This is a genomic window from Ancylobacter sp. 3268 (assembly GCF_031456575.1).
Lineage (GTDB): Bacteria > Pseudomonadota > Alphaproteobacteria > Rhizobiales > Xanthobacteraceae > Ancylobacter.
Map to the genome: position 1 here is coordinate 1 of NZ_JAVDUX010000014.1, position 56,969 is coordinate 56,969.

Here is a 56,969-nt window from a genome sequence, read left to right on the forward strand (position 1 = left end):
TTGCCCCGCAGCAGATTGCCGAGCTCGTTGCCCCGCAGATCGGTGGCGAGCGTGCCTTCCTCGGCGAACGCCTCCTCCACATGCGCCGGCAGCACATAATCGGCGATCCGCACGATGACGCGGTCGATGCCTTCATTGGCGGCTTCGACAACCACGTCGCCGGCATTGTCGACGATGTAGCGGTCATTGCCGGCGAGGCCGACCATGGTGTCGGCGCCGCCGCCGCCATTCAGCACGTTGTCGGCAATGTTGCCGCGCAGCGTGTCATTGCCCGAGCCGCCAATGGCATTCTCGATCAGCGAGGCCGGATTGTTGTTATGGAGATAGGAATTGTAGACATTGCCGCGTGCAAACACGCCATCGCCGAGCGAGGCCAGCTGCGCCTGCGAGAACCGGCTGTAACCACCCGGCGACAGGTCGATCGACATCGCCTCGGTGTAGTTCGAGAAATCGTAGGTATCGCTGCCGCCGCCGTCCCAGATTGTCAGGAAGATCTTGTTCGCGCCGGGGTGGACTTTGTTCCTGTAGATTTCCAGGTCCTCACTCCCCAAATATTCGCCGGGGATGACCGTCTTTCGCCCGTCGACATACATCACGCCGGTCGCGTCCCACTTGTAGACGGTACTCGTGGCATTGGTGGTGTAGTCCGCGCCGTAAAGCGTCTGCAGCGCCTGGATGTCGAGCGCCATGAAGGTTTGCGGATAGTCCCACTCCCCGAGCGTATAGTCGCCATCCGCCGGCCCGCCCGTATAGGAGCGCTGGCTCATCACCGTATATTCGAGCGAGTCCCGATCCTGCGGCACCGCCACATCGGAAACACCGCCGGTCGAGTTCGCCGCCTTCAGGCCGAGCGCCGTACCGACGGCCTGCAGATAGAGCAGATGCTGGTAGTTGCCGAGGCTCGGATAGCGCAAATCGTCACTCGTGCCGTTCAGCGCCTTGTTGAAGGTCACATCGCCATAGCCCGGTCCCATGGCGTCATAGGGTCCCTCGACGCTACTGCCGTTCTGGATCCTTATGTCGCCATCATTTGAATAGATCGGTTCGCCGTACTCGTTCTCATGTGTTGGCGGCGCGCGTCGGACATCAGTGGCGATCAGAGCTGCCACGCTGCCATAGAGCTTAAGCGACGCAATGGTAGTTCCATCGAAACCCCTATAATAGGAGCCCGTAAAGATAGCCCCTACCGTCGCTTGCTGGTCGAGCGTAAGGCGGCTGTCCGTTGTGTCCCCGAAGCTGAACGTCACTGGCCCATCCCATTTATAGGAGGCCATCAATCCATCGATATAGTCGTTTCCCGTGGCCTCAACCACAGTCGTTCCATCAGGCTGCGTTTCCGGTAGCGGATCCCCGATCGTATCCAGCGTGAACGCATCGCTTCCCCAGCGAGAATGGAAGATGAAATATTCGATGCCAGTTACTGTCGCCTGATAATTGGGCGCGGTCAGGAAAATGGTATCCCCATCCTTTATAACGGTAAAATCTTTATAATAGCGAGAGAAGCTTAGTATGTCGGAGCCGGCTCCGCCATTGAATGTGATCGCGCCCGCCGTGGCATTCTGGCCGCTCAGTTCATCGTCGCCTGCGTCACCATTCAGAACGGCGCTGGTGGAGGAATCCGCACTAAGGAAATCATTGCCGTTTCCGCCATTAAACGTGCCGCCCGTGCTGGCGATGGCCGAGAGGGCGTCATCGCCATCATCGCCATTGAAAGTTCCGCCGGTCGACTGCGGGCCGTTGATCCCGTTCACATTCGGGCCCGCCGCGCTGATGAAATCGCCTCCCCCGCCGCCATTGACCACGGCACCGGCTCCGCCGTCGGTGTAGATGTAGTCATCCCCGCCGAGGCCATTCAGCGTGACGTTGTTGAACCCGCCCGAAGACAGTTCGTCTTCATCCTCGGTGCCGTTGACGACGTCGTTATTCTGGGTAGCGACCTTCGTGACCAAGGTTTACTTCCTTATGCTGTCGCCGGCGGGCGTGCCGTTGAGCGATTGGCCGCTGGACGTCGCGATGATCCGATTGAGGCTCTCGATCCAGTCCGTGGACTAAGAATACAGGAGGTCCCGCGGCTGTGCCATTCGACATCCTCGATGCACCCGCGATTGAAGAACAATACTACCGTGAAGCCATGATTGCCGCCAACCGGTCGTCCGCGCCCCGGTGACGCAGGCGGTCGACCTCGTCATCACCGCACGCACCGAGCTTCACCCCATCGGCCATAATGCGCTTCCCTGCTGCCGTTCAGGGCTCGATACCACCGGAGGCGTTCACGCCCCGCGCCCGGCCTGCCGTCGCAGTCCAGGCCGGAAACCATAGGACGGTGGCGGATCAAATTCATCTGGATTCCACAACCACGCGTAGCCATCATGGCGTATGGTATGCCGCCTTTCCGGAGCCGCCTTCCCTTCTGGTTGCCGGGATGCCTCCCGCCGGACATCAGGACCGCCGCCGCATGATCTCTGAACTCGCCAAGGCGATGCAGGCCTGCCGCACGGCCTTTATCGGCATCGCCCTGATGACCGGCGTCATCAACATCCTCTACCTCACCGGCTCGATCTTCATGCTGCAGGTGTATGACCGGGTACTGCCCAGCCGCAGCATCCCCACCCTGGTCGGCATCGCCATTCTCGCCGCCATGCTCTACGGCTTCCAGGTGGCGCTCGACATCGTGCGCCTGCGCATCCTGTCGCGCATCGGGCTGGCCCTCGACGAGGGCATAGGCGGGCGCATCTACAGCGCCGTGGTCCGTGCGCCGCTGCGCATGGTCCCGTCCGGCGACGGGCTGCAGCCGATACGCGATCTCGACCAGCTGCGCGGCTTTCTTTCCAGCCTCGGCCCGACGGCGCTGTTCGACATGCCGTGGATGCCGCTCTATCTCATCGTCTGCTTCCTGTTCCATCCGCTGATCGGCCTTACCGCGCTGATCGGCTGTCTCGTGCTCGTCGCCTTCACCGCGCTGACCGAGGCAACGACCCGGAAGCCGGTGCGGCAGGCGATGATCGACATGACCGCGCGCAACGCGCTGTCGGAAGTCGGGCGCCGCAATGCGGAAGTGCTTTCCGCCATGGCGATGACCGAACGCCTCGGCGAAAACTGGGCGGCGGCGAACGCGCGCTTCACCAGGCAGCAGCAGCGCGCCGCCGACATCGGCAACGGCCTCGGTGCGCTCTCCAAGGGCTTGCGCCTGGCGCTGCAATCCGCCGTGCTCGGCGTCGGCGCATTTCTGGTCATCCGCGGCGAGGCCAGCCCCGGCATCATGATAGCCGCCTCCATTCTCAGCGCCCGGGCGCTGGCGCCGGTGGAACTCGCCATCGCGCACTGGAAGGGCTTCATCGCCGCCCGCCAGGGCTGGAAGCGGCTGGGCGACCTGCTCAAGGCCTTTCCCACCGCCGGCGCGCCGATCACGCTGCCGAGGCCACACCGGTCGCTGGCGGTGGAGAACATCTCGGTGGCACCGCCGGGCCAGCGCCGGCCGGTGGTGCAGGAGATCGGCTTCACGCTGGAGGCCGGACAGTGCCTCGGCGTCGTCGGTCCCTCGGGGTCGGGCAAGTCGAGCCTGGTCCGCGCCCTGGTCGGCGTCTGGCAGCCCGTGCACGGCAAGGTGCGGCTCGACGGCGCCACCTTCGAGCAATGGCGCCCTGACGATCTCGGCGCCGCCCTCGGCTATCTGCCGCAGGATGTCGAATTGTTCGCCGGCACGGTGGCGCAGAACATCGCCCGCTTCCATCCGGCCCCCGATCCGGCCGAGATCATCGCCGCCGCCGAGGCCGCCGGCGTCCATCAGCTGATCCTGCGGCTGCCGGAAGGCTACGAGACACCGATCGGCGAGGGCGGCGTGGCGCTGTCCGCCGGCCAGCGCCAGCGCGTCGCGCTGGCCCGGGCGCTGTTCGGCGCGCCCTTCCTGGTGGTGCTCGACGAGCCGAACTCCAATCTCGACGCCGATGGCGAGGCGGCGCTCAACCAGGCGATCGCCGGCGTGCGGGCGCGCGGCGGCATCGTCGTCATCGTCGCCCACCGCCACAGCGCGCTCGCCAGCATCGACAGGCTGCTGGTGCTGCATGAAGGCCGCAGCCGCGCCTTCGGGCCCAAGGAGCAGGTGCTGCGCAAGCTGGCGCAGCAGCCGGCGCCGCCGGTTCCCGCCGGGGGCGCCGAGGTCGTGGCGATGAGCGGCCGGAACGATAAGCCGGCTGCGGCAAGGATGCCCCCGGATATGTCGGGCATCGAGCGCCCGCTCGCCGGCAAGGAGGGGCTGCTGCCATGACCCGCACGGCGCCACCGAGCCCGCACCGCTCCATTCGCCGCCATCTCGCGCTCGGGCTGCTGCTGGTGCTGGTGGTGGTGGTCGGCATCGGCGGCTGGGCGGCGGCGACGCAGATTTCCGGCGCGGTCATCGCGCCGGGGCAGCTCGTCGTCTATTCCAGCCTGAAGAAGGTGCAGCACCCCACCGGCGGCATCGTCGGCGAGCTGCTGGTCAAGGAGGGCGACAGCGTGCGCGCCGGCGACGTGCTGCTACGCCTCGACAAGACGGTGGCCGAGGCCAATCTCGCCATCCTCGCCAACAATCTCGACGAGCTCGAGGCCCGGCAGAGCCGCAACGAGGCCGAGCGCGACGGCATCTCCGCGCTCGCCTTCCCGCCGCAGCTGCTGTCGCGCGCCGAAGACGCCGATATCGCCCGCATCCTCACCGGCGAGACCAAGCTGTTCGAGAGCCGCCGCTTCCTGCGCGAGGGCCGCAAGGCACAGCTCAGCGAGCGCATCGCCCAGCTCAAGGAGGAGATTCGCGGCCTCGACTTCCAGCTGGCCTCCAAGGGCCGGGAGATCGCGCTGATCGGCACCGAGCTCAAGAGCGTGCGCCAGCTATGGACCGACAACCTCGTCTCGATACAGCGCGTCACCGCCCTGGAGCGCGACGCCGCCCGGCTGGAGGGTGAGCAGGGCGTGCTGATCGCCAGTATCGCCCAGACCAAGGGCCGTATCGTGGAAACCGAGCTGCAGATCCTGCAGATCGACCAGGACATGCGCAGCGAGGTCGCCACCGAGCTCGCCGAGATCCGCGCCAAGCTGACGGAAACCCGCGAGCGCATCATCACCGCGCAGGACCAGCTTCGCCGTATCGAGCTCCGCGCGCCGCAGGACGGCGTGGTGCACCAGCTCGCCGTGCACACCATCGGCGGGGTGATCGGCCCCGGCGAGCCGATCATGCTGGTGGTGCCGAACAACGACCAGCTGGAGGCCGAGGCCCGCGTACCGCCGCCCTTCATCGACCAGCTGGCGGTGGGCCAGCCGGCCGTCGTGCGCCTCGCGGCGGGGGCGCAGTGGGAGACGCCGGAACTCACCGGCACGCTCAGCCGCATCTCGGCCGATATCGTGCCGGACCCGCACACCGGCGAGGGCTTCTATTCCGTGCGCATCACGCTGCCGCCGGAGGAACTGGCGCGGCTGGATGGCATGAAGCTGGTGCCCGGCATGCCGCTCGAGGTGTTCATCAAGACCGGGGACCGCACGGTGCTGTCCTATTTGGTCAAGCCCCTCTCCGACCAGGTCGCCCGCTCGTTCCGCGGCCGCTGAGGCCGCGCGGGCGGCGTGTTATGAGCGGCGGGGCCTCAGCCGTGCCGCCGCGCCGTCGGCTCCCCGGCCGGCTCGCCGCGCAGGCCATGGCGCCAGAACCGATCGGGCAGCGACCCCGTCGCCACGGCATAGGGGGAGCGGCCCTCGCGGATGCCGTGCCGCAGATAGTGCAGCAACGGGTTGTGGTCGGGCGGAACATCCTTGTTGCCGCGGAAATAATCGCCGGTGCTGAACAGCAGGCTGGGATTCCAGCCGTTCCGGAAGCCGGCGTCGAGATAGTGCCGGGCCGCCTCGTGCGGCTCGACGCCATAGGTCTCGGCGTACCAGGCCTTGTCGAACAGCGCGCTGGATTCCAGCAGCCGGATGTCGTCGTCCTGCGGGTCGGGCACCCGCGGCGGAACGCCGGCAACCGTCTCGGCGATCGCCGCGGCGGGCTCGGAGGCGGAACCCGCCAGCGGCGCGGCGATCCGCGCCCGCATGTCGCGGCATTGGTTGAGGCAGTCCTGCAGCAGCGCCGCGGCCCGCAGCGCCGCCGCCTGCGCCACGCTGCCGGCCCGCCGCTCGCGCCCGGTCCGGCCGTTCAGCCGCAGCCGCTTGCGCAAGCCCGTCGGCACGCAATAGACCATCCGCTGCCGCAGCGTCTTCGACCGCACCGCCAGCGCGCGCGCCTCCTCGCCATGGGCGTCGCGCAAGGCGAGAACCAGCTGCTCCGCCTGCGTGATCATCGGCGGCACGGCGCCACGTATCGCGGCGGTCTCGCGCTCCGCCGCATGGCAGCGTTCCCCCAGCGCCCGGCATTCCTCCTCGAGCGCGGCCAGTTCCTGCCGATGCGCGGCCTCGGCCTGCGCCAGCCTGGCCTGGCGCTCGGCATGGAAGGCGTCCTTCAACTGGTCGATCTCGCGCGCCAGCGCCTCGTCCTTCTCGGCGAGCCGCCGCAGCTGCGGCAGATGGGCGTCGCGCTGCTCGGCGATCACCGCCGCCTGCGCCTGGATCAGCGCCTGCCGCTCGTCGAGAATGCGCAGCTGGTCCCGCAGCACCGTCTCGTTGCCGGCCAACAGCCTGTCCTTCTCGTCGCAGGCCGCCTGCAACGCCGTCACCTGCCGGGTGAGGCCGTCATAATCGTCGATGGCCTGGCGGCGCACCGCATCCAGCGTGCCGGCCAGCTCGTTGCCCCGCGCCTGCAACGCCTCGAACGCGCCCGCGCCGGTTTCGCTGCCGTCGACCAGCACCGAGGCGGCGGGCGCCTCCAGCGGCGCGTCGGAACACAGCGCTACCAGGAACACCGGTCTGGCCGGCGGCCGCGGCGTCCGGCCCGGCGCGGTGCCGTCCAGCCACCAGAGGTCCGTCGCCGGCGCATCAGCCGCCGCGGCGATCACCGAGGCAAGGCCGACCGCCTGGCCACGCAGTTCGACATGGGCGAAGAGCTGCCGCAGCTCGCCGGCGAACTCGGCCGCCGAGAGCTCGGCAAGATGAAATTGGTTCCGGTTGTTCAGCTCTCCGGAATAGACCTCGCGGTCAGGCGTCGAGACGATCAGCCGGCCCTCGGGCCGGAGCACCCTCTTGAGCTCGCGCAGCGCCGCGCGCGGATCGGCGACGTGCTCGATGGTCTCGAAGCAGACCACCGCATCGAAGCTGCGGTCGGCGAAAGGCAGCGCGCCGATCGCGCCGGCCTCGAAGCTGAGATTGCCGATGCCGCCATAGTGGCGGGCGGCATGGGCAATGGCCGCCGGGTCGAGATCGACGCCCACCACCTGCGCGGCGGCGCGGGCGAGAAAGGCGGCGCCATACCCCTCGCCGCAGGCGACGTCGAGCACCGATGCGCCGGCCGTCAGCGCGGCGGCGAAGGCGTAGCGGTGCTGGTGCTCGGCCGCAATGCTGCCGGCGGTTCCGGGAATGTAGCGCTCGCCCGTGTCGTCCATTGTCCGTCTCCCGGCCGGGCGGGGCGCGAGGCGCCGCCCGGCATTGCGTCCGCACGGCATGGGTAACGGAAAGCCGGCGGCCTCGCCAGAGCCGGCCGGCGCGCGAAGGCCCGACCGCTCAGCGCGTCAGCCAGTCAGCGGGTCAGCCACGTCGCCAGCCGGTTGGTCGCCTCGGTCAGCTGCGCCTCGCCGCGGGCGAAGCACAGGCGGATGAAGTTCTCCCCGCCCGGGCCGAAGGCGGTGCCGGGTGCAAGGCCGATATTGGCCTCGTCGACCAGCTTGAGCGCCAGCGCCCGCATGTCGGTCTCGCCCTCGACGCCGAAGAAGGCGTAGAACGCCCCCGGCGGACGGGCGAGCCGCACCCGGTTGGTCGTCAGCAGCCCGTCGGCGACGATGTCGCGCCCGCGCCGGGCCCGCTCGATCTGGTGGGCGACGAAGCTCTCGCCGCGCTCCAGCGCCGCGATGCCGGCCCGCTGCATGAACGGGGCGACGCCGGAGGTCGAATACTGGATCAGGTTGGCGATGACGTCGCCGAGTTCCGGATTGGCCTCGATCCAGCCGAGCCGCCAGCCGGTCATCGCCCAGTTCTTGGAGAAGGTCTGCACGAACAGGATACGGTCGTCGGGCTCCATCACGTCGTGGAAGGAGGGCGCGACATGGCGTCCGTCCCCCCCGCCCTCGCCGGCCTCGTAGTAGAAGCGGCCATAGATCTCGTCGGCGACGATCCACAGGCCGTGGCGGCGGGCGATGTCGAGCACGCCGCGCAGCGTCTCCACCGGCGCGACGAAGCCGGTGGGATTGGCCGGCGAATTGATGAAGATCACCCGCGTGCGCGGGGTCACCGCGTCCTCCAGCCGGTCGAGGTCGAGCGAGAAGCCGTGGGCGACGTCGAAGGCGAACGGCACGAAGACCGGCCGCGCGCCGAGCACCTGTGCTGCCGCCGCCGCGTTCGGCCAGGCCGGCGAGGGAATGATGATCTCCTCGTCGGCGCCCATCGTCAGCGCCAGGCAGAGCTGGATCGCCTGCATGCCCGAGCCGGTGACGAAGAAGCGCTCGGGATCCTCGGGAATGCCGTAGAGGCCGGCCATGTATTTGGCGATGGCGGCGCGCAGTTCGGGAATGCCGCGCTGCCAGGTGTAGAAGGTTTCGCCGGCGGCGAGCGAGCGCGTCGCCGCCTCGGCGATGAAGGCCGGCGTCGGGAGGTCGCCCTCGCCCGCCCAGAGCGGGATCATGCCCGGCCGGGTCCGGCCGTAATTCATCACCTCGACGATGCCGCTGCCGGGCACCGCCAGCGCCTGCGGGCGCACATAGTCGAGAAGGGAGGGAGACGGCACGAAAGGATTGGGAGCGGTCGGCATGAAGTCTTCCCGGCTGGTTCGGCGAAGCTACTAACATAGCGTGCCCGCGCCGTCGCGTTCATCAAAAGCTTAGCTGCAACCGATCGATCGCCGTGATGACCGCCCGGTTTCCTTCACGGCGGCGGCGGCGGAACGGCCGGCCGCGCCCGCCGTCGCAGGGCGCCTGCGCGATGGCTTCCGGCAGGCGAGCGCGGGGCCGCGGGGTGTCCCGCCCGTCCTGCCTGCCGACGCCGCGCCTGGCGCCGGGAACGATCCGCCTACCCCTCGCCCGCGCGGTGGCCCGCGGCGTTAGCCATTGTGAAGCCTGCCGGCCTCGCGTAATCCGGTCGCCAGGCAATATGTCAGCGAACACCGGACCACGAGACGCCTGGCCTCCCAACGAGTGCGATAGCCGTGCCCCTTCCCTCCGGCAAAATTCCCCCCTTCCGCCTCGCGGCGCTGTCGGGCCAACCCGGTGCCCACCGCTTCCGCCTGCCGCTGCTGCTGCGGCTGCTCGCCCGCCGCGGGCCGCGGCCGCTGGTGCTGCTGGCCGAGGCGGCGGCCGGTGTGGGCCTGGCGGCGGAGGATGCCGCCGGCCGGCCGCTCGGGCATTGGCCGCGGATCGAGGCGCAGCCCTTCGCGGTGCCGCTGCCGCGCGGGGCCGCGACGCTGGTGCTGCACCGCGCGGCCGAGGAGGAGGGCGCGCCGCCGCCCCGGCTCGGCTGGTATCCGCTCGCCCGCCTGGCGCTGCGCTGGCAGGCGCTGCGCCATGGGGTGCCGGCGCCGCAGGCGGCGGTGCGGGCGCTGCGTGCCCAGTTGAAGCGGGCGATCTGGACTTCCCCGGCCGCCGATCTCTTCAACCTTCCGGCCTATCGGCGCTACCATGCCCGCCATGTCGGCGATTTCCGCGACAGCGTCGCGCCGGACGCCGCCCCGCCGGTCGCCTTCGCTTCCGCCGCCGCCGAGCTGCCGCTTGCCCGCCTCGCGGCGGTGGCGCGGACGCTCGCCGCCCAGACCGACCGCCATTTCTCATGGATTCTCGCCGTGCCGCCGGCGCGGCTGGCGCGGGAAGGCGCGGCGCTCGCGGCGCTGGGCGCCCGCCTGGTCGAGGCCCCCGCCGATGCCGCCGCCGGGCTTGCGGCCGCCATCGACGCCAGCGGCGAGGCGTTGCTGGTGCCGCTCGACCTCGCCGGCGCGCCGACCCGCGACGCGGTGGCGATGATCCGCGCCGCCTTCGCGCAGGCGCCCGACTGCGCCCTCGCCTATACCGATGAGGGATTTCGCGACGCGGCGGGCCGGCCGGCCGGCGCCGCCTTCAAGCCGGCCTTCAACCGCCATCTGCAGATCGCCGCCGGCTATATGGGCCATCTCGTCGCCCTGCCCGCGGCCGATGCCCGTGCCCTCCGCCTCAACCCGGCGCTCGGCGGGGCGGCGCTGCACGATCTTCTGCTGCGCCATATCGAGGCGGTGCCGCCGGCGCGTATCCTGCATATTCCACGCATCGCCTATGAGGGGCCGGAGCGGCCGGGCGACGGCTTCCTTCCCCTGGAAGCTGCCCGCGCCCGCGACGCGCTGGCCGCCCGGCTCGGCCTCGCCGTCGAGACCGCGCCGATCGAGCCGGGGAGCCCACGCCTGCAATTGCGCCCGCTCTATCGCGTGCCGGCGCCGCCGCCGCTGGTGTCCATCGTGGTGCCGACCCGCGACCGCGCCGAGTTGCTCGCCACCACGCTGAAGACGCTGATCGCCCTCACCGCCTATCGCGCCTTCGAGATCGTCATCGTCGACAATGGCTCGCGCGAGCCGGCGACCTTCGCGCTGTTCGAGGAGATCGAGGCGCTGTGGCCGGCGACCCGGGTGGTACGCGACGCCGGCGACTTCAACTTCGCCCGCCTCTGCAATGCCGGCGTCGCGGCCGCCGGCGGCGCGATGATCCTGCTGCTCAACAACGACATGGAGATCATCGAGAGCGGATGGCTCGGCGAGATGGTGTCGCTCGCCGCGCTTTCCGGCGAAGGGCAGAAGGTCGGCATCGTCGGCGCCAAGCTGCTCTACCCGAGCCGCCGCGTGCAGCATGCCGGCTTCATCGTCGGCCTGCGCGAGGGAGCCGGCGGCCACTGGTTCGTCGGCGCCGGCCGGCATGCCGGCGGCCTGCGCGGCCGGCTGGCGCTGCGGCAGAATCTCTCCGCCGTCACCGGCGCCTGCCTGCTGGTCACCCGCGCCTGCCTCGATGCCGTCGGCGGGCTCGACGAGCTGCGTTTCGCCGAGGATTGCAACGACATCGACCTGTGCCTGCGCGCCCGCCACGCCGGCTTCGAGGTGGTGTTCACGCCGCTGGCGACGCTGATCCACCACGAATCCGCCTCGCGGCTCGACAATCCCGGCTCGCCGATCTCGGCGACGCGGCGCGAGGAATGGGCGCGCTTCGAGGCGCTATGGGCGCCCTCGCGCCATATCGATCCGCATTACAGCCCCAATCTGCGCCGCGATAACATCTATGCCCTGCCGGCCCGCCATCCCGCCGGCCCGCGCGCGCCGCGCACCGAGAGCATCGGCACCGGCGCGGCGAGGCCGGCGCCCCGCGACAAGCCCGGTCCACGCCGATGAACCGCCTCGCCGACAGCATCGTCGCGCTCTATCGCCGCCATGCCGGCGCCTGGAGCGCGGCGCGCCTCGACGGCGCGCGGGGTCCCGGCCTCATGGAAGCCGGCTGGCTCGCGCGCTTCCGCGCCCTGCTGCCGCCCGGTGCCGAGGTGCTGGACCTTGGCTGCGGACCCGGCGTGCCCATCGCCCGCCACCTCGTCGAACATGGCCACCCGGTCACCGGCATCGACAGCGCGCCGGAAATGATCGAGCTGTTCCGCCGCAACCTGGCGCGCCCCCCGGAAACCAAGGCCCCGCAAACCCACGCCCCGCAAACCCAGGCCTCGGCCAGCCCAGCCATCGCCGCGAAAGCCATCGTCGCCGATATGCGCGGGCTGGCGCTCGGCCGCCGCTTCGGCGGGCTGATCGCCTGGGACAGCTTCTTCCACCTGTCGCGGGAGGACCAGCGCCTTATGTTCCCGGTATTCGCCGCCCATGCGGCACCCGGCGCGCCGCTGCTCTTCACCGCCGGCCCGGCGGAGGGCGACGCCATCGGCACGCTCGAAGGCGAGCCGCTCTATCACGCCAGCCTCGATCCGGCGGAATACCGCGCCCGGCTCGACGCCGCCGGCTTCGACCTCGTCGCCCATCAGACGGAGGACCCGGCATGCGGCGGCCACACCATCTGGCTGGCGCGACGCCGCTGAAACTTACCCCGCCGTGCCCAGCCGGGCACGGTCGTAGCGGGCCTTCAGCGGCTCCCACCAGGCGGCATTATCGAGATACCAGCGCACCGTCTTCTCGATGCCGCTCTCGAAGGTCTCGGACGGCTCCCAGCCGAGCTCGTCCTTCAGCTTGCCGGCGTCGATGGCGTAGCGCGCATCATGCCCCGGCCGGTCGGTGACGAAGGTGATCAGCGCCTCGCGCGGGCCGATTTTCGCATCGGGCACCACCCGGTCCATGATGGCGCAGATGGTCCTGACCACGTCGATGTTGCGGCGCTCATTGTTGCCGCCGACATTGTAGCTCTCGCCGAGCCGGCCTCTGGTGGCGATCAACTCCAGCGCCGCGGCGTGGTCGTCGACATAGAGCCAGTCGCGCACATTCTCGCCGCGGCCGTAGACCGGCAGCTTCTTGCCCTCCAGCGCATTGAGGATGGTGAGCGGGATCAGCTTTTCCGGGAAGTGGTACGGCCCGTAATTGTTCGAGCAGTTCGACATCACCACCGGCAGGCCGTAGGTGTGGAACCACGCCCGCACCAGATGGTCGGACGCCGCCTTCGACGCCGAATAGGGCGAGCGCGGATCGTAGGAGGTGTCCTCGCGGAACAGGCCGTCCTCGCCCAGCGAGCCGAACACCTCGTCGGTGGAGATGTGGTGGAAGCGGAAGCGCTCCTGCGCCCCGGCGTCCAGCTCCCGCCAGTAGCGCAGCGCCTCCTGCAGCAGGTTGAAGGTGCCGACGACATTGGTCTGGATGAAGTCGCCCGGCCCGTCGATCGAGCGGTCGACATGGGATTCGGCGGCGAGGTGCATCACCAGCTCGGGACGGAACGTGTCCAGCGCCTCGCGCATCGCCGGCGCGTCGCCGATATCGGCCTTGAGGAAGCGGTAGTTCGGGCTGTTGTCGATCTCGTTCAGCGAGGCGAGATTGCCGGCATAGGTGAGCTTGTCGACATTCAGCACCTGCCAGCCGTCCCGCACCAGGCGACGCACCACCGCCGATCCGATGAAGCCGGCCCCGCCGGTCACAAGCACTCGCCGCGTCATCCCGTAATGTATCCCGTACCTGCCACGCTGAGAGACGTGCGGCGGACTATCACGGCGATGGTGGCCTTGCCTAGAGCGCGGGCCGCCGGCGGCGCGGCGGGCAGGTCAGGCCGCCCGCGAGGCGGGGTCGGCACCGGCCGCCGCCGCGATCCGCGCCCGCAACGTCTCCGGCAGTTGGCGGGCCGATTTCACCCGTGGCATGTCCATCTCGGCGATGGCGGCCGGCGCACCGTAGCGGGCGAGATAGTCCGGATAATTATCGAAGCGCGCGCGCGTCGCATTGTCCAGGAAGGTCTCCGCCGGAACCCCCTCGGCCAGCACCAGCGCATGGCCGTCGAGCTCGACGTGATAGACGGTGAAGCGTTCGCCGAGCTCGGCCGGGGCCATCCGGCGGATGCTGGTGCCGTTCACCAGCGCCCCCGCCTGCACCAGCAGCCCGTCGAACATCAGCGCATGGTCCTCGGTCAGCCGCAGCTCGCGCAGCGGCAGCCCGCCGCCGAGCGCCCCTGCGGCGATCGCAATGGGCGCCCGGTGGACCGGCGCGCCGAAGCGGGTCACCACCGTCTGCCGGCCGATCCACTTCACCGGCGCGACGCCACCCCCGGCCGTGCGGACGAGATCGCCGATGGCGAGGTCTTCCACCGCCGTCGTGCCGGCGGGGGTGGCGAGGACGGTACCGGCAAGGAAGCAATAGGTCGCGGCGGTATAGGCGGGGAAAGTGTCGCCACGGATGTAGGGCTGGTTGGTGAGGAACCGGATCGAGGCAGAACCTGGGAAGGACAGCACGAGATCGCCGGACTCGGTATAGCCGAGATAACTCACCGTCGTGGTCGACCCGCTGGCAATAACCGTGATGGTGACGGTGTCGCCGATGTTCAGCGGCTCATCGAAGCTGGCCTCGCGTTGGGTAGCGGGACTGAGGAAATTGATCGTCGCGCCACCATCCGTGCTGCCGTAGAGATACTCGAATCTGAGTTGCGCCACCCGCCGTGCTCCCCTTCCCACGTCGGGACACGTTCCTCCCCTTCCTCGCCCCGGCACAAGACCTGGTTTTCGGACAGCAGGCCTCTGGCTCAGATGCCTTGGAATTGTGACCGTGCGGCCACAGTAACGGCCTCTCGGCCCTCATGCGCGACGGTCCGCAGCCGGCCGCCAAGGACGTTCCCGCCCTCACCCGCAGCGCGGCGATGGGCTGCGCGGCGGGTTGGAAGTTCCGGGACGCACCACCGACGCCTGCGTCACGGCGTCGTCGCCTTGCGGGCGAGGATGTCGCGGATCTCGCCCAGCAACACCTCTTCCTTGGTCGGCGGCGCCGGCGGCGGCGGGGCCTCGGCCTGCTTGCGGCGCAGGGTGTTGATGCCCTTCACCACCATGAACAGGATCCAGGCGATGATGAGGAAGTTGATCACCACGGTGAGGAAGTGGCCATAAGCCAGCACCGCGCCCTGCTCGCGCGCGGCGGCGAGCGAGGTGGCGGTGATGTTTGAGGCGAGCGGCAGGAAATAGTTGGAGAAGTCGAGGCCGCCGAAGATGGCGCCGACCACCGGCATGAAGATGTCGGAGACGATCGAGGTGACGATGGCACCGAAGGCGGCGCCGATGATCACGCCGATGGCGAGATCGACGACATTCCCCTTGATGGCGAATTCCCGGAATTCCTTGAGCATCACGTCACCTCCGGCCGAATCGCGCGGCTCCCCATGGCCGCGCCACTGGCAGTGTTTTAGCGCGGTGAGGCACAGCGGCAAGCGCCCGCCTCCCATGGGGTGCGGCGCCTGACCGGTCCATGGCCCCGGCATGAGGCTCCATCCGCCGCGCCCCGCGCCGCTGGCTGCCGACGCCGCCTCGGCCTCGGCGCGGCGGCGTCAGGCGGCGCGCGCCCGGCATCGAACGCCAGCCCCCGACCTGCCAGCCCCCAGCCTGCCAGCCCCCAGCCTGCCGGCCCCCGCCTTCGGCTCGAAGCCGGGCCGGGAGGGGCGGCGGTCGAGGCGAGGCGCGAGGAAGGGGAGCGGCGGCCCCTCCAGCACGCGCGTTCGCACGGCCGCGCGTGGCAACGCGCCCTGCACTGACCGCCCTGCACCGCCCGCCCTGCACCGCCCGCCGCCGCATCGCCCGCTTGCCCCGTCCTGCCCGCCGGGCGCATAAAGAACCGCCAGCTGCCGCGGCTTGGCCGCCGTCCCGCCGCCAACCGGAGATCCCATGCTTCAGGCCTGGGTCATCATCGCCGTCGCCCTCGCCTATATCGGCTTCCTGTTCGCCGTGGCGAGCTATGGCGACCGCCGGTCGGTCAGCGGCAGGCGCGGGCGCCACGGCCGGCCGGCCATCTATTCGCTGTCGCTGGCGGTCTACTGCACCTCCTGGACCTTCTTCGGCTCGGTCGGCCTTGCCACCACCCAAGGGGTGGATTTCCTCACCATCTATGTCGGGCCGATCCTGGTCTTCGCGCTGGGCGTGCCGCTGCTGCTGCGCATCGTGCGGCTGGCGAAGGCGCAGAACATCACCTCGATCGCCGATTTCATCGCCGCCCGCTATGGCAAGAGCCAGGGCGTCGCCGCCGTGGTCGCGCTCGTCGCCATTCTCGGCTCGCTCCCCTACATCGCCCTGCAGCTGAAGGCGGTCGCCATCTCGCTGGTGGCGATGCTCGGCGATTTCGAGGGCCTGGGGCTGCATTACCCGGTCATCGGCGATCTGGCGCTGCTGGTCGCCATGGCGATGGCGGTCTTCGCGGTGCTGTTCGGCACCCGCCACATCGACGCCACCGAGCACCAGGAAGGGCTGATGCTGGCGGTGGCGGCGGAATCCATCGTCAAGCTGGTCTCCTTCCTCGCCGTCGGCCTGTTCGTCACCTTCGTCATGTTCGCCGGCCCGTTCGATCTCGTCGAGCAGGCGCGGGAGAAGGACGTGCTGCCGGTGCTGACCCGGCACTTCTCGCTCGGCGACTGGGGCACGATGGCGGTTCTCTCCGCACTCGCCATCCTCATGCTGCCGCGCCAGTTCCATGTCGCGGTGGTCGAGAACACCTCGGAGCAGGAGATCCGCACCGCCGCCTGGCTGTTCCCGCTCTACCTCGTCCTCATCAACATCTTCGTCATTCCCATCGCCATTGCCGGCCTGGTCGCCTTCCCGCCCGGCTTCATCGATGGCGACATGTATGTGCTCGCCCTGCCGATGTCGGTCGGCGCGCAGGGAATGGCGCTGGTCGCCTTCGTCGGCGGCCTGTCGGCGGCGACCGCCATGGTGATCGTCGAGACGGTGGCGCTGGCGGTCATGGTCTCGAACGACCTCGTCATGCCGCTGCTGGTGCGCGGCCGGCGCCACGCGGCCGAGGAGGCGGCGGCCGAAGCGTGGGCCGGCGGCCCGCAGCGGCTCGGCGATGTCCCGGCCCATTCCGACATGGGCCACAAGCTGCTGCTGGTGCGGCGGGCGGCGATCTTCGCCATCCTGCTGCTCGCCTATCTCTATTACCGCATCACCGGCGAGGCGCAGCTGGCGCAGATCGGGCTGCTGTCCTTCTCCGCGGTGGCGCAGTTCGGGCCGGCGCTGCTGCTCGGCCTGGTCTGGCGGCGCGGCACCGCGCGCGGGGCGATGGCCGGCATCGCCGCCGGCGTGGCGCTGTGGGCCTATACGCTGCTCGTTCCCAGCCTCGCCGATGCCGGCCTCATCCCGCATGCGCTGCTGGCGGACGGCCCGTTCGGCCTCTCCTTCCTGCGCCCGCAGGCCCTGCTCGGCCTGCACGCCGCGCCGCTCACCCATGGCGTGCTGTGGAGCCTCGGCGTCAATCTCATCGTCTTCATCAGCGTGTCGCTGACGCGCCAGCCGCGCCCGATCGAGCGGCTGCAGGCCAGCGTCTTCGTCGAGGCCGACCGCTCGCCCTCGGCGCCGAGCTTCCGGCTGTGGCGCTCGCCGGTCACGGTGGGCGAGCTCACCGCCACCGTGTCGCGCTATCTCGGCGAGGAGCGCACCCGCGCCTCGTTCGAGGGCGTGTCGGCCATGCGCGGCCTGTCGCTCGATGCCGGCCGCGAGGCGGATTTCCAGCTCATCCGCTATGCCGAGCACCTCTTGGCCTCGGCCATCGGCGCCGCCTCCTCGCGCCTCGTGCTGTCGCTGATGCTGAGGAAGCGCACGGTCTCGACCAAGGCGGCGCTGAAGCTGCTCGACGATGCCTCCGCCGCCATCCAGTATAATCGCGAGATCCTGCAGACCGCGCTCGACCATGTCCGCCAGGGCATTGCGGTGTTCGACCGCGACCTGCGGCTGGTGTTCTGGAACCGCCAGTTCGGCGAGATGCTCGACCTGCCCTCGGAGGTGGTGCGCATCGGCATCGGTATCGACCAGATCCTGCGGGTCGGCGCCGCCAGCGGGCTGTTCGGGCCCGGCCCGGTGGAGGAATTGGTGCGCGAGCGGCTTGCCCGCTTCGCCCGCCGCAATGCCAGCTTCATGGAGCGCCTCGCCCCGCGCGGCGTGGTGATGGAGGTGCGCATCAACACCATGCCGGATGGCGGCGTGGTGGTGACCTTCACCGACATCACCCCGACGGTCGAGGCCGCCGAGGCGCTGGAGCGCGCCAACGAGACGCTGGAAAAGCGCGTGAAGGAACGCACCCGCGCTCTCGAGCACCTCAACACCGAGCTGGCGCAGGCCAAGTCGGAGGCCGAGGAAGCCAACATCTCCAAGACGCGCTTCCTCGCCGCCGCCTCGCACGACATCCTGCAGCCGCTGAACGCCGCCCGGCTTTACGCCACCAGCCTCGTCGAGCGCGCGGTGACGGCGGAGAACATCCGCCTCGCGCAGAATGTCGACGCCTCGCTGGAGGCGGTGGAGGAGATTCTCGGCGCCCTGCTCGACATTTCCCGCCTCGACACCGGGGCAATGAAGCCGGATCTCGGGCCGTTCCGTCTCGACGACATCTTCCGCCAGCTGGAGGTGGAGTTCGCCCCGCTGGCCAAGGAGAAGGGCCTGCGCCTCACCTTCGCGCCGACCTCGGCGGCGGTGCGCTCCGACCGGCGGCTGCTGCGGCGGCTGTTGCAGAACCTCGTCTCCAACGCCATCAAGTACACCCCGCGCGGAAGAGTGCTGATCGGCGTGCGCCGCCGGCCCCGTGCGGCGGGCGGGCGGCTGCGCATCCAGGTGTTCGACACCGGCCTCGGCGTGCCGCAATCCAAGCAGAAGCTGATCTTCAAGGAGTTCCAGCGCCTCGACCAGGGAGCCAAGGCCGCGCGGGGCCTGGGGCTGGGGCTCTCCATCGTCGAGCGCATCTCGCGGGTGCTCGACCACCCCATCGAGCTCGCCTCGCAGCCCGGACGCGGCAGCATGTTCGCCGTCGAGGTGCCGAGCGCGCCGCCGATCCCTGCCGCGGTTGGACCCGTTCCCCGCGCAGCCGCGGTGCCGATCGCCGGGCTCGACGGGCTGTCGGTGCTGTGCATCGACAACGACCCGGCGATCCTCGACGGCATGGAGACGCTGCTGTCGGGCTGGGGCTGCCGGGTGCTGAAGGCCGCCGACGTTCCCGGCGCGCTCGCCATGCTGCGCGAGGCCCGCGCCCGGCCGGACGTGCTCCTGATCGACTATCATCTCGACGAGACCGACGGCATCGAGGCGACCAAGCATCTGCGCTGGAAGCTCGACCAGTCGCTGCCGGCGGTGCTGATCACCGCCGACCGCTCCAAGAAGGTGCGCGACACCGCCAAGGCGACCGAGATGGAGGTGCTGAACAAGCCGGTACGCCCGGCGGCGCTGCGCGCCCTGCTCGCGCAATGGCGCGCGGCACGGGTGGCGGCGGAGTGAGAACGGCGGCGTGATCGGCGACAGCCGGGACGCCCCCGGGGAGCCCCTTTCCGCCTAGATAACACCCCTGTCCGTCGAGAAGTTGTTCTCACCCCCACCCGAGCGACCGGCTCCCTCTCCCCGTCGGGGAGAGGGCTCGGGTGAGAGGGCCTTCCAACGCTCTCTGATCGCAAGGGCCTTCCGAAATTCCGTACCGGCGAAGCCCCCTCGCCGACCCGCTGCGCGAGCCACCTCGCCCCAATGGGGAGAGGCAAGAACCAACCTCCCAACGCCGCCCGCCGAGGCCGCGGCTTCTGTGATCGGGGTGAAGGCAGGCAGGGCCTCTCCCGCGCTAGGGATGCGGATCGGGGAAGCCATGCCGTTCGGACAGCGCGGCAAGGATCGCGTCCTTGTCGGCGATGAAGCCGCGTCCTCCGTGTTCTCCGGTCTGGTGGCGCGACGTCTGCCCGGCCGCCAGCACCAGAAGCGGCAGCGACTGATTTGCCTCGCCCACCAGGTCGATCACCGCCTGCCGCGGGCGCGGCCAGGCGATCCGCCGGACATCGAGAGGCGCCGCCAGTTGCGGAAACGAGGCCAGCACGCCCTCGATCAGGGCGCAATGCCAGCAATAGAACAGCTGCCCGGGATAGGCGGGATCGGTGAAGCCCGGCTTCAGCAGGAACAGCGTGTCGCGGGGCATGGCGAGGCTCGACGGTGGATGCGGAAGAATGGCGCGCCTCGCGCCGGCCGGCAGAACTCGGGCGGGCACCGATATGCGCGCGGAACAGGCATCGAGGCCCAAGCGCGCGAGGCGGGAAACGAACCTCCCGGCGTCAGCCGGCCACCTGCGACCACTGCCCGGCCTCGATCCTGGCGGCGGCGATCACCGCCTGGGTGCGGCTTTCCACCCCGAGCTTCTGCAATATCGCCGAGACATGCGCCTTCACCGTCGCCTCGGAGACACCGAGCTCATAGGCGATCTGCTTGTTGAGCAGCCCCTCGGACAGCATCATCAGCACCCGCACCTGCTGCGGGGTCAGCGTGGCGAGCCGCGCCACCAGCGCCGCCGCCTCCTTGTCGCTGCCGGCGGAGAGGTCGATATCGGGCGGCGTCCAGGTGTGCCCCTCCAGCACCGCGGCGATGGCGTCGCGCATCGTCTCCACAGCGCTGGTCTTGGGGATGAAGCCGGCGGCGCCGAATTCCATGCAGTGGCGGATCACCCCCGCCTCCTCATTGGCCGAAACCACCACCACCGGAATGGCGGGATATTGCGCGCGCAGATACATCAGCCCCGAAAAGCCGCGCACCCCCGGCATGGTGAGGTCGAGCAGCACCAGGTCGATCTCGCTCTCGCGCTCCAGCAGCGCCTGGAGATCCTCGAAGCCGCCGGCCTCGAACAGCTCGACCTGCGGAAAATGCCGCGTCACCGCCTCGCGCAGCGCCCCGCGAAACAAGGGGTGGTCATCGGCGATGGCCAGCCTGAAACTCGTCGTACCCACCTGCAAAAGGCCCTCTCGGTTTCAGCCGGCATACGCCGTTGGTCGCATATGCCGCGCCGCGATCATGGTTCGGTCGCACCACTCATGCAAGCACTACCGCGGCAAGCATTACCGCCGGGGGCGGATGGCACGGTCGGCGGATCGGCACGTGGCGCGTGAACATTCGTCTCCGGAGGAAAGCTTTAGTTGCCATCGCCGACGAATGCCACCGTCAATTCGCGCCGATGCGGCATGGCGCGGTGTTCCACCAGGTAAATGCCCTGCCAGGTGCCGAGCCGCATGCGCCCGGCCACCACCGGTATGGCGAGGTGGATGCCGGTGATCACCGCCTTCACATGGGCGGGCATGTCGTCCGGTCCCTCGAGGTCATGGACCCAGCCGGCGTCCTCCGGCGCCAGCCGGTCGAGCGCGGTGAGGAGATCCACCCGCACGTCAGGATCGGCGTTTTCCTGGATGGTCAGCGACGCCGAGGTGTGGCGGCAGAACAGCGAGACCTCGCCGTCGCCGGCACCGATTTCGGCGAGGAACCGCGCCACCGCGCGGGTGATGTCGGTAAAGCCGCGGCCGGGCGTGTCGACGGCCAGCTCGGCGCTCACCCGCCGCGTCACCATGGTCTCGCGCGGTTGGCCCTGTCTTATCTCGGTCACGGTTCGGCCTTTCTGTGTCGGTTCCATCTCTCCGCCCCCGCCGCCTCAAAGCCCGATCGGCCCCGGTGAGGCAAGGCCAAACTTCCTTCCCCGACCAAAAGGGGGGAAGGCCGCCGATCCGGCCAGCGGTCCGCTGCGCCGCACCGGCTTCGGCCCCCTGTTTCCCGGCCGCAAAACCGCCGTTCGGGGCTTCGTCCGGCATTGCCTTGCTGCACTGCACTGGACGAATGGCCGCCGCTGGGTTTGGATAGGGCGGAACCGCACCGGATGCCCGTCCTCGATCCGAACCCGGGGGTCCACCTTGCGTCGGACCTCGACGTCCTCGGCCAACGCCATCATGGAGCGCACCCCGCTTATGGCTGCCCAGAGCTCTACGCCCGCTTCGGCCCTTCCCGGCCGCGACACGCCCAGCCTCGCGCTGGATCCCGCCCTGTTCGATCCGGCTTCCGTTTCGCCGGAAACCCGCGCGGTCAATGCCGGCATCGTCAAGGCGCTGGGCGCGGTGCCGGACCGCTGGGTGTTTCCGATGGCGGTGCTGCGCAAGCTGCGGCTGGACGGCAAGGGCCCGTTCCCGCTGGCACCGGAAAGCCCCTATGCGCGTGTCGAGGAGATCGACGGCCCGCACGGCCCGGTGTCGCTGCGCATCTATACCCCGCCGGAGGCGGCCAAAGGCGTCTATCTGCATCTGCATGGCGGCGGCTGGTGCCTCGGCTCAGCGCGCGAGAATGACGGGCTCAATCACCGACTGGTGGAGCGCACCGGCTTCGCCGTCGTCTCCGTCGATTACCGCCTGGCGCCGGAAAATCCCTGGCCGGCGGCGCCGGATGATTGCGAGGCCGCGGCGCTGTGGCTGGTCCGCGAGGGCAAGGCCCGCTTCGGCACCGAGCGTTTCGTCATCGGCGGCGAATCGGCGGGCGCAAACCTGGCGGCGGCGACGCTGCTGCGCCTGCGCGACCGGCACGGCCTGACGCCGTTCCGCGCCGCCAACCTCAATGCCGGCTGCTACGATCTCGGCCTCACCCCGAGCGCCCGCGGCTGGGGCGACGAGCCGCTGGTGCTCAACACCAGGGACATCAACGTCTTCGTCGGCCATTACCTGCGCGAGGGCGGCGACGTGGCGACGCCGGACATCTCGCCGCTGCAGGGCGATCTCTCCGGCCTGCCGCCGGCGCTGTTCACCATCGGCACCCGCGATGCGCTGCTCGACGACACGCTGTTCATGGCGCCGCGCTGGCTCGCCGCCGGCAACCGGACCGAACTCGCCATCTATCCCGGCGGCTGCCACGTCTTCATCGGCTTCCCCGGCTCGCTGGCCGACCAGGCGCTCGCCCGCATCGTCGCCTTCCTCGCCGCCAGCTGAGCGACGGGGCCAGCCCGCAAGGCTGCGCCGAGCCGGGCCGCGGCGTCTTGCCGTCAGAGCTTGTCGCCCTGCGGCGGGTCGTTCCGCCACCGCTCCATCATCTCGTAGAAGCGGCGGAACATGGCCTCCGCCTTGCGCATGGCCTCGTCCATCGCCGCATCGAAGCGCCTCTGCGCGTCGTCAGGCGGGCCCGGCGGGGTCGCCCCCGGTGACGGCGCGCGCGGCGGTTCGGCAATGTCCGGCACGCCGGGGCCACTGCCGGCAGCAGCGAGGCGATCCCGCAGCCGGGTGATCTCGGCTTCCAGCGCCGCCCGCTCGTCCGGCATCGCCTCGCAGCGCCACACCCCGGCGCGGCTGGCACAGAAGCTCATCGTGCCCGAGCGGGTATCGAGCCTCAGCACCCCGCCCTCCACCGGCTGCATGGTGAAATGCGGCCCGGTTCCGGCAGCCGGAGGCGGCGGTGTGTCGGAAGTCGCCGGCTGCGCGCGGGCCGTGGTGACCAGAGCGAGCGCCATCAGCGCATACAGAGCAAGGCGAAGCATGGAAGCCTCCCGCATTTCCGCCTTTGCGCGTGTCCGGCACGCGCCGGTCCGTCTTTCACGCCGCCGGCGTGAACGGCGCCCGGTTCTTCGTCAACGCCGCATCGAGCAGATCGATCCGATCCTGCCCCCAGAACACCTCGCCGTCGAGCACATAGGCCGGCGAACCGAACACATCCGCCTCCACCGCCCGGGCGCGGTTGGCGTCGTACAGCGCGCCGATGCTCTCGGACGCCGCCGCCTCCAGCAGCTCCGCCGGCAGGCCGAGTTCCGCCAGTATCCCCGCGAGCTGGGCGGGATCGCCGATGTTCTCCTGACGCTGCCACACTCCGGACATCAGCCGCGGCAACAGGGCATCGACCTCATGGCCGGCCTGCACGGCGGCAATCACCAGCCGGTCGGCGAGGGCGCCGTCGAACGGCCAATGCGCCGGATGCAGGTGGAACTCCAGCCCGCGCGCGTCGCGCCAGCGCTGCAGCTCGATCATCCGGTAGCGCTGGCGCGCCGGATGACGCTTGGGCAGCGGCAGCCCGCCGGTTTCAGCGAACAGCCCGCCGAGCTGCACGGGATGATAGCGCAAGGTGAGCCCGTGGCGCCGCGCCACCGCCATGAAGGCGGCATGGCCGATAAACGCCCACGGGCTGACGACGGAGAAGAAATAATCGACCGAACGGCTCATCCGCGCCTCGCTGGAGCCCTTGCCGCCGGGCGAGACCCGGAGCCGCGCAAGGCGCTCGTTTCGACAGATCCGGCGGCCGGCACGGCCGCAGCCCCTGTTGAAGCGCAGTCGCGCCGACGCTTCAACCCCACCTCGAAACGAAAACGGCGCCCGAGGGGCGCCGCTTCGAAAGGCTGGTGAGGCTGGATGCCGGCGGGCGCCGCTCAGGCGGCGGTGCGAACCGGATAGGAGGCGATCATCTGCTTGAGTTCACCGATGGCTTCCTCGATCTCGGCCTTCTGCTGCTCGAGCAGGCCGAGCTGATCCACGCACTTCTCGCGGGTCAGGGCGAGGCCGCTCATGGTGGCGGTGCCTTCGCGCAAGGCGACCATCGCCTTGATCTCGGCGAGGGTGAAGCCAAGCTTCTTGCCCTTGAGGATGATCGCGAGGCGGGAGCGGTCGGAGGGGGTGTAGAGGCGGGTCAGACCCTCGCGGCGCGGGGAGAGCAGGCCTTTGTCCTCATAGAAGCGCAGGGCGCGCAGCGTCACGTCGAACTCGCGGGCGAGGTCGCCGATGGTGAAGAAGAGCGCATCGCCCGAGGACGTGGCGGCGGTCTCGACGGCACGATCCTGCTCGTAGGAAGTGAAATCCATCGCGGGGTCTCCTGGTCGGGTTAACGGGACGCAAAGGGATCGCGTCAGCAGCGTTGCCCGAATTTGTAACGACCCACCTGCCGTTAGGGGAGAAAGTAGCACCCTCCGTTAGGGAAACTTACTGTTAAATGCCAACCTAATTATCTGATTAGTTTATCTAAATACGATATTACCTTCAGTAGCCTTTCCTCACCCGGCCGGGAGGTAAAGCCACCCGGCACCCCGGCGCGGCGGTAGGAAGATGCCGCGGGCCGCGGCGCATTAACCCGTCATTTACCAAGAAAAGGAACAGTCGGCGCCAAGCAGCCTCCAGCGTCGCCACGGGTGATTCTCCCGACCCGCCGACGCCTGACGCGACGGAGAAGACGGTGAGGCAAGGCGCCCCCACCCAGGCCGGGCACATCAATGCCGCGGCCTGGACCGCGATGAACGAGGCCGCGCAGCGCGCCGGCCTGCCGCTGGACGAATGGCTGCATCAGCGGCTGCTCGGCCATCTCGGCACCGGCGAACGCGGTGGCAGCGTCGGCGACATCGCCGATCTGCGCCGCCGCATCCGCGAGCTCACCGGCACCGTCAACAGCCTCGCCACCCCGCCGGCGCCGGAACCCGCCGCTGCTGCCGTCGCGGCTCCTTCTGCCCCGGCTCCTGCCGCCCCTTCGCCCGCCACCTCGCGCGTCGAGGCGGCGCTGGAGGACATCCGGGCCCAGCTCGACACCCTGGTCGGCGATTCCAGCGCCCGCCTCCGCTCGACGGCGGCGCGCTCGACCGTGGCCCGCCCTTCCGAGCCCGCGTCACCCCAGCCGGTGCCGCCGCGCCGGCTGCAGGCGCCGAGCGCCGCCAGCATCGAGGCCGCGGTCGCCGAGATCGCCGCCCGCCAGCGTGAGCTCGAGGTCGCCGCGCCCGCCCGCCGCGCCATGGAAGGCACCACCGCCGCGCGCCCCACCGCGCCCGGTCCGGCCGAGCCACCCGCGGCAGCACAGGCGCCGCCGCCGGGCCGCCCGTCATCTGCCCGCCCGACGCCCCCCGCGCCGCCGACGCCCGCGCCGCCGACGCCCGCCCCGCCGAGCCCGCCCGCGGCCGAGCCGGCTTCCTCCTTCACCGCCGCCATCGACACGCTGCGCGGCGACGTGGTCCGGATGCGCGCCGCGCTCGGCGATCTCGCCCCCCGCCAGGCGGTGGACGAATTGCAGCGCACCGTCTCCCGCCTCGCCGGCCGCATCGAGGCTTCCGGCCTGCGCGACAACGAGCTGTGCGCCACCCTGGCGGCGTTGCGCGACATGATCGCCACGCTGCGCCTGCCCGAATACCAGTCGGTGGTGCAGGGCCGCATCGACGCGCTGTCCCGCAAGCTCGATCTGATCGCCGCCAAGCAGGTCGACACGGCCGCCATCGCCCGGCTGCAGGCGCAGGCCGGCGAGATCCGCCATGTCATCGGCCGCGCCTTGTCCAATGATGCGGTGCGCCAGCTGGTCGAGCAGGTGACGCTGCTGGTCGGCCGTGTCAGCCGCGAGGCCGGCGCGCAGGAGAACGCGCTGCGGGCCGTGCTTGCCGGCGTCGACGAGCGGCTCGGCCAGCTCGCCGCCCACATCGAGGCGCAGGCCGCCCGGCCGGCGCAGGTCGATCTCGGCGGCGTCCATCGCCGCCTCGACGATATCCAGGCGAACATCGCGCAGAATTTTTCGGCCCTGCGCCGCGACACCCCGGCCAATGTCGAGCAGATGCTGCGCGGCATCGGCGAGCGGCTGGAGCGCATCGAGCGCCCGGCCGAAGCCGCCGCGGCGCCGGCGGCGATACCGGTGCCCGACACCGCCGCCTTCGAGGCGCTCAGCCACCGTATCGCTGCGCTGGCCGACCGGCTGGAGACGCAGCACGCCCAGCCGAACCGGCTTGCCGGCATCGAGCGGGCGCTGAACGACCTGTTCATCCAGATGGAGGAAACCCGCGCCAGCCTGGTGAGCGCGCCATCCCCCGCGCCCTCCGACCCGATGCCGCCGCGCCGCGCGCCGGCACCGCCCGCCGCCGTCGCGCCGCAGGCGGATCGTCCGGTCGTCTCCCCGGCTTCGACGCAAGCGGGCGGCGAGGCTCCCGCCGCACGGCAGGCCTCGCACCGCCCGGCCGCCGCCGGCGAAGAGCCGGCCGTCGCCGCGCCGGACGAACGCCGGCCGGGCGTGCCCGCCAATGCGCCCGCCATCGTCTCCGCCTCCCACCCGACGGCGGCCGAAGCGTCGGCCGGCGACGGGCAGGACGAGCCGGGACCGGACGTCGAGCGCGATGGCGTGGGCATGACGGGCACCGGTCCGGCGCGCATCGATTTCATCGCCCAGGCGCGCCGCGCCGCGCGCGGCGTGGCCCCTGCCAACGGTCCCACCGCCAACGTTCCGCCCGCCCGCGGTCCCTCTGCCAACGTCCCGCCCGCCAAACCTCATGGCCTCCCCCATGCCACCCTCGGCGCCCGCATTGCCGAGGGGCGGGCGAACCGCGCCCGTTCCACCCGCTGGCTGGCCCGCATCCGGGCGATGCTGCTGGTCGGCGTCTGCGGCTCGGCGCTCGCCTTTGCGTCCTGGCACCTGCTCAGCGGCATGAAGGAAGGCCGGCTGCGCGCCAATGCGCCGTCCGCCACCTCCACCGCCCGCTCGCTGCCGGTCGAGCCGACGCCGGACGACATCACCGGCTCGGTGTCGCCGCGTCCGGTGGCGCCGCGCCTGACATTGCCGCCCGCCGCCGCGCCGCTTCAGGCGGTGCCGGACGTGCCCCTCGCCCCGCCTATGCCGTCCCTGCCGGAAGCCGACCCGATGGCGCCACTGCCCGGCTCCTCCAGCCTCGACGGCTCGGGCAGCGTGCCGGGCGGCGTCCCCGGCGACCTGCCGAACGGCATTGGCAGCCAAGGCCTGCGGGTCGCGGCGCTGGGCGGCGATCCGGCCGCGGCCTATGAGGTCGGCCATCGCTACATGGAGGGCGAAGGCGTCGCTCCCAGCGCGCAGCGCGCCGCCCAATGGTTCGGATTCGCCGCCGCCCGCGGCTCCATCCCCGCCGCCTACCGGCTGGGCGCTCTCCATGAAAAGGGCGCCGAGGGCGTGCCGCGCGATCTCCCCCGGGCCCGCAGGCTCTATGAGGCCGCGGCCGGCGGCGGCAATGTGCGCGCGATGCACAATCTCGGCGTGCTGCTCGCCGATGGCACCGCCGGCGCGCCCGATTACGCCGCGGCGGCTGTGTGGTTTCAGAAGGCCGCCAGCTATGGCGTGCGCGACAGCCAGTACAATCTCGGCGTGCTCTATTCGCGCGGCTTCGGCGTCGAGGCCGATCCGGTGCAGGCGTGGCGGTGGTTCTCGCTGGCCGCCGCACGCGGCGACCAGGAGGCCGGGCAGCGGCGCGACGAGATCGCCGCGCGGCTCGATGCCGATACCCTCGCCACCGCCCGCAAGGCATTGCAGCTCTGGACGCCGGCCGTGGGCGATGCCGAGGCGAACAGCGGCTCCGGCCTGCAGGATTGGGATCTGCCCGCTGCCCGCAAGACCGCCTCGCGCGGCTGAGCTGCCTTCGCGCAGCTACCGGGCCGTTCAGCGATCCGGCGCGCAGGCATGGTGGGCGATGCGATAGGTGCGCGCGCCGCCGATCAGATGCGCGTCGAACGGCGCCGCGAACAGGCCGGCCACCGCCCGGTCGCGCACGTTCAGCCCGCCGGCATAGGCCCCGAGCGCCGGCATGACGAGGCGCCCCCCATCGGTGGCGAAGCAGCGCCGCCGCACCGAGCGCCCGCGCCGCACTACTCGCGCCACCGGGTGCAGATGCCCGGCGATCTCGCGGGTCGCCCCGGCGCGCGGCTCGTGCCGCAGGGCAAGGCTGCCGACCGCCAGTTCCGGCAGGTGCACGCCGCCAAGCTCCGGCACCGCATGGGGGTCGTGGTTGCCGGCGATCCACACCATCTCGCGCCCGCGCGCCAGCCCGGCCAGCATCTCCCGCTCCACTAGGCCCAGCCGGGTGCCGGCACGGCGGTCATGCAGCGTGTCGCCGAGCGAGACCACGATTCGCGGCCGCCAGCGCGCCGCCATCTCCACCAGCAGCATCAGGGTGGCGCGGCTGTCATAGGGCGGCAGGGCGATGCCGCGCGCGGCGAAGGAGGAGCCTTTTTCCAGGTGCAGATCGGCGACAATCAGCATCCGTTCGGCCGGCCAGTAGAGGCCGCCGGCGGGGTCGAGGCGCAATTCGATGCCGGCAAGCGCGATCACGCCGGCCTCGCCGAACGCATCGGCCTGCAAATCGGGCTCATCGTACACCTCACTGCACCCTATCATCGCCACGCATCGCCTCCTCGACGAGTTCGTCTTCCGCCTCCGCGAGGAGGGCATCCGCCGCCTCGCCGCCGACCATCTCGCGGCCGATCTCCAGCATCACCGGCACCGCCAGCGGCGACACCCGATCGAGCGCAACATGATCGATTCGCTCGCGGATGCGCATCAGCATTCCCGAGAGGCGCCTGAGATCCATCAGCCCGGTCGCGGCATCCTGACGGGCGGCGCGCAAGAGCACGTGGTCGGGCTCATGGGTCCGCAGGACGTCATAGACGAGGTCGGTCGACATCGTCACCTGCCGGGAGTTCTTCTCCTTGCCGGGGAAGCGGCGCTCGATCAGCCCGGCAATGATGGCGCATTGGCGGAAGGTGCGCTTCATCAGCGCCGCTTCCGCCAGCCAGGCCTCGAGATCGTCGCCCAGCATGTCGGCGTCGAACAGGTTGCCAAGGTCCAGCCTCCCTTGCCTCACCGCCAGCGACAGATCGGAAACACCATAGATCGCAAGGGCATAATCGTTGGCGACGAAGCCGAGCGGCCTCAGCCGGGCGCGCTCCAGCCGCCGCGTCAGCAGCATGCCGAGCGTCTGATGGGCCAACCGCCCCTCAAAGGGATAGGCGACGAGATAATGCCGCCCTCCGCGCGGAAACGTCTCCACCAGCAGGTCTTCCCGCCCCGGCAGGCGCGAGCGCCGGCGCTGGATCTCCAGCCAGTCGCGCACCTGCGCCGGCAGGTCCTTCCAGCGCGCGGTGTCGGCTAGCATCGCCCGCACCCCGGCAGCGAGGAAGGTGGAGAGCGGGAACTTGCCGCCCTCATAGGAGGGCACCTTCGGCTCCTTGGCGGTGGAGCGCACCACCAGCACCGTGTCTTCGACGATGGCGCGGTATTCGAGGATTTCCCCTGCAAACACAAAGGTATCGCCGGGGCTCATTGTCTCGACGAAATACTCCTCCACCTCGCCGAGCACCCGGCCGCCATAGCGCGCTTTGCCCCCGACGAGGCGCACCTTGAGCATCGTCGCCTCGACGATGGTGCCGACATTCAGCCGGTATTGCTGCGCCACCATCGGGTTGGTCACCCGCCAGCGTCCATCCTTCATTTGCCTGATGCGGGCGAAGCGTTCATAGGCGCGCAGCGCGTAGCCGCCGGTGGCCACGAAAGCCAGCACATCGTCGAAGTCCTTGCGCGGCAAAGCGGAATAAGGCTCGGCGGAGGCGATTTCGGCATAGAGGTCGTCAGCATGGAACGGCCCGGCGCAGGCCATGCCGAGCACGTGCTGGGCGAGCACGTCGAGCGCGCCGGAGCGCTCCACCACGCCGTCCTGCGCACCGGCGCGCACCGCCTCCATGGCGGCGCGGCATTCCAGAACTTCGAAGCGGTTCGCCGGCACCAGCACCGCGCGGGAAGGCTCGTCGAGCCGGTGGTTGGCCCGGCCGATCCGCTGCATCAACCGCGAGGAGCCCTTCGGCGCCCCGACATTCACCACCAGATCGACCGCGCCCCAGTCGATGCCGAGGTCGAGCGAGGAAGTGCACACCACCGCTTTCAGCCGCCCCTCGCCCATCGCCGCCTCGACGCGGCGGCGCTGCGAGACATCCAGCGAGCCGTGATGCAGGGCGATAGGCAGGTTCAACTCATTGATATGCCACAGCTCCTGGAACAGGAGCTCCGCCTGCATGCGGGTGTTGACGAACACCAGCGTGGTGGTGTTGGCGACGATGAGCGCGTAGATCTCCTTCAGCGAATGCTTGGCGGTATGCCCCGCCCAGGGCACATGCGCCACGCTGTCGAGCATGGAGAGGTCCGGCGCCGCCCCCGCCTCGGCGACGACGAGATCGCCCATCTCCCCCTCTCCCCGGGATTCTTCGCGCGAGTTTTGCGGCACCAGCCAGCGGCGCAGCGTGTCGGGATCGGCTACCGTCGCCGACAGGCCGACCGTCTGCGCCTCGGGCGCCAGCGCACGGATGCGGGCGAGGCCGAGCGACAGCAGGTCGCCGCGCTTGGAATTGGCCAGCGCGTGCAGCTCGTCGAGCACGATGCGCCGGAGGTCGCCGAACAGGTGCGGCGCGTCGGCGGAGGCGAGCAGCAGCGCGATCTGCTCGGGCGTGGTGAGCAATATGTCCGGCGGGTCGCGGCGCTGGCGCTGGCGGCGCGAGGGCGGGGTGTCGCCGGTGCGGGTCTCGATGCGGATGGGAAGCTCCATCTCCGCCGCCGGCCGCTCCAGATTGCGGGCGACGTCGACCGCCAGCGCCTTCAGCGGCGAGATGTAGAGCGTGTGCAGCCCCGGCGGGCGCGGGCTGTTGCGCTTTCTCGGCCGCTCGGCGAGCTCGACCAGCGTCGGCAGGAAGCCGGCCAGCGTCTTGCCGGCCCCGGTCGGGGCGATCAGCAGCGTCGAGCACCCCTGCCGCGCCCGCTCCAGCAAGGCGAGCTGATGCGCGCGCGGCGCCCAGCCGCGGCCGGCGAACCAGCTGCGGAACGGCTCGGGCAGGTGAAGGGCGCTTCGGCGGTCGAGGATGGTCACGCGGGCGAAGCTAACGCCTTCGCGATAAAAAGCGAGGGTAAACCGGGAACAAATTTTACCGAACTATTCCGCCCGCAGTGCCGCGATCACCAGCCCCGGCACCGGCTCGCCCTTTTCGGTGCGGGTCGATGCTTCCTCGCAGGACAGCAAGCCGAGCCGCGCGGCCGCCAGCGCCTCGCTCACATAGGCCGGCGCGTGCGCATAGCGCAGCGTGTCGCGCAGCAGCACGCCGGCGCCGCCATGCGTTTCGACGGTGAAGGCGAGGAGACCGCCCGGCTCCAGCACCCGCCGGCTCTCGGCGAGCACCGGGCCGAGATCGGCGAGATAGCAGAAGGCGTCGCCGGCAAAGACGAGGTCGGCCTCGCCCGCCGGCCTCTCGCGCAGATAGTCCACCATGTCGCCGGCCACTAGCCGGCCATAGATGCCACGCCGCCGCGCCAGCGCGATCATGTTCGGCGACAGATCGACCCCGCCCATCTCCCCGACATGATCGGCGAGCCGCACCCCGACAAGGCCGGTGCCGCAGCCGAGGTCATGCGCCTGGGCGAAGGCGACGGGCCGGCCGAGCTGGTCGCAGGCGGATCGCAGGGCACCATGGATCAGTTCCGGTCCGCGATAATCGAGCCGCTCCAGCGCCTTGTCGAAGCGCTCGGCATATTGGTCGAACAGGGTGCGCACATAGGCGGCGCTCATTTCCGGAATCTCGTCGCGGCCGAGCCGGGCGAGCCGGAGCGTGGCGCCCAGCCGGTCCTCGGGGTCGAGCGCACGGGCGCGGGCATAGGCATCGCCGGCGCCGGCCGCGTCGCCGAGCGCCTCGCGCGCCTCGCCGAGCAGAAACCAGCCGGGGAGGAAACCCGGCGCGCGCTCGGCCACCTCGGCCAGCAATATCTCGGCATCGGCGGCATTGCCCTCGGACATCAGCGCACGCGCCCAGTCCACGCGGCGATCGAGGGTGGGATCACCGGACGACAGAAACAGCGGGGCGCCAGCCATGAAGGTGTCTCTAAGGCCGAAATCTCGGCAAATCGCGAGGCGACGCCCTATATCCTTCCTGACGCCGCTTGGTAAGAGAGTTTCGCAAGGCCCATGCGTTCTGCGATACGCCCGGAAGACCTGCTCCGCCCGACGCCGCGGGGGCTGTATTCGCCCGCCGGGGATTTCTTCATCGATCCGGTGCGTCCGGTGCCGCGCGCGCTGGTCACCCATGGCCATTCCGACCATGCCCGGGCCGGCCATGGCGCGGTGCTGGCGACGCGCCAGACGCTGGACATCATGGCGATCCGCTACGGCGCGGATTTCGCCGGCGCCACCCAAGCCATCGCCTATGGCGAAACCGTGGAGCTCGACGGGGTGAAGGTCAGCTTCTTCCCGGCCGGGCATATTCTCGGCTCGGCGCAGATACGGGTGGAAAAGGGTGGCTGCCGCATCGTCGCCTCGGGCGACTACAAGCCGGGGATCGATCCCACCTGCCTGCCCTTCGAGCCGATCGGCTGCGACGTGTTCATCTCGGAGGCGACCTTCGGCCTGCCGGTGTTCCGCCATCCCGATCCGTCGGGAGAGATCGGCAAGCTCGTCGCCTCGCTGCAGCTTTTCCCCGAGCGCACCCACATCGTCGGCGCCTATGCGCTCGGCAAGGCGCAGCGGGTGATCGCGCTGCTGCGCGCCGCCGGCCACGACCGGCCGATCCTGCTGCACGGCGCGATGGAGCGGCTCACCGCCTATTACGAGAGCGAGGGCATCGCGCTCGGCCCGGTGAAGCTGGCCCGCGAGGCGACGCCGGACGCGCTTCCGGGCGCCGTGGTCATCGCTCCGCCCGGCTCGCTCGCCGAGGTGTGGTCGCGGCGCTTCGCCGATCCGGTGACCGCCTTCGCTTCCGGCTGGATGCGCATCCGCGCCCGCGCCCGGCAGAACGGCGTCGAGTTGCCCCTCGTCATCTCCGATCATGCCGACTGGGACGATCTCCAGCACGCCATCCTCGCCACCGGCTGCGGTGAGCTGTGGGTCACGCATGGCCAGGAGGATGCCCTCGTCCATTGGGCGGGGCAGGCCGGGCTCGCGGCGCGGCCGCTGCATCTCGTCGGCTATGGCGAGGAGGAGGCTGAGAGCGGCACCGCTCCCGCCGCCGGCACGGAAAGCGGCGATGCCCCGGCGGAGGGCAAGCCGTCGTGAACCGCTTCGCCGCCCTCATCGACCGCCTCGCCTATGAGCCCCGCCGCAACGGCAAGATCCGGCTGATCGCCGATTATTTCCGCCATGTGCCGGATCCGGATCGCGGCTGGGCCCTGGCGGCGCTCACCGGCGCGCTCTCGTTCCGCAACGCCAAGCCGGGGCTGATCCGCCAGCTCATCGCCGAGCGCACCGACCCCGTCCTGTTCGCGCTGTCCTACGACTATGTCGGCGACCTCTCCGAGACGGTGGCGCTGATGTGGCCGGCGCCGGCACGGCCGGAGGGCTCCCCGGATGCCGGCATTCCGCTTTCCGACGTCGTGCACATCCTCACCCATATGGGCCGCAGCGAACTGCCCGCCGTGCTCGCCGGCCTGCTCGACCGGCTGGACGAGACCGGCCGCTGGGCGCTGCTGAAGCTGATCACCGGCTCGCTGCGCATCGGCGTCTCCGCCCGCCTCGCCAAGACGGCGGTGGCCGCGCTCGGCACCCTGACGCCGGACGAGATCGAGCTGGTCTGGCCCGGCCTCGCCCCGCCCTATGCGGAGCTGTTCGCCTGGGCGGAGGGACATGGCGAACGACCGCGGACCGAGAACCCGACGCCGTTCCGCCCGGTCATGCTCGCCCACCCGCTGGAGGCGACGGATCGGGACAGCCTCGACCCGCAGGATTTCCGCGCCGAGTGGAAATGGGACGGCATCCGCGTGCAGGCGGTGCGGGCCCGCACGGTGGACGGCGCGGTGGCGACCCGCCTCTACAGCCGCACCGGCGAGGACATCTCCGGCGCCTTCCCCGATCTCGCCGAGGCGCTCGCCTTCGAGGGGGCGGTGGACGGCGAGTTGCTGATCCTGCGCCAGGAGCGCGTCCAGTCGTTCAACGTTCTGCAGCAGCGCCTGAACCGCAAGGCGGTGTCGGCCAGGCTCATCGCCGAATTCCCGGCGCATATCCGCGCCTATGACCTGCTGGTCGATGGCACCGAGGATGTCCGCGCCCTTCCCTTCGACGCCCGCCGTGCCCGGCTGGAAGCGCTGATCGCCAGCCATCCAACGGATGCGCGGCTCGACCTCTCGCCGCTGGTGCCTTTCGCGACATGGGAGGATCTGACCGCCGCCCGCGCCGATCCCGCCAAACACGGCGCCGGGCCGGATGCCGAGGCAGTGGAGGGCGTGATGCTGAAACGCGCGGACAGCCTTTATCTGCCGGGCCGACCGAAAGGCCCGTGGTGGAAATGGAAGCGCGATCCGCACAGCGTCGATGCCGTGCTGATGTATGCCCAGCGCGGCCACGGCAAACGCTCTTCCTATTATTCCGACTACACGTTCGGGGTATGGACCGGCGACGGCGAACTGGTACCGGTCGGCAAGGCCTATTTCGGCTTCACCGATGCCGAGCTGATCGAGATCGACCGCTTCGTGCGCCGCAACACGGTGAACCGCTTCGGCCCGGTGCGGGAAGTGGTGCATGCGCGCGACGAGGGGCTGGTGCTGGAAGTGGCGTTCGAAGGACTCGCGCGCTCGAGCCGCCACCGCTCCGGCGTCGCCATGCGCTTTCCCCGCATCGCCCGGCTGCGCTGGGACAAGCCGCCGGCCGAGGCCGACACCCTGGCGGCGCTGGAGGCGCTGCTGCGCACGGAAGGCGAGGTTGCGGCCGATGGCGACCCGGCCGCCGAGAGCGACGGCAATGGTAGGCCCGCCCGCCCGGCCTCCCGCCGCGCCGCCCGGCGTGATAGGGAAGCATCCTGAAACGGAGTGCCGATTCCATGTCCGACAACCAGCTCTCGCGGCTGATGGGCGGTTCGCCGCTCTGGGTGCTGGTGCGCCTCGTGATCCTGTCGGTGGTCATCGGCGTGATCCTCAGCGCCCTCGGCCTCGATCCGCTGAACATCCTCTCCAGCCTGGAGCGGCTGGTGCGCGGGCTGTTCAGCTTCGGTTTCGAGGCGATCGACAAGCTCTGGCGCTATTTCATCCTCGGCGCGGTGATCGTGGTGCCGCTGTGGCTGATCATGCGCATCGCCCAGCGCGGCCGGTGAACGGATGAAGCTCGCCACCGCCGGCGGCCGCGCCGATGTCACCCACCGGCGCTTCCTCGCCATCGCGCTGCCGGCCACGCTGGCGCAGATGACGACGCCGCTGCTCGGCCTCGTCGCCACCGCCGCGGTCGGCCGGCTGGGCGATGCGGTGCTGCTCGGGGCGGTGGCGGTCGGCGCGCTGCTGTTCGATTTCCTGTTCTGGGTGTTCGGCTCGCTGCGCATGGGCACGGCGGGGCTGACCGCACAAGCGCTCGGGCGCGGCGATGCGCTGGAGGTGCGCGCCACCCTCGCCCGTGCGCTCGTCCTCTGTGCCGCCATCGGCATCGCCATCATCCTCGTGCATGTGCCGGTGGGTGTCCTGACGTTCCGCCTGATGGGCACCGGCGAAGCGGTGACGGCGGCCGCCGCGGTCTATTTCTCCATCCGCGTTTTCTCGGCTCCCTTCGCCATCGGCAATTTCGCGGTGCTGGGCTGGCTGGTCGGCATCGCCCGCACCGATATCGGCCTCGGCCTGCAGGTGCTGATCGCCGGGATCAACGCCGCGCTGACCCTGCTCCTCGTGCTGCACTGGGATTACGGCATCGCCGGCGCCGCGCTGGCCAATCTGGTCGCCGAAATGGTCGGCACGCTGGTCGGCCTTCTCGTCGCCCGCCGGTTGATCGGCGCGAACTGGCGGCTGCCGCTGGCCACCCTCCTCGACCGCGCCCGGCTCGTCGAGACCATCGGCGTCAATGGCGACATCATGATCCGCACCGGCCTCTTGATGCTGGTGCTGCTGTTCTTCACCGCCCAGGGCGCGCGCACCGACGATGTGACGCTGGCCGCCAATGCCGTGCTCTACAACATGGTGATGGTCACCGCCTTCTTCCTCGACGGCTTCTCCACCGCCGCTGAGCAGATCTGCGGCCAGGCGGTCGGCGCCCGCGACCGCGCGGGCTTCCGCCGCTCGGTGGGGCTGGTGCTGTTCTGGGGCTTCGGCTTCGCCGTGCCGGCCACGCTCGCTTTGTGGCTGGGCGGCGGGGCGGTGATCGACGCCCTCACCAGCAACCCGCAGGTGCGCGAGGCGGCGCGGGCATTTCTGCCGCTGGCGGCGCTCACCCCGCTCATGGGTGTCGCCGCCTTTGCCTATGACGGCATCTATGCCGGCTCGACCTGGTCGCGCGACATGCGCAACCTGATGTTCGGCGCGGTGGTGCTGTTCTTCGCCGCCTGGTGGATCGGCCGCCCGTTCGGCAATACCGGCCTGTGGTGGGCCTATCTCGCCTTCATGGCGGGGCGCGGCGTGCTGCAGGCGCTGCGCGTGCCGGCGCTGGTGCGGCGCACCTTTCCCGCCTAGAGGGGTTCAGGTGACGTTCGGTTCGCCGGAACGGCCCAACTCTCTGTTTCTATCGAATGCCTTTCGCAGAACCGCTGCGCGCTTTCGCGGGAACTGCGCTAATCGGGAAACGGCTCCGCCACGCGTTCGCGCGCGGTCGTGCCCACCAATTCGGACAGCAGGCGGCCATCCGCGGCGAGATAGGCGGAAAGTCCCTGGGTGATCCGCCCCACAAGGCCCAGCCCCTCATAGACCAGTGCCGAATAGAGTTGGATGAGCGTCGCCCCGGCCTCGATCTTGGCGATCGCCGCCTCCGGGCTGTCGATGCCGCCGGCGCCGATCAGCGGAAACGCCCCCTCCACCCGCACATAGGTCTCCGCCAGCATGCGGGTCGACAGCGGGAACAGCGGCCGGCCCGAGAGGCCGCCGGTCTCCTTGCGGTGCGCGGAACGCAGGGTGCCCGGACGCGAGATCGTGGTGTTGGAAACGATCAGCCCGTCCACGCCGCGCCGGCGTGCCACCTGCACCACCGCGTCGAGATGAGCAAGAGCGAGATCGGGAGCGATTTTGATCAGCAGCGGCACGCCCGGCGCCGCGCGTTCGCGCGCATCGAGCAGATGGGCGATGAGGTCGTCGAGCGCCCGCTCCTCCTGCAGGTCGCGCAGGCCCGGCGTGTTGGGCGAGGAAACATTGGCGGTGAAATAGCTGGCGACATCGCCAAAGGCCTCGATGCCGGAGACGTAGTCGGCGACCCGGTCGGCCGTGTCCTTGTTCGCCCCGACATTCACCCCGACGATGCCCGTGCGGCCGCGTCGCTCCTTGAGCCGCTCGCGCGCCGGGTCCTGCCCGCCGCTGTTGAAGCCGTAGCGGTTGATTACCCCCCGGTCCTCGGCGAGACGGAAATTGCGCGGGCGCGGATTGCCCGGCTGCGGGCGCGGCGTGATGGTGCCGACCTCGACGAAGCCGAAGCCGATGCCGAGCATGGCGTCCGGCACCTCGGCCTCCTTGTCGAAGCCGGCGGCCAGGCCCACCGGATTGGGGAAGTCGAGCCCGAAAGCCCGCAACGCCAGCGAGGGATCCTCCGGCGGCGGTGCCGCCGCCGGCAGGCAGGCGAGCGCGCGAATGGCCAGCCCGTGCGCCATCTCCGGGTCGATCAGCCGGGCGAAGGGCAGGGCAAGATCGAGCAGGGCGCTCATGCGAGTTCTCCGAACTGATGCGCGCCGTCCGCCCCCAGCGGCAGATCGCGGACGAAAGCGACCGCGCTCATCGGCAGCGGCGCATAGAGATGCGGGAACAGGTCGCCCCCGCGCGAAGGCTCCCAGCGCAGCGCCGCCGGATCGAGCGCCTCCACCCGGATCGCCGCCAGGACCAGATCGGCCTGGCCGGCAAAATGCTTGGCGGCGGTGCCGGGCAGTTGGGCCGCGGTGGAGAAATGGATGAAGCCATCGGCGCGGTCCACCGGCGCGCCGTCGAAGCGCCCGGCCGCCTCCGCCTGCGCCCACGCCAGGCGCGGAGAAATCTTATAGATGAGTGCGGCCATGAACGATCCCATCGGGCGGCCATGCCGCGCAATCCCGCCCCCGCTGACGGGGCTCCCCGGGGCGGCTGTAACCCCGCGGGGCTAAGGTTGCAAGCGGTACTGGACGCCTCGGTCAATAGGGTATAATTCCTAATTCTGGATTGCGTTAACCATAATAATCAACCTTGGATTGCATCATGCTCACCCATGCCCAGATCTGGCGAGCGGTAGACCTCCTCGCCGAGCGTCACGGTCTGACGGCATCGGCTTTGGCCAAGCGGGCAGGACTGGATGCCACCACTTTCAACCGCTCCAAACGCGAGGCATCGGACGGCCGCCCGCGCTGGCCATCCACCGAGAGTATCGCCAAGATACTCCACGCCACCAGCACAGACCTCGACGATTTCATGCATCTGGTGCAACGCCCGCGCAGCGGGCGCCTGATCCGGCTGCTCGGCTTTGCCCAGGCCGGCAACGGCGCCTTCTTCGACGAGGCGGGCTTGCCGGCCGGCAGCGGCTGGGACGAGGCGCCCTTCCCCGATGTTGACGACGAGCATGCCTATGCATTGGAGATCGCCGGCGATGCGATGATGCCGCTCTACCGCGACGGCGACATCGTCGTCGTCTCGCCGGCCGCAGCGATCCGCCGCGGCGATCGGGTGATCGTCAGAACCCGCCGTGGCGAGGTGCTCGCCAAGGAACTCAAGCGCCGCACCGCCCGCACGCTCGAGCTGCGCTCGCTCACTCCCGGCCATCCCGACCAGATCATCCCGGAAGCCGACATAGCCTCGATCGCCCGGGTGCTCTGGGCCAGCCAATAGGCGCCGCATATGAGAACGGCCCCCGGAAGGGGGCCGTCCGATGTTGATGGAGTGCCGGGTTCAGCGGCAGGGAACGGCCACCCGCCGCCCATAGGCATCGCGCGCCCAGCAATCGCCGGGCGAGGTCGCCGCGCCGATGACCGCGCCGGTGCCGGCGCCGATCGCACCGCCCACCGCCGCGCCGGTGCCGCCGCCGGCAATGCCGCCAATAATCGCGCCGGTGCCGCCGCCGATCAGCGCGCCGCCCGTTGCGCGGCGTTCGGTGGTGGTGCACGCCGCGAGACTGAGCGCCACGGCGGAAATGGCAAGGACCTTCATCATCATGTTTCTCTCCAGAACACCCAGCGGGGGAACCCTGTTCCAAGAGCGTAACGTCATCACCCGGCATCGGTTCCATCCGTAAGATACCGCAAACGCCGCGACCACCTTCCCCAAACCAGAAACGTGTTTTATAATTTATACACATGATAATCATGTGAATATGGTTGGAGCCCTCCGATGACTATCCGTCTAGGCGATGTCGTGCCCGATTTCGAAGCGCAGACCACCGAGGGACCGATCCGGTTCCATGAGTGGCTCGGCAGTTCCTGGGGCGTGCTGTTCTCGCACCCGAAGAACTTCACCCCGGTCTGCACCACCGAGCTCGGCCAGGTCGCCCGGCTCAAGCCGGAATTCGACCGCCGCAACGTGAAGGTTATCGGCCTGTCGGTGGATCCGCTCGACGCCCATGCGGTGTGGTCGGCCGATATCGCCGAGACTCAGGGCTATGCGCCGAACTTCCCGCTGATCGCCGACCAGGACCGCAAGGTCGCCGATCTTTATGACATGATCCATCCCAACGCATCGGACACCCTCACCGTGCGCTCGGTGTTCATTGTCGGGCCGGACAAGAAGCTGAAGCTCTCGCTCACCTATCCGGCGAGTGCGGGGCGCAATTTCGACGAGATCCTGCGGGTGATCGATTCGCTGCAGCTCACCGCCACCCATTCCGTCGCCACCCCGGCGAACTGGAAGGACGGCGATGACGTCATCATCGTCCCGGCGGTCAGCGACGAGGCGGCGAAGGAGAAGTTCCCCCAAGGCTGGAAGACGCTGAAGCCTTATCTGCGCGTCGTCGCCCAGCCCGGCAAGTAAGCCGGCGAAGTGAGCCGGCGCAGTGAGACGAAGGCGGCGGGCGCTTCGGGCGTGCCAGCCGCTATTCGCCGGTCAGCTGGCGGTAATGGATAAAGCCGGTGCGCTCCGCCACCGCGTTGTAGAGCGTCTGCGCCGTGCGGTTGGTTTCGTGGGTCAGCCAATAGACCTCCGGGGCGCCGCGGGCGGCGGCATCGGCGTGGACATGGGCGATCAGTTCACGCCCCAGCCCTTTGCCGCGCTGGCTGCCATCGACGAACAGGTCGTTCAGGTAGCAGGAATCGCCCTCGCTCCAGGTCGAGCGGTGGAACAGCCAGTGCACCAGCCCGACGGCCCGGCCATCGGCATCGAAGGCCAGCGCGCCGTGGACCGGCTCCGCCGGGTCGAGCAGGCGCGCCCAGGTGGCGCGCGTTACTTGGGCCGGCAACTCCGACTCGTAGAAGGTCAGGTAGGCCTGCCAGAGCGGCAGCCACGCGTCATGGTCGTCCACCCGCACCGCCCGGATCATCAGCTCACCTCGTCGCCCGCCTCGAGCGCGTTGCCGCGCAGGAATTCCTCCGCCGGCATCGCCCGGCCGCCGGCCTTCTGCACCTCGATCAGCCGCACCGCGCCGGTGCCGCAGGCAACGGTCAGGCGGTCGTCGAGCACCGTGCCCGGCGTGCCCGCGCCTTCACCAATGGTGGAGCGCAGCACCTTGACCCGCACCCCGCCCAGCTCGAACCAGGCGCCGGGGAACGGCGACAACCCGCGAATGTGATTATGCACGTCGCCGGCCGGCCGGCTCCAGTCGATGCGAGTCTCGGCCTTGTCGATCTTGGCGGCATAGGTCACGCCCTCGGCCGGCTGCGGCGTGAAGCCGAGCGCGCCGCGCTGCAGTGCCGCCAGCGCCCGGCCCATCAGATCGGCGCCGATCACCATCAGCCGGTCGTGCAGCTCGCCGGCGGTCATGTCGGGCGTGATGGCGACGCGTTCGACGAGGCCCACCGGGCCGGTGTCGAGCCCCTCCTCCATGCGCATGGCCGCAACGCCGCTCTCCTTGTCGCCCGCCATGATGGCGCGCTGGATCGGCGCGGCGCCGCGCCAGCGCGGCAGCAGCGAGGCGTGCAGGTTGAGGCAGCCGAGCGCCGGTGCGGCAAGGATCGCCGGCGGCAGGATGCGGCCATAGGCCACCACCACCGCGACATCGGCATTATGGGCCGCGAAGGTGGCGGCCGCCTCCTCGCCCTTCAGCGTGTTCGGATGCAGTACCGGGATGCCGAAGCGCTCCGCGGTGCGGTGCACCGGCGAGGGTACGAGGTCGAGACCGCGCCGCCCGGCCGCCGCCGGCGCGCGGGTATAGGCCGCGACCACCTCATGGCCGGCGCCGACGATCTCGACCAGCGTGGGCACCGCGAATTCCGGCGTTCCCATGAAGACGACACGCATGAAGGGTCTCCGCGCCGGGAATGGAGGGGGAGGACGGCGCGTCAGTCGCGCTCTCGCTCCTTGGCGGCCTTGGTGAACTTCTTGATCACCCGGTCGCGCTTGAGCTTGGAGATGTGGTCGATGAACAGCACGCCGTTGAGATGGTCGATCTCATGCTGCACGCAGGTGGCGAGCAGCCCGTCGGCGTCGATCTCCTGCATCTCGCCATTGAGGTCCATGAAGCGCACCTTGACCCGCGCCGGCCGCTCGACATCCTCGTAATAGTCCGGAATCGACAGGCAACCTTCCTGGTAGACCGATATCTCCTCGGAGGCGGAAACGATCTCCGGATTGATCAGCGCGATGGGGTTCTTCTCGCCCTCGTCGTCGCCATTATCTTCCTTCGCCCGGCGCTTGCCGACATCGACGGTGACGATGCGCTCGGGCACGCCGATCTGGATGGCGGCGAGCCCGATGCCCGGCGCGTCATACATGGTCTCGAACATGTCGTCGACGAGCGCGCGCACGCGCGCGTCCACACGCACGATCGGATCGGAGACGAGGCGCAGGCGGTTGTCGGGAATGATGACGAGCGGGCGTACGGACATGGCGGGGAAATAAGCGACGCGCGCCCGCTGGTCAACGGTCTCGAAACTATCCCGTTCCCTTTTCGTTCGCGCGCGGCGCGAAATCTGCTAGAAGCGGCGCATGGACCAGCTTCTGTTTGCCGTCGCCGGGCATCCCGTCACCCTTGCCGAGCTCCTGGCCGGCGCCGGCGCGCTCGCCCTGCTGCTGCTCGTCGCCGTGCTGGTGGCCGGCGCGCGGCAGGCGCGGGCCCGCGCCCTTGAGGCCGAGGAGCAGGCCCGACGCGCCGAGGAGCTGGAGGACCGGCTGATCGAGCTCACCCGCAGCCAGTCGGAAATGGCGGGGCGGGTGCAGTCTATGACCGAGATCCTCGCCCACCGGCAGGGCGAACTCGCCCGCGCGGTGGCCGAGCGGCTCGATGCCACCTCCTATCGCATTGGCGAGAGCCTCGCCCGCGCCAATGAGGCGACGCACGAGAACCTGATGCGCCTCAACGAGCGGCTGGCGCTGGTCGACCAGGCGCGCGCCAGCCTCGGCGAGCTTTCCGGCCAGGTGATGGGCCTGCGCGCGACGCTGGCCAACAAGCAGGCGCGCGGCGCCTTCGGCGAGGGGCGGCTGCAGGCGATCATCGCCGATGCGCTGCCGCGCGAAAGCTTCGCCTTCCAGCACACGCTGGCGAATGGCCGCCGCGCCGACTGCGCCATCTTCCTGCCCGGCGACCGGCGGCCGCTGCTGGTCGATTCGAAATTCCCGCTGGAGGCGATCACCGCCTTCCGCGAATCCGCCAGCCCCGAGGCCCGCAAACAGGCCGAGACCCGGCTCAAGCAGGACGTCGGCAAGCACATCGGCGACATCGCCGAGCGCTATCTGGTGGCGGGCGAGACGCAGGACGTCGCGCTGATGTTCGTGCCCTCCGAGTCGGTCTATGCCGACCTGCACGAGCATTTCGACGACGTCATCCAGCGCGCCTTCCGCGCCCGGGTGGTGCTGGTCTCGCCGTCGCTGCTGATGCTGGCGGTGCAGGTGGTGCAGGCGATCGCCAAGGATGCGCGCATGCGCGAGCAGGCCGACCGCATCCGCGCCGAATGCGGGGCGCTGGTGGAGGATGTGAAGAGGCTGCGCGAGCGCGTCGGCAATCTCGCGAAACATTTCGGCCGAATGGGCGACGACGTCGCCCAGACGCTCACCTCCGCCGACAAGATCGCCCGTCGCGGCGGGCGCATCGCCCAGCTGGAGTTTTCCGAGCCGCCGGAGACCGAAGACGCCGGCCCCGCCGGGTTGCGCGGCGCCGCCGAATAGCCCCTGCCGCAGCGGTGCGGCACGGCATCGCGTTTTTCAACTGTCTAATTCGCAAAAGCTATCGCCTCTGATACATAACGTCTTTCGCCCACGCGCCGGGAATGCGTACGAGTGATCGACCGTTTCGAACTGCTGCTCGCCCTCGCCAAGGAACGCCATTTCGGCCGCGCCGCCGAAGCCTGCGGCATTACCCAGCCCACGCTGTCTGCCGGGCTCAAGCAGTTGGAGGAGGCGCTCGGCGTACGCCTCGTCGAGCGCGGCTCGCGCTTCATCGGCTTCACGCCGGAAGGCGAGCGGGCGCTGGAATGGTCGCGGCGCATCATCGCCGATACCCGGGCCATGCGCCAGGAGATCGCGACGCTGCGCAAGGGCCTGTCGGGCCATATCCGCATCGCCGCCATCCCCACCGCCATGCCGATGCTGAGCGAGCTGACCACCCCGTTCCACCAGAAGCACGCCGATGTGCGCTTCACCCTGATCTCGGCGAGTTCCAACGAGGTGCTGCGGCTCATCGAAAATCTCGAGGCCGATGCCGGCGTCACCTATCTCGACAATGATCCGCTCGGGCGGGTGAAGACGGTACCTTTGTACAAGGAGACCTATCGGTTCCTCACCTCGGTGAACGCCCCGCTCGGCGACCGGCAGAAGGTCAGCTGGGAAGAGATCGGCCGGGTGCCGCTGTGCCTGCTCACCCCCGACATGCAGAACCGCCGCATCGTCGACCGGCAGCTGCGCGAGGCGGGCCAGATGGCCGAGCCGATGCTGGAGGCCAATTCGACCATCGCCCTCCTGTCGCATGTGCGCACCGGCCAGTGGTCGAGCGTGGTGGCCAAGGCCCTTGCCGATGTCTTCGCCTTCCCCAACTCGATCCGCTCCATTCCGATCGGCGAGCCGGAAATCGTGCATCAGATCGGCCTGGTCGCCCTCGACCGCGAGCCGATGACACCGCTGGTCTCCGCCCTGATCGCCGAGGCGAAGGCGGTGGCTCCCGACCTCGCCAAGCGTCTCTGAAGGTTCTGAGCCGGATACGGAACTCCCGCGCGGTTCTGTCGTTGATCCGGCAGGACGGCATCGACGCCCGCGCATCGGCAGGGCGCCTTCGGGCCGCCGAATAGCTGGGAGTTATGTCATGCTCGGTTGGGCCCTCACCTTTCTCGTCATCGCCCTGATCGCCGCCGTGCTGGGTTTTGGCGGCATTGCCGGAACGGCGATCGAGATCGCCAAAATCATCTTCTTCGTCGCCATCATCCTCTTCGTCGTCTCGGCGGTACTGGGGATGCTTCGCGGCCGAAGGGCGCCCTGAACGACGGCGCCGCGTGCGACGACACAGCACGGCACGCCCTCGCGCTCCCTTTGGCGCGAGGGCGCTTTTTTGTCTGCCGTTTCGTGGCGGCCGCCGACAGGACGATCGAAAACCCGGCGGGCCGCGCGCTGCGATCCACCGGGCTCGGGTCGATGCGAATATTCAGAGGCGTTCGGTAGCTGGGACGGGAATGCCCACGGATTTCTCCGGGGCGAGATCCTCGGCGGAATCGAGGGCGAGCAGTTCGCCGAGGCGATTGCGGGCACGGTTGACGCGGCTCTTGATAGTGCCCACCGCGCATTTGCAGATGTCCGCCGCCTCCTCATAGGAGAAGCCGGAGGCACCGACGAGCACCAGGGCTTCGCGCTGGTCGGGCGGCAGCCGCTCGAGCGCGGCGCGGAAATCCTCGAAGTCGAGGTGACTGTTCTGGTCGGGGCTGGTAGTCAGCGTCGCAGCGAATGCCCCGTCCGGGTCGGGCACCTCGCGCCGGCGCTTGCGATATTCCGAACGGAACAGGTTGCGCAGGATGGTGAACAGCCACGCCGACAAATTGGTGCCGGGATTGAAACTGGATATGTTGGCGAAGGCGCGCAGCAGCGTCTCCTGCACCAGGTCGTCCGCCTTGTCGACACTCCCGCTCAACGAGATGGCGAATGCGCGCAAATTCGGGATCGCGGCGATGATGTCATCGCGCAGACCGGGATCGACGGTGCTCACGAGCCGGCCCCTCCCCCCGGCTTCTTGCCCGCGCCCGACGGTTGGTCGAGCTGGCTGAGCAGGTCGAGGAAACGGTTGGGCACGCCTTGGCGAACCACATCGTCATACATGGCACGCAGATGCTGGCCGATCTTGGCCTGGATATCGCCATCCAGAGCCGTCGCCGACATTCGCTGCGGGGTCGTGGCCACCGCATCGGGTACGGCTCCCCGCCCCTCGTTCTCATCTTCTGTCGTCATATTACGCTTTCCCGACATCGAGCCTCCGCAAACCCTTTGAACAGGAGTCTCCGTCGCTTCATGTTGCTGATAACCGGAAAGGGGCGACGGAGTTCCAGCATGCGGAAAAAATTTGAAACGAACTGTTAGCGACCCGGAACCTTACCCCGCTAGTGAGAGTTAACGGTCGCCTTGCCTAATGCTTTTTCGGGGAGACGCGTGTGAGCACTTCACAGACCGTTGCGCAGCATTTGCCGTTCCTGCGCCGCTACGCCCGCGCGCTTAGCGGCAGCCAGACCGCTGGCGACGCCTATGTAACGGCGCTTCTGGAAACGTTGATCGCCGAGCCCGGCGTTCTCGACCATCCGGCCGGGCCGCGCATCGCGCTTTATCAACTCCTGACGCGCCTGTGGGATTCGGTGTCCCTGAACGGGCGCGCCGATCCCGGACCGCCGCCGCTGAAGGGCGAACAGCGGCTCAGCCATATCACGCCGCCGGTACGGCAGGCCTTCCTGCTGGTGTCGCTCGAAGGTTTCGCCGAGGATGAGGCTGCGGCGGTACTCGACATCGATGTCGCCACCCTGCGCAATCTCGTCGAGGAAGCGGGGCGCGAGCTGGCGGCGGAAATCGCCACCGATGTGCTCATCATCGAGGACGAGCCGTTCATCGCGCTCGATCTCGAAGGGCTGGTGGAGAGCCTTGGCCACCGGGTCACCGGCATCGCCCGCACCCATTCCGAGGCGGTCAGTCTCGCCCGCCGCAAGCCGCCGGGACTGGTGCTTGCCGACATCCAGCTGGCCGATGGCAGTTCCGGTCTCGAGGCGGTGAACGAACTGATCGAAAGCGTCGAGGTGCCGGTGATCTTCATTACCGCCTATCCCGAGCGCTTCCTCACCGGCATCCGGCCGGAGCCGGCCTTCCTGATCGCCAAGCCGTTCCAGCCCTCGATGGTCGCCGCGGTGATCAGCCAGGCTCTCTTCTTCGAGCGCAAGGCGCGTCCTCGGGAGCAGCGCGCCACCGCTTGAGCGAGGCATGCAGCCCGTGGATTTCAATCTCGTGGACGACGTGGCACGCTCAATCAGTGTCGTGTCGTCTTTCGCCATAACGCTCGGACTGGTGCGCCTGCTTTACCTGCGCAGCGATCTGTCGCTGCGCATGCGCACTCTCATTTTCCTGCTGGCGTCGCTGCTGCTGACCATCGGCTTGCTGTCGCTGGCGGCGGCGATCGACTATGAGGGCGTGGCGGGCTGGGTGCAGACGACCATCCGCTTCGGGCTGGCGGCGCTGAATCTCGTCGGCGCGGTGGCGCTTTGGACCAACCTCAAGGCGTTGGTCGCGCTGCCCTCGCCGGTGATCGTGGCGAGCGAGCAGCGGCGGCTGGCGCTGGAGCTCGCCACCGCCCTTCAGCGCTACGAGATGGCGCTGCGCGGCTCCAACGTCTCGATCTTCACCCAGGACAAGGAACTGCGCTACACCTCGATCAGCAAGCCCCTGTTCGGCTTTCCGGTCGAGCAGGTGCTCGGCGCCAGCGATGCCGACCTACTCGGCGAGATGCGCGCCCAGCCGCTCGCCCTGCTCAAGCGCGAGGCCCTCTCGAGCAACGAACCGCGCAAGGGCGAGGTCGAGGTGGATGAGGCCGGCTCGCAGATTTGGTACGATGTCCATATCGAGCCGTTGCGCGACCTCGCCGGCGCCACCGTCGGGCTCACCGGCGCCGCGGTCGACATCACCGAGCGCAAGGAGAACGAGCGGCATCTGCGCCTGTTGATGCGCGAGCTGACCCACCGCTCAAAGAACCTGCTCGCGGTCATCCAGGCGATGGCGCGGCAGACCGCCCGCCATTCCGCCACCATCGACCATTTCGTCGAGCAGTTCAGCGCCCGCCTGCAGGCGCTGTCGCGCTCGCATGACCTGCTGGTGCAGGAAAGCTGGCACGGCGCCTCGCTGCACGACATGGTGCGTTCGCAGCTGGGGCACCATCTCGATCACGACAACAACCGCATCTCGATTGCCGGGCCGGACCTGTTCCTCAAGCCGGAGGCGGCGCAGAACATCGGCCTCGCCCTGCACGAGCTTTCCACCAACGCCGCCAAATATGGCGCCCTGTCGGTGCCGACCGGCAAGGTGTCCATCCAATGGGCGCGCCGCCAGCCGGAAGCCGGCGGCGGCTTCGAGCTGAGCTGGACTGAAAAGGGCGGCCCGCGCGTCACCCAGCCATCGGCGCGCGGCTTCGGCTCCTTGGTGATCGAGCGCAATCTGGCGCGCGGCCTAGATGGCGAGGTCGAACTCGCCTTCAATCCTGATGGGCTGGTCTGCCACGTCTCGGTTCCCGAGTACCATCTCTCGCTCCAGCGCGCAGATTAGTTCCGACGATGGAACTTCCTCGTTAGCCCTGCGTTAACTATGGCGTCGCCCATGGCACAGCAGGCCGGGCGCAAGTGAATTTAGCTCAACATCTCGCGGGACTTCCCGGCGAGGACGCGTGTAGCGCGCCCTCGCACGACGCCGTCACGCGCCTTCGCCGGAGGGTCGAGACATGTTCAGCCGTCACATCGCCAAGGCCGGCTTCGCCGGAACCGCCTATCTCTTCGGCGCCGCGACCGGCCTTGCGGCCGCTCTTCCCCTCGCCGCCGTCGCCTTCACGCCGGAACGAGCCGCCGGCCCTGAGCCCCGGGTCATCGAGGCCCCCGCGATCAACCAGTCGACGATGGTCAACCGCGCGGCCAAGGGGCCGCGCCTCGATATCACCGTTCCGGCAGCGGCGCTCCCCGCCGCTCCCGTGCCGGCGCCGGCCCCGGGCATCGCCCGCGACCCCAGCCTCGCCCGCGACATGCCGACGGCAGCGCCGCAGCCCGCCCTCGACATGAGGGCGCCGTCCGCGCCGCGCGCGCCGGCGGGTGCCGCCCCGGCGCAGATGCCGCGCGGCTGCCTGTCAGCGCTCGGCGGAATCCGGCCGAATATTCCCACGGAAAACCTCACTGTCTGCATCGCCGACATCTCGGCCCTCGACTGAGAAGTCGAAAAAGTATTATTGCACCGACACTTAAATAAAAAATATCGGAACCGATCGTTATCCATCCCGTTATGTCAACAGACGGTCGCGAGACCGCGTGATTACCGGTTCATTTATTGACGGGAGTACGATGATGACGAACAGGATCATTACTTATACCGCGCTTGCGGCCCTGTCGCTCGCCCCCGCCGTGGCGATCGCCCAGAGCCCCTCGCCCAACTCGCAGCAGCCTGACGCCTCCAACGAGCAGACCCTGCCAAATGCGACCTCGCCGTCGCCGGCGTCGCCCGCCGCTCCGCCTTCCACCATGCCGGATGCCAGCGCGCAGACCACCGCGGTACCGACCACGCCGACCTTCATCAGCGCCCAGACCGGCACGCAGTGGCTCGGCTCGGACCTGATCGGCACCGATGTCGTGACCTCGACCGACGAGAAGCTCGGCTCGATCAGCGACGTGCTGGTGGAGCGTGACGGCACCATCGCCGCGGCGGTGATCGATGTGGGCGGCTTCCTCGGCATCGGCGCCAAGCCGGTCGCCGTCTCCTTCAAGTCGCTCACCGCGACCCCGACCCAGGATGGCGAGAAGATCGTCGTCGCCCTGACGAAGGAGGAACTCAACTCGGCGCCGGAGTTCAAGACGCTGGAACAGAGCACCAGCGCCACCGCGCCGAAGACCCAGTAAGCCCTTGCTGGTTCTCCTGGAACCGCGCCTGTCACATGCCCGGCCCAGCGCCGGGCATGTTCGCGTTTGCGCTCCGCGCCTGCGACCCTCTCCCCCGAGCTTTCCTATGTGAAAGCACGATGTTCCGGCCGTGCCGGCCTCACCGACGATGACGCCGGCAGCGGGATCGGATAAAGCGGAAGGCCCCTTCACGCCGGACCGCGCCATGATCGAACCTCGCCGCCGCCGAACCGAACCGCCCTTCCGGGAGCTGTTCGATATCGATGGCATGCGCGCCGAGCTCCATGCGCTTGCCGATGGCATGTTCGGCGGCACGAAGCCGGCAAGCGAGATCGAGTTGCGCAGCGCGGTCGCCAAGCGATTGAAGCAGGCCTATGCCGAGGGGCACAAGGTCGCCGAGAGCTGGCTGATGGCCGATGGCTCCGGCCGCCGCTGCGCCGAGCGGCTGTCGCGGCTGCAGGACGAGATTCTTCAGCTCGTCCACGAACTGGTGGTGAAATATCTCTACCCGTCCGACAATCCCTCGACTGCCGAGCGCATGGCGATCGTCGCCGTGGGCGGCTATGGCCGCGGGCTGATGGCGCCGGGCTCGGACACCGACATTCTGTTCCTCCTGCCCTACAAGCAGACCGCCTGGGGCGAGAGCGTGGCGGAATCCATCCTCTATGTTCTGTGGGACATGGGGTTGAAGGTCGGCCACGCCACCCGCTCGGTCGATGAATGCATCCGCCAGGCGCGCGGCGACATGACCATCCGCACCTCGGTGCTGGAGGCCCGGCTGCTGCTGGGCGAAGTCTCGCTGTTCAACGAGCTGATGCGTCGCTTCGATGCCGAGGTGGTGGAGGGCACCGCGGCGGAATTCGTCGCCGCCAAGCTCGCCGAGCGCGAGGAGCGCAACAAGCGTGCCGGCCAGTCGCGCTATCTCGTCGAGCCCAACGTCAAGGACGGCAAGGGCGGCCTGCGCGATCTGCACACGCTGTTCTGGATCGCCAAATATGTCTACCGGGTGCGCGAGACCCGCGACCTCGTCGCCACCGGCGTGTTCACGCCGCAGGAGGCGGCGCTGTTCCGCCGCTGCGAGAGCTTCCTGTGGTCGGTGCGCTGCCACCTGCATTTCCTCGCCGGCAAGGCGGAGGAGCGGCTGTCCTTCGACCTGCAGCGCGAGATGGCCGAGCGGCTCGGCTATGTCAGCCATCCCGGCCTGCAGGACGTCGAGCGCTTCATGAAGCATTACTTCCTGGTGGCGAAGGATGTCGGCGACCTCACCGCCATCGTCTCCTCGGCACTGGAGGAGCGGCACGACAAGCCGGTGCCGCGGCTGAACCGGATGATCGCCCGGCTGCGCCGCTCGCCCAACCGCAAGCTGAAGGAAAGCCCGGACTTCATCGTCGACCATGACCGCATCAACGTCGCCGATGCGGGGGTGTTCGAGCGCGACCCGGTCAACCTGATCCGCATCTTCTATTATGCCGGGAAGAAGGGCCTCGCCTTCCATCCCGACGCGATGCGTCTCGCCACCCGCTCGCTGAAGCTCATCGATGCCGGCGTGCGCGAGAACCCCGAGGCCAACCGACTGTTCCTCGACATCCTCACCGCCCGCGACACCGCCGAGATCGTGCTGCGGCGGATGAACGAGACCGGGGTGCTCGGCCGCTTCGTGCCGGAGTTCGGCAAGATCGTCGCGATGATGCAGTTCAACATGTACCACTCCTACACGGTGGACGAGCATCTGATCCGCTCCATCGGCGTGCTCGCCGAGATCGAGCGCGGCGACCGGCCGGAATACGGCATCGCCAACGAGCTGATCCATCAGATCAAGAACCGCCAGCTGCTCTATGTGGCGGTGTTCCTGCACGACATCGCCAAGGGCCGGCCGGAGGACCATTCCATCGCCGGCGCCCGCGTGGCCCGCAAGTTGTGCCCGCGCTTCGGCCTGTCGGCGGCCGATACCGAGACCGTCGCCTGGCTGATCGAGCAGCACCTCACCATGTCGACCATCGCCCAGTCGCGCGATCTGTCGGACCGCAAGACGATCGAGAATTTCGGCGCCGTGGTGCAGAGCCTGGAGCGCATGCGCCTGCTGCTCATCCTCACCACCGCCGACATCCGCGCCGTCGGGCCGGGGGTGTGGAACAACTGGAAGTCGCAGCTGCTGCGCACGCTCTATTACGAGACCGAGCCGGTGGTCACCGGCGGCTTCTCGGAATCGAACCGCAACCAGCGCGTGGCGCGGGCTCAGGCCGAATTCCGCGCCGCCATGCTGGGCGGCACGTCCGGGACCGCCCCGGGCTGGGAGCCAGAGGCGCTGGAGCGCTATATCGACCGGCTCTATCCCAGCTACTGGCTGCGCGCCGATCTCGCCCACAAGGTCGAGCACGCCAACTTCATTTTGGCAGCGGAGGCGGCCGGCAAGGCGCTCGCCACCGCCAGCCGCACCGATCCGCAGCGCGGCATCACCGAGCTCACCGTCTTCGCGCCCGACCACCCCAAGCTGCTGGCGGTGATCGCCGGGGCCTGCGCCGCGGCGGGCGCCAACATCGTCGATGCGCAGATCAGCACCACCACCGACGGGCGGGCGCTCGACACCATCTCGCTCACCCGCGCCTTCGAGCAGGACAGCGACGAGATCCGCCGCGCCGACCGCATCGCCTCGTCGATCGAGAAATCGCTGTCCGGCGAGATCCGGCTGCCGGAAGTGGTGGCGCGGAAGATCCCCAAGCGGCCCCGCGCCTTCACCGTCGAGCCGGAGGTGACGCTCAACAATTCCTGGTCGAACCGCCATACCGTCGTCGAGGTCGCCGGCCTCGACCGGCCCGGCCTGCTCTACGGCCTCACTCAGACACTGTCGCGGCTCAACCTCAACATCGCCTCCGCCCATGTCGCCACCTTCGGCGAGCGGGTGGTGGACGTGTTCTACGTCACCGACCTGATGGGGGCGAAGATCATCGGCGCCGCCCGCCATTCGGCGATCCGCCGGGCGCTGCTGCAGGTTCTCGACGCCGACGACGAAACCAATGCCGGCGCGGCGTCCGACGCCTCTCCGGCGGCATGAGATCGTGAAGCCTCAGATTGCGAAGCCTCCCGTGCTGATGACCTATGTCTATCTCCTGATCGCCATCACCGCCGAAGTGATCGCCACCACCTCGCTCAAGGCGACCGAGGGGTTCACCCGGCTGGTGCCGACCCTCGTCACCCTCGCCGGCTACGGCATCTCCTTCTTCTTCCTGTCGCTGGTGCTCCGCGTGCTGCCGACCGGCATCGCCTATGCCATCTGGACCGGGGTCGGCATCGTGCTGGTCTCGGCGGTAAGCTGGCTGTGGCTGAAGCAGCCGCTCGACCTGCCGGCGATCATCGGCCTCGGCCTCATCCTCGCCGGTGTCGTCACGGTCACGCTGTTCTCGAACTCGGTCGCGCACTAGCCCGGGAAAAGCCCGCCCGGAAAAGCCAGCCGGGGAAAGCCAGTCGGGGAAAGCTCCCGGCGCCGCGAAATCGCCCTTAACCCCACGTTTATCCGCCACGGTTTAGGTTTCGTTTACCGGCGGTTTTCGGGGGACATTCCGCACGTCATGTTCGGGCGCAACGGCGATAATGAGCGGCGCGAGCCGGTGCTGAGCGCATCGTCGGCTTATGGAGAATTGCGCCTGTCGCCGGAAGACCGGCCGACCGCCATGGTCCGCAAGAGTGGCGGCGGTTCCTCGCGCAAATCCGGCTCCTCCTCGGCCTCGCGCGAATCCGGGCGCTCCGCTTCCGGGCGCGGACGCGGCCCCAAGCGGCGCGGCCTGCTGTCGCGGCTGTTCTACTGGACCTTTGTGCTCGGCATCTGGGCGGTGGTCGGCGTCGCCGGCCTCATCTTCTACGAGGCGGGCCAGCTGCCGCCGATCCAGAATCTCGCCATTCCCGACCGGCCGCCGACCATCATCATCCAGGCCGCCGACGGCAGGACCATCGCCACACGCGGCGAGATGCGCGGCTCCGCCGTGCCGCTGCGCTCGCTGCCGCCCTATGTGCCGCAGGCCTTCGTCGCCATCGAGGACCGGCGCTTCTACTCGCATTTCGGCCTCGACCCGCTCGGCCTCGGCCGCGCGTTGTTCGTCAACGTGACCTCGGGGCGGCTGCGCGAAGGCGGCTCGACGCTGACCCAGCAGCTGGCCAAGAACCTGTTCCTCACCCAGGAACGCACGCTCTCGCGCAAGATCCAGGAACTGATCCTGTCGATCTGGCTGGAGACCAAATATTCCAAGAACGAGTTGCTCGAGCTCTATGTGAACCGCGTCTATTTCGGCGCCGGCGCCTGGGGCATCGAGGCGGCGGCGCAGCGCTATTTCAACAAGCCGGCGCGCCAGCTCACCCTGGCGGAGGCGGCGATGATCGCCGGCCTCGTCAAGTCGCCCTCCTCGCTCGCTCCCACCCGCAACCTCGAAGCGGCGCAGCAGCGCGCCGCCGTGGTGCTCGATGCCATGGTCGATGCCCGCTTCATCTCGCCGGAGATGGAGCAGGCGGCGCTCGCCAAGCCGGCGACGGTGGCGAAGAACAACTCCTCCGACGTCGCCGGCTATGTCGCCGATTGGGTGGCCGACCAGCTCAAGACCATCCTGCCCAGCATCGAGCATGACGTGATCGTGCAGACCACGCTCGACATGTCGCTGCAGGCGGTCGCCGACAAGGCGCTGAAGGATGCGTTGGCCAGGAACGGCAAGAAGCTCGGCGTCGAGCAGGGTGCCCTGGTGGTGATGGATACCGATGGCGGCGTGCGCGCGCTGGTCGGCGGGCGCTCCTATGAGGAGAGCCAGTACAACCGCGCCGTCACCGCCCGGCGCCAGCCCGGCTCGTCCTTCAAGCCCTTCGTCTATCTCACGGCGATGGAGCGCGGCCTCACACCGGAGACGATCCGCGAGGATGCGCCGGTGCAGATCAAGGGCTGGAAGCCGGAGAACTTCAGCCGCGACTATCGCGGCCCGGTCGATCTCAAGACCGCGATCTCGCTGTCGCTCAATACCGTCGCCGTTCGCCTGGCGCTGGAAGTCGGCCCGGGCGAGGTGGTGAAGACCGCCCAGCGCCTCGGCATCACCTCCAAGCTGGAGCCCAATGCCTCGATCGCGCTGGGCACCTCGGAAGTGTCGGTGCTGGAAATGGCCGATGCCTATGCGCCGTTCGCCAATGGCGGCTACGGCGTCGCCGCGCATGTGATCCAGCAGGTGAAGGACAGCGGCAGCGGCAAGCTGCTCTACACCGCGCCCTCGCCGAACCGCGGCATGGTGATGGCGCCGCCGCACGTGTCGATGATGAACCGCATGCTGCAGCAGGTGGTGCTGACCGGCACCGCCAAGCGTGCCGACCTGCCCGGCTGGCCGGTCGCCGGCAAGACCGGCACCAGCCAGGATTATCGCGACGCCTGGTTCATCGGCTATACGGGCCGGCTCATCACCGCCGTCTGGCTTGGCAACGACGATTCCTCGCCGACCCGGAAGGCCTCGGGCGCCGGGGTGCCGGTGGAGGTGTGGAGCCAGGTGATGAAGGCGGCGCACAAGGACATGCCGCCGGTCCAGCTTCCCGGCGCCGGGATGGAGCAGCCGCAGATCGCGCCCTCCAACCTGCCGCCCGGCGACGTGCCGGAGGAGCCGGTGGTCACCGGCGGCCCGCAGGCGCAGCGCAAGCCCGCCACCATCGACAACTGGCTGCTCGACAAGCTGTTCGGCGGCTGAGGATCGGGCGTCCGGTCCCGGGAGGGCGCCTCCCTCCGCCCGTGTTACTCCGCCTCGACGCCGAAGCGGTGCAGCTCCGCCCCGCGCCGCTTCAGCCAGGCCTCGGCCTCGTGCCGGCGGGGGAACAGGCGGTCCACCGTCGCCCAGAAGCGCGGGCCGTGGTTCATCTCGCGGCGATGCGCCACCTCATGGGCGGCGAGATAGTCCAGCACCTCGGGCGGGGCGAGGATCAGCCGCCAGGAATAGGACAGGCCCCCGGTCGAGGAGCAGGAGCCCCAGCGGCTCGCCGTGTCGCGCAAAGTGATGCGACTGATGGTGACGCCGAGCGCCAGCGCATGGCGGCGGCTCGCCTCGGTGAGATCGCGCCGCGCCTCGCGCTTGAGGAAATCGGCAACCCGGCGCGCCACATGCGCCGCCTCGCCGGCAACGCAAAGCAGCGCCTGCCCTTCGGCGTCGGTCTCCGCCCATACCGTGCCGCGTGCGCCGGGGCGGTGCACGATGCGGTGCGGGACGCCGCGCAGCGGCACCATCGCTCCCGGAGCGAAGGCGACGACCACCGGCAATTGCGCAAGGCGGACGGCGATCCAGCCGGTATGGCGCTCGGCGAAGGCCGTGGCCTCCTTCAGCGAGCCGCGCGCCGGCATGGTCAGCACCACGTCCCGGCTCGCCGCCCGCACCCGCAGCGTATAGCGCCGCGCCCGCGCATCGCGGCGCAGCGTGACGACCACGTCGCGCCCCTCGACGCGCAACGTCAGCGACGTGGCCTCGCGCGGCGCGGAGGGCGCCCGCGTGTCGGTACGGGTGATTGGCGGCCTTCGAAACAGCATGCTCGGCTCGGGGAGGGACGCGCTCCAATATGGTGCCGATCCACGCCCACGCCAATGCCGGCGTCAACACCGCCGGCGGACGTACCACCCACCGCCACGCAGAAGACGCGGCGCGCGTTCGGCGTCAGCGGGCCACGCGCCGGTCGCGGCGGCGGTCCTGCACCGGCTGATAGGCGATGCGGGAGTGGTAGGAACAATAAGGCAGGCCGGTCTTGGTGCGGCTGCCGCAATAATAGAAGTCGCCCTTGCCCGGCTCGCCCACCGGCCAGCGGCAGGTGAACTCGGTCAGGTCGAGAATGGTGCAGCGTTCCGCCATCGGGATGACGTTGGCGACCGGATCCGGCATTTCCACCGGCTCCGGCTCGATCACCGGGCGCATGACCGGGGCGAGCGCATTATTGCCGGAGACCATCGGCCGGGCCGGCGCGCTGGGCACCACTGCCGGGCGCGGCTTGCGCGGGCGGGGAGCCGGGGCGGCGGCGGCCTTGGCGCGGCCGGAGAGACCGAGGCGATGCACCTTGCCGATGACCGCGTTGCGGGTCACGCCGCCGAGCTCGGCGGCGATCTGGCTGGCGGACAGGCCTTCAGACCACAATTTCTTGAGGAGCTCGACGCGCTCGTCCGTCCAGTTCATCGCTGTTCCTCCTTGAGCTCATCGACCGCGCAGGCGGAATCCCGCAGGCTTCCGGCCGAACACGATCGGCCGGATTAATGCCGCTGACGCCACGATGGAATTTGCCGCCGCACGAGATGTCGTATCTGACGGTCGTGAGGCTACAATATGCGTAGACTCTCGCCCAGTCTGTTCAGAGCCGAAACGATCGTTTTCCCCAGTTGAGAGTCCGCGGCGCAACACTTGGTTAAGGATGTGAGTCGGATCAATAACTTGACTCGGCGCACTCGGCTCCCTCGATCACGATCCGGTTTGGAACGGCTCTGAAATGACCCTCCGCCCCTTCGCGGGCATTGTTCCGGCAGGCCCGGCATGCATCCATGGCGCCGCATGATTTGCGCCCGATGGAGAAGCCGATGACGCCGTATCCAAACGCCGCCGCCCCCGCGCCGGCCCGCCGTGTTTCCCGCCTCATGACCTCCCGCCTGATCGCTTCCGCCGTGCTTGCCGCCTCAGCCTTCCTCGC

49 protein-coding genes (1 of these 49 running past the window's edge) are annotated in these 56,969 nt (G+C 69.4%); 24 read left to right on the forward strand and 25 right to left on the reverse strand.

From position 1 onward, the window contains the following. Window positions 1-1,949 (reverse strand): M10 family metallopeptidase C-terminal domain-containing protein (locus J2X65_RS18940; protein WP_310204138.1); only part of this gene is annotated, 1,949 nt, incomplete at its 3' end. A 506-nt stretch (window positions 1,950-2,455) separates the two neighbouring features. Here J2X65_RS18940 and J2X65_RS18945 point away from each other — a divergent pair. Then, window positions 2,456-4,264, forward strand: coding sequence for a type I secretion system permease/ATPase (locus J2X65_RS18945; protein WP_310204141.1), 1,809 nt, complete (start codon window positions 2,456-2,458; stop codon window positions 4,262-4,264). Then, window positions 4,261-5,571 carry an HlyD family type I secretion periplasmic adaptor subunit gene (locus tag J2X65_RS18950; protein WP_310204144.1) on the forward strand — a complete coding sequence of 437 codons (1,311 nt, stop codon included), beginning with the start codon at window positions 4,261-4,263 and terminating at the stop codon, window positions 5,569-5,571. Before J2X65_RS18945 ends, J2X65_RS18950 begins: the two co-directional genes overlap by 4 nt. 35 nt (window positions 5,572-5,606) lie before the next feature. On the opposite strand, the gene J2X65_RS18955 is transcribed toward J2X65_RS18950, so the two are convergent. Then, window positions 5,607-7,490, reverse strand: coding sequence for a methyltransferase domain-containing protein (locus tag J2X65_RS18955; protein WP_310204147.1), 1,884 nt, complete (start codon window positions 7,488-7,490; stop codon window positions 5,607-5,609). 134 nt (window positions 7,491-7,624) lie between these two features. Then, window positions 7,625-8,848 (reverse strand): pyridoxal phosphate-dependent aminotransferase, encoded by a 1,224-nt coding sequence (locus J2X65_RS18960; protein WP_310204149.1) that lies wholly within the window; start codon window positions 8,846-8,848, stop codon window positions 7,625-7,627. A 393-nt stretch (window positions 8,849-9,241) separates the two neighbouring features. Here J2X65_RS18960 and J2X65_RS18965 point away from each other — a divergent pair, with 393 nt between their 5' ends. Next, complete coding sequence (locus J2X65_RS18965; RefSeq protein WP_310204152.1) at window positions 9,242-11,431, forward strand: glycosyltransferase family 2 protein; 2,190 nt, start codon at window positions 9,242-9,244, stop codon at window positions 11,429-11,431. Further along, a complete protein-coding gene (locus tag J2X65_RS18970) occupies window positions 11,428-12,114 on the forward strand; it encodes a class I SAM-dependent methyltransferase (RefSeq protein ID WP_310204155.1) in 687 nt (228 codons plus the stop codon). Before J2X65_RS18965 ends, J2X65_RS18970 begins: the two co-directional genes overlap by 4 nt. A gap of 3 nt (window positions 12,115-12,117) precedes the next feature. Here the strand turns inward: J2X65_RS18970 and rfbB are convergent, their stop codons facing one another. The 3 genes from rfbB to mscL all read right to left on the reverse strand — a co-directional run bounded on the left by rfbB (window position 12,118) and on the right by mscL (window position 14,840). Then, complete coding sequence (rfbB, locus tag J2X65_RS18975; protein ID WP_310204158.1) at window positions 12,118-13,173, reverse strand: dTDP-glucose 4,6-dehydratase; 1,056 nt, start codon at window positions 13,171-13,173, stop codon at window positions 12,118-12,120. Window positions 13,174-13,278: 105 nt separating this feature from the next. Continuing rightward, entirely contained in the window at window positions 13,279-14,157 is an 879-nt protein-coding gene (locus J2X65_RS18980) for a Hint domain-containing protein (RefSeq protein WP_310204161.1), read from the reverse strand. Between the two features lie 254 nt (window positions 14,158-14,411). After that, window positions 14,412-14,840: a large conductance mechanosensitive channel protein MscL gene (gene mscL / locus J2X65_RS18985; RefSeq protein ID WP_310204164.1), complete on the reverse strand. Its 429-nt coding sequence runs from the start codon at window positions 14,838-14,840 to the stop codon at window positions 14,412-14,414. A 532-nt stretch (window positions 14,841-15,372) separates the two neighbouring features. Here mscL and J2X65_RS18990 point away from each other — a divergent pair. Beyond that, window positions 15,373-18,957: a hybrid sensor histidine kinase/response regulator gene (locus J2X65_RS18990; protein ID WP_310204167.1), complete on the forward strand. Its 3,585-nt coding sequence runs from the start codon at window positions 15,373-15,375 to the stop codon at window positions 18,955-18,957. Window positions 18,958-19,288: 331 nt separating this feature from the next. Here the strand turns inward: J2X65_RS18990 and J2X65_RS18995 are convergent, their stop codons facing one another. The 3 genes from J2X65_RS18995 to J2X65_RS19005 form a co-directional block, all read right to left on the reverse strand. Then, complete coding sequence (locus J2X65_RS18995; protein WP_310204170.1) at window positions 19,289-19,636, reverse strand: DUF3088 domain-containing protein; 348 nt, start codon at window positions 19,634-19,636, stop codon at window positions 19,289-19,291. A 133-nt stretch (window positions 19,637-19,769) separates the two neighbouring features. Continuing rightward, window positions 19,770-20,435, reverse strand: a complete 666-nt coding sequence (locus tag J2X65_RS19000) for a response regulator (RefSeq protein WP_404977753.1) — start codon at window positions 20,433-20,435, stop codon at window positions 19,770-19,772. A gap of 182 nt (window positions 20,436-20,617) precedes the next feature. Next, complete coding sequence (locus J2X65_RS19005) at window positions 20,618-21,109, reverse strand: secondary thiamine-phosphate synthase enzyme YjbQ (protein WP_404977754.1); 492 nt, start codon at window positions 21,107-21,109, stop codon at window positions 20,618-20,620. 328 nt (window positions 21,110-21,437) lie between these two features. Between J2X65_RS19005 and J2X65_RS19010 the strand changes: the two genes are divergently transcribed. Then, window positions 21,438-22,442 carry an alpha/beta hydrolase gene (locus J2X65_RS19010; protein WP_310204176.1) on the forward strand — a complete coding sequence of 335 codons (1,005 nt, stop codon included), beginning with the start codon at window positions 21,438-21,440 and terminating at the stop codon, window positions 22,440-22,442. Window positions 22,443-22,495: 53 nt separating this feature from the next. On the opposite strand, the gene J2X65_RS19015 is transcribed toward J2X65_RS19010, so the two are convergent. From J2X65_RS19015 to J2X65_RS19025, 3 genes are all read right to left on the reverse strand, one after another. Beyond that, window positions 22,496-22,984: a hypothetical protein gene (locus J2X65_RS19015; RefSeq protein WP_310204178.1), complete on the reverse strand. Its 489-nt coding sequence runs from the start codon at window positions 22,982-22,984 to the stop codon at window positions 22,496-22,498. 55 nt (window positions 22,985-23,039) lie between these two features. Continuing rightward, complete coding sequence (locus tag J2X65_RS19020; protein ID WP_310204181.1) at window positions 23,040-23,660, reverse strand: 2-hydroxychromene-2-carboxylate isomerase; 621 nt, start codon at window positions 23,658-23,660, stop codon at window positions 23,040-23,042. Between the two features lie 203 nt (window positions 23,661-23,863). Then, window positions 23,864-24,292, reverse strand: coding sequence for a MerR family DNA-binding transcriptional regulator (locus J2X65_RS19025; protein ID WP_310204184.1), 429 nt, complete (start codon window positions 24,290-24,292; stop codon window positions 23,864-23,866). A gap of 368 nt (window positions 24,293-24,660) precedes the next feature. On the opposite strand from J2X65_RS19025, the gene J2X65_RS19030 reads away from it, so the two are divergent. Further along, window positions 24,661-27,822, forward strand: coding sequence for a hypothetical protein (locus tag J2X65_RS19030; protein WP_310204188.1), 3,162 nt, complete (start codon window positions 24,661-24,663; stop codon window positions 27,820-27,822). A 27-nt stretch (window positions 27,823-27,849) separates the two neighbouring features. Here J2X65_RS19030 and pdeM read toward each other — a convergent pair whose 3' ends face one another. The 3 genes from pdeM to J2X65_RS19045 all read right to left on the reverse strand — a co-directional run bounded on the left by pdeM (window position 27,850) and on the right by J2X65_RS19045 (window position 32,092). Further along, complete coding sequence (gene pdeM / locus J2X65_RS19035) at window positions 27,850-28,566, reverse strand: ligase-associated DNA damage response endonuclease PdeM (RefSeq protein ID WP_310204191.1); 717 nt, start codon at window positions 28,564-28,566, stop codon at window positions 27,850-27,852. Between the two features lies 1 nt (window position 28,567). Next, window positions 28,568-31,099, reverse strand: a complete 2,532-nt coding sequence (locus J2X65_RS19040) for a ligase-associated DNA damage response DEXH box helicase (RefSeq protein ID WP_310204194.1) — start codon at window positions 31,097-31,099, stop codon at window positions 28,568-28,570. Window positions 31,100-31,162: 63 nt separating this feature from the next. Further along, window positions 31,163-32,092 (reverse strand): methyltransferase domain-containing protein, encoded by a 930-nt coding sequence (locus J2X65_RS19045; protein ID WP_310204197.1) that lies wholly within the window; start codon window positions 32,090-32,092, stop codon window positions 31,163-31,165. Between the two features lie 93 nt (window positions 32,093-32,185). Between J2X65_RS19045 and J2X65_RS19050 the strand changes: the two genes are divergently transcribed. The 4 genes from J2X65_RS19050 to J2X65_RS19065 are packed head-to-tail and all read left to right on the forward strand — an operon-like array spanning window position 32,186 to window position 36,630. Then, entirely contained in the window at window positions 32,186-33,268 is a 1,083-nt protein-coding gene (locus J2X65_RS19050; protein WP_310204200.1) for a ligase-associated DNA damage response exonuclease, read from the forward strand. Next, entirely contained in the window at window positions 33,265-35,007 is a 1,743-nt protein-coding gene (locus tag J2X65_RS19055; RefSeq protein ID WP_310204203.1) for a cisplatin damage response ATP-dependent DNA ligase, read from the forward strand. The genes J2X65_RS19050 and J2X65_RS19055 overlap by 4 nt, the downstream gene beginning before the upstream one ends. A 17-nt stretch (window positions 35,008-35,024) precedes the next feature. Beyond that, window positions 35,025-35,294 carry a DUF6460 domain-containing protein gene (locus tag J2X65_RS19060; RefSeq protein WP_310204206.1) on the forward strand — a complete coding sequence of 90 codons (270 nt, stop codon included), beginning with the start codon at window positions 35,025-35,027 and terminating at the stop codon, window positions 35,292-35,294. A gap of 4 nt (window positions 35,295-35,298) precedes the next feature. Beyond that, window positions 35,299-36,630 carry an MATE family efflux transporter gene (locus tag J2X65_RS19065; protein WP_310204209.1) on the forward strand — a complete coding sequence of 444 codons (1,332 nt, stop codon included), beginning with the start codon at window positions 35,299-35,301 and terminating at the stop codon, window positions 36,628-36,630. 98 nt (window positions 36,631-36,728) lie between these two features. Here J2X65_RS19065 and J2X65_RS19070 read toward each other — a convergent pair whose 3' ends face one another. Together J2X65_RS19070 and J2X65_RS19075 are read right to left on the reverse strand one after the other, a co-directional pair. Next, entirely contained in the window at window positions 36,729-37,805 is a 1,077-nt protein-coding gene (locus J2X65_RS19070; protein WP_310204212.1) for a quinone-dependent dihydroorotate dehydrogenase, read from the reverse strand. Then, entirely contained in the window at window positions 37,802-38,149 is a 348-nt protein-coding gene (locus J2X65_RS19075) for a DUF952 domain-containing protein (RefSeq protein ID WP_310204215.1), read from the reverse strand. Before J2X65_RS19075 ends, J2X65_RS19070 begins: the two co-directional genes overlap by 4 nt. A gap of 176 nt (window positions 38,150-38,325) precedes the next feature. On the opposite strand from J2X65_RS19075, the gene J2X65_RS19080 reads away from it, so the two are divergent. After that, window positions 38,326-38,949, forward strand: a complete 624-nt coding sequence (locus J2X65_RS19080) for a helix-turn-helix transcriptional regulator (RefSeq protein WP_310204218.1) — start codon at window positions 38,326-38,328, stop codon at window positions 38,947-38,949. Window positions 38,950-39,009: 60 nt separating this feature from the next. Here the strand turns inward: J2X65_RS19080 and J2X65_RS19085 are convergent, their stop codons facing one another. Continuing rightward, the gene (locus tag J2X65_RS19085; protein ID WP_404977755.1) at window positions 39,010-39,273 is read right to left on the reverse strand and encodes a hypothetical protein; all 264 of its coding nucleotides are present in this window, start codon (window positions 39,271-39,273) and stop codon (window positions 39,010-39,012) included. Between the two features lie 174 nt (window positions 39,274-39,447). On the opposite strand from J2X65_RS19085, the gene J2X65_RS19090 reads away from it, so the two are divergent. Further along, window positions 39,448-40,083 carry a peroxiredoxin gene (locus J2X65_RS19090; protein WP_310204220.1) on the forward strand — a complete coding sequence of 212 codons (636 nt, stop codon included), beginning with the start codon at window positions 39,448-39,450 and terminating at the stop codon, window positions 40,081-40,083. A gap of 61 nt (window positions 40,084-40,144) precedes the next feature. On the opposite strand, the gene J2X65_RS19095 is transcribed toward J2X65_RS19090, so the two are convergent. The 3 genes from J2X65_RS19095 to def are packed head-to-tail and all read right to left on the reverse strand — an operon-like array spanning window position 40,145 to window position 42,092. Next, window positions 40,145-40,588: a GNAT family N-acetyltransferase gene (locus tag J2X65_RS19095; protein ID WP_310204223.1), complete on the reverse strand. Its 444-nt coding sequence runs from the start codon at window positions 40,586-40,588 to the stop codon at window positions 40,145-40,147. Further along, a complete protein-coding gene (gene fmt, locus J2X65_RS19100; protein WP_310204226.1) occupies window positions 40,588-41,505 on the reverse strand; it encodes a methionyl-tRNA formyltransferase in 918 nt (305 codons plus the stop codon). Before fmt ends, J2X65_RS19095 begins: the two co-directional genes overlap by 1 nt. 41 nt (window positions 41,506-41,546) lie before the next feature. Then, a complete protein-coding gene (gene def / locus J2X65_RS19105) occupies window positions 41,547-42,092 on the reverse strand; it encodes a peptide deformylase (RefSeq protein WP_310204228.1) in 546 nt (181 codons plus the stop codon). Window positions 42,093-42,192: 100 nt separating this feature from the next. Here def and J2X65_RS19110 point away from each other — a divergent pair, with 100 nt between their 5' ends. The 3 genes from J2X65_RS19110 to J2X65_RS19120 all read left to right on the forward strand — a co-directional run bounded on the left by J2X65_RS19110 (window position 42,193) and on the right by J2X65_RS19120 (window position 44,671). After that, entirely contained in the window at window positions 42,193-43,368 is a 1,176-nt protein-coding gene (locus J2X65_RS19110) for a DNA recombination protein RmuC (RefSeq protein WP_310204231.1), read from the forward strand. A gap of 111 nt (window positions 43,369-43,479) precedes the next feature. After that, a complete protein-coding gene (locus tag J2X65_RS19115) occupies window positions 43,480-44,379 on the forward strand; it encodes a LysR family transcriptional regulator (protein ID WP_310204235.1) in 900 nt (299 codons plus the stop codon). A 118-nt stretch (window positions 44,380-44,497) separates the two neighbouring features. Next, complete coding sequence (locus tag J2X65_RS19120; RefSeq protein ID WP_213365025.1) at window positions 44,498-44,671, forward strand: DUF1328 domain-containing protein; 174 nt, start codon at window positions 44,498-44,500, stop codon at window positions 44,669-44,671. Window positions 44,672-44,833: 162 nt separating this feature from the next. Here the strand turns inward: J2X65_RS19120 and J2X65_RS19125 are convergent, their stop codons facing one another. Continuing rightward, window positions 44,834-45,388: a sigma-70 family RNA polymerase sigma factor gene (locus tag J2X65_RS19125; protein ID WP_310204238.1), complete on the reverse strand. Its 555-nt coding sequence runs from the start codon at window positions 45,386-45,388 to the stop codon at window positions 44,834-44,836. Continuing rightward, window positions 45,385-45,627, reverse strand: a complete 243-nt coding sequence (locus J2X65_RS19130) for a NepR family anti-sigma factor (RefSeq protein WP_404977756.1) — start codon at window positions 45,625-45,627, stop codon at window positions 45,385-45,387. Before J2X65_RS19130 ends, J2X65_RS19125 begins: the two co-directional genes overlap by 4 nt. Window positions 45,628-45,827: 200 nt before the next feature. Here J2X65_RS19130 and J2X65_RS19135 point away from each other — a divergent pair, with 200 nt between their 5' ends. From J2X65_RS19135 to J2X65_RS19165, 7 genes are all read left to right on the forward strand, one after another. Then, the gene (locus J2X65_RS19135; RefSeq protein ID WP_310204241.1) at window positions 45,828-46,631 is read left to right on the forward strand and encodes a response regulator; all 804 of its coding nucleotides are present in this window, start codon (window positions 45,828-45,830) and stop codon (window positions 46,629-46,631) included. A 7-nt stretch (window positions 46,632-46,638) separates the two neighbouring features. Further along, window positions 46,639-47,970 (forward strand): HWE histidine kinase domain-containing protein, encoded by a 1,332-nt coding sequence (locus tag J2X65_RS19140; RefSeq protein WP_310204244.1) that lies wholly within the window; start codon window positions 46,639-46,641, stop codon window positions 47,968-47,970. A 172-nt stretch (window positions 47,971-48,142) separates the two neighbouring features. Continuing rightward, window positions 48,143-48,619, forward strand: a complete 477-nt coding sequence (locus tag J2X65_RS19145) for a hypothetical protein (RefSeq protein WP_310204248.1) — start codon at window positions 48,143-48,145, stop codon at window positions 48,617-48,619. 133 nt (window positions 48,620-48,752) lie between these two features. Then, on the forward strand, window positions 48,753-49,301 hold the full coding sequence (locus J2X65_RS19150; RefSeq protein ID WP_310204251.1) for a PRC-barrel domain-containing protein: 549 nt from the start codon (window positions 48,753-48,755) through the stop codon (window positions 49,299-49,301). Between the two features lie 205 nt (window positions 49,302-49,506). Further along, window positions 49,507-52,353: a [protein-PII] uridylyltransferase gene (locus J2X65_RS19155; protein WP_310204254.1), complete on the forward strand. Its 2,847-nt coding sequence runs from the start codon at window positions 49,507-49,509 to the stop codon at window positions 52,351-52,353. Window positions 52,354-52,390: 37 nt separating this feature from the next. Continuing rightward, entirely contained in the window at window positions 52,391-52,720 is a 330-nt protein-coding gene (locus J2X65_RS19160) for a multidrug efflux SMR transporter (RefSeq protein WP_310204596.1), read from the forward strand. Between the two features lie 147 nt (window positions 52,721-52,867). After that, window positions 52,868-55,003: a penicillin-binding protein 1A gene (locus J2X65_RS19165; protein WP_310204257.1), complete on the forward strand. Its 2,136-nt coding sequence runs from the start codon at window positions 52,868-52,870 to the stop codon at window positions 55,001-55,003. Between the two features lie 44 nt (window positions 55,004-55,047). Here J2X65_RS19165 and J2X65_RS19170 read toward each other — a convergent pair whose 3' ends face one another. Then, window positions 55,048-55,830, reverse strand: coding sequence for a SprT family zinc-dependent metalloprotease (locus J2X65_RS19170; protein WP_310204260.1), 783 nt, complete (start codon window positions 55,828-55,830; stop codon window positions 55,048-55,050). 124 nt (window positions 55,831-55,954) lie between these two features. Next, window positions 55,955-56,464, reverse strand: coding sequence for a GcrA family cell cycle regulator (locus tag J2X65_RS19175; protein WP_310204264.1), 510 nt, complete (start codon window positions 56,462-56,464; stop codon window positions 55,955-55,957). A gap of 452 nt (window positions 56,465-56,916) precedes the next feature. On the opposite strand from J2X65_RS19175, the gene J2X65_RS19180 reads away from it, so the two are divergent. Further along, window positions 56,917-56,969, forward strand: the beginning of a protein-coding gene (locus J2X65_RS19180) for a GCG_CRPN prefix-to-repeats domain-containing protein (RefSeq protein ID WP_404977762.1). The gene runs 283 nt beyond the window's last position; 53 of the gene's 336 nt are visible here — the first part of the coding sequence; the start codon lies at window positions 56,917-56,919; the stop codon falls past the right edge of the window.

Coding starts and splice junctions, on each gene's coding strand:
- J2X65_RS19050 (WP_310204200.1), top strand. CDS start 32,186: ATGCGTTCTGCGATACGCCCGGAAGACCTGCTCCGCCCGACGCCGCGG.
- J2X65_RS19060 (WP_310204206.1), top strand. CDS start 35,025: ATGTCCGACAACCAGCTCTCGCGGCTGATGGGCGGTTCGCCGCTCTGG.
- mscL (WP_310204164.1), bottom strand. CDS start 14,840: ATGCTCAAGGAATTCCGGGAATTCGCCATCAAGGGGAATGTCGTCGAT.
- J2X65_RS19065 (WP_310204209.1), top strand. CDS start 35,299: ATGAAGCTCGCCACCGCCGGCGGCCGCGCCGATGTCACCCACCGGCGC.
- J2X65_RS19140 (WP_310204244.1), top strand. CDS start 46,639: ATGCAGCCCGTGGATTTCAATCTCGTGGACGACGTGGCACGCTCAATC.
- J2X65_RS19165 (WP_310204257.1), top strand. CDS start 52,868: ATGTTCGGGCGCAACGGCGATAATGAGCGGCGCGAGCCGGTGCTGAGC.
- J2X65_RS19150 (WP_310204251.1), top strand. CDS start 48,753: ATGACGAACAGGATCATTACTTATACCGCGCTTGCGGCCCTGTCGCTC.
- J2X65_RS18995 (WP_310204170.1), bottom strand. CDS start 19,636: ATGCCCCGCGACACGCTGTTCCTGCTGAAGCCGGGCTTCACCGATCCC.
- J2X65_RS19045 (WP_310204197.1), bottom strand. CDS start 32,092: ATGGCTGGCGCCCCGCTGTTTCTGTCGTCCGGTGATCCCACCCTCGAT.
- J2X65_RS19155 (WP_310204254.1), top strand. CDS start 49,507: ATGATCGAACCTCGCCGCCGCCGAACCGAACCGCCCTTCCGGGAGCTG.
- J2X65_RS18945 (WP_310204141.1), top strand. CDS start 2,456: ATGATCTCTGAACTCGCCAAGGCGATGCAGGCCTGCCGCACGGCCTTT.
- J2X65_RS19075 (WP_310204215.1), bottom strand. CDS start 38,149: ATGGCCGCACTCATCTATAAGATTTCTCCGCGCCTGGCGTGGGCGCAG.
- J2X65_RS18960 (WP_310204149.1), bottom strand. CDS start 8,848: ATGCCGACCGCTCCCAATCCTTTCGTGCCGTCTCCCTCCCTTCTCGAC.
- J2X65_RS18950 (WP_310204144.1), top strand. CDS start 4,261: ATGACCCGCACGGCGCCACCGAGCCCGCACCGCTCCATTCGCCGCCAT.
- J2X65_RS19095 (WP_310204223.1), bottom strand. CDS start 40,588: ATGATCCGGGCGGTGCGGGTGGACGACCATGACGCGTGGCTGCCGCTC.
- rfbB (WP_310204158.1), bottom strand. CDS start 13,173: ATGACGCGGCGAGTGCTTGTGACCGGCGGGGCCGGCTTCATCGGATCG.
- J2X65_RS19145 (WP_310204248.1), top strand. CDS start 48,143: ATGTTCAGCCGTCACATCGCCAAGGCCGGCTTCGCCGGAACCGCCTAT.
- J2X65_RS19010 (WP_310204176.1), top strand. CDS start 21,438: ATGGCTGCCCAGAGCTCTACGCCCGCTTCGGCCCTTCCCGGCCGCGAC.
- J2X65_RS19130 (WP_404977756.1), bottom strand. CDS start 45,627: ATGACGACAGAAGATGAGAACGAGGGGCGGGGAGCCGTACCCGATGCG.
- def (WP_310204228.1), bottom strand. CDS start 42,092: ATGTCCGTACGCCCGCTCGTCATCATTCCCGACAACCGCCTGCGCCTC.
- J2X65_RS19070 (WP_310204212.1), bottom strand. CDS start 37,805: ATGAGCGCCCTGCTCGATCTTGCCCTGCCCTTCGCCCGGCTGATCGAC.
- J2X65_RS18955 (WP_310204147.1), bottom strand. CDS start 7,490: ATGGACGACACGGGCGAGCGCTACATTCCCGGAACCGCCGGCAGCATT.
- J2X65_RS19005 (WP_404977754.1), bottom strand. CDS start 21,109: ATGGAACCGACACAGAAAGGCCGAACCGTGACCGAGATAAGACAGGGC.
- J2X65_RS19085 (WP_404977755.1), bottom strand. CDS start 39,273: ATGATGATGAAGGTCCTTGCCATTTCCGCCGTGGCGCTCAGTCTCGCG.
- J2X65_RS19080 (WP_310204218.1), top strand. CDS start 38,326: ATGCTCACCCATGCCCAGATCTGGCGAGCGGTAGACCTCCTCGCCGAG.
- J2X65_RS19090 (WP_310204220.1), top strand. CDS start 39,448: ATGACTATCCGTCTAGGCGATGTCGTGCCCGATTTCGAAGCGCAGACC.
- J2X65_RS19025 (WP_310204184.1), bottom strand. CDS start 24,292: ATGGATTTCACTTCCTACGAGCAGGATCGTGCCGTCGAGACCGCCGCC.
- J2X65_RS18990 (WP_310204167.1), top strand. CDS start 15,373: ATGCTTCAGGCCTGGGTCATCATCGCCGTCGCCCTCGCCTATATCGGC.
- fmt (WP_310204226.1), bottom strand. CDS start 41,505: ATGCGTGTCGTCTTCATGGGAACGCCGGAATTCGCGGTGCCCACGCTG.
- J2X65_RS19110 (WP_310204231.1), top strand. CDS start 42,193: ATGGACCAGCTTCTGTTTGCCGTCGCCGGGCATCCCGTCACCCTTGCC.
- J2X65_RS19020 (WP_310204181.1), bottom strand. CDS start 23,660: ATGAGCCGTTCGGTCGATTATTTCTTCTCCGTCGTCAGCCCGTGGGCG.
- J2X65_RS19175 (WP_310204264.1), bottom strand. CDS start 56,464: ATGAACTGGACGGACGAGCGCGTCGAGCTCCTCAAGAAATTGTGGTCT.
- J2X65_RS19160 (WP_310204596.1), top strand. CDS start 52,391: ATGACCTATGTCTATCTCCTGATCGCCATCACCGCCGAAGTGATCGCC.
- J2X65_RS19015 (WP_310204178.1), bottom strand. CDS start 22,984: ATGCTTCGCCTTGCTCTGTATGCGCTGATGGCGCTCGCTCTGGTCACC.
- J2X65_RS19120 (WP_213365025.1), top strand. CDS start 44,498: ATGCTCGGTTGGGCCCTCACCTTTCTCGTCATCGCCCTGATCGCCGCC.
- J2X65_RS18970 (WP_310204155.1), top strand. CDS start 11,428: ATGAACCGCCTCGCCGACAGCATCGTCGCGCTCTATCGCCGCCATGCC.
- J2X65_RS19170 (WP_310204260.1), bottom strand. CDS start 55,830: ATGCTGTTTCGAAGGCCGCCAATCACCCGTACCGACACGCGGGCGCCC.